Origin of the sequence: Streptomyces sp. IBSBF 2435 (assembly GCF_036815005.1) — a bacterium.
Lineage (GTDB): Bacteria > Actinomycetota > Actinomycetes > Streptomycetales > Streptomycetaceae > Actinacidiphila.
The window spans coordinates 1-46,309 of sequence record NZ_JAJSYW010000024.1 but is presented as its reverse complement, the minus strand read 5'-3'; the positions used below and the strand labels follow the sequence as shown (position 1 = coordinate 46,309).

44 protein-coding genes are annotated in these 46,309 nt (G+C 71.0%); 18 read left to right on the top strand and 26 right to left on the bottom strand.

What is annotated here, in order from left to right; all coding sequences use genetic code 11:
* The 7 genes from V7E46_RS07225 to V7E46_RS07195 form a co-directional block, all read right to left on the bottom strand.
* Positions 1–1,198, bottom strand: a 1,198-nt coding sequence (locus V7E46_RS07225) for an amino acid adenylation domain-containing protein (protein ID WP_333767629.1), incomplete at its 3' end; no start/stop codon positions are given.
* Positions 1,195–1,428 carry an MbtH family protein gene (locus tag V7E46_RS07220; protein ID WP_333767628.1) on the bottom strand — a complete coding sequence of 78 codons (234 nt, stop codon included), beginning with the start codon at positions 1,426–1,428 and terminating at the stop codon, positions 1,195–1,197. The genes V7E46_RS07225 and V7E46_RS07220, both read right to left, overlap by 4 nt.
* On the bottom strand, positions 1,425–5,438 hold the full coding sequence (locus V7E46_RS07215) for a non-ribosomal peptide synthetase (protein ID WP_333767627.1): 4,014 nt from the start codon (positions 5,436–5,438) through the stop codon (positions 1,425–1,427). The genes V7E46_RS07220 and V7E46_RS07215 overlap by 4 nt, the downstream gene beginning before the upstream one ends.
* Positions 5,439–5,527: 89 nt before the next feature.
* Positions 5,528–6,880: a condensation domain-containing protein gene (locus tag V7E46_RS07210; protein ID WP_333767626.1), complete on the bottom strand. Its 1,353-nt coding sequence runs from the start codon at positions 6,878–6,880 to the stop codon at positions 5,528–5,530.
* Positions 6,881–6,895: 15 nt separating this feature from the next.
* Positions 6,896–7,672, bottom strand: coding sequence for an ABC transporter permease (locus tag V7E46_RS07205; protein WP_329180003.1), 777 nt, complete (start codon positions 7,670–7,672; stop codon positions 6,896–6,898).
* The gene (locus tag V7E46_RS07200; protein ID WP_333767625.1) at positions 7,669–8,472 is read right to left on the bottom strand and encodes an ABC transporter permease; all 804 of its coding nucleotides are present in this window, start codon (positions 8,470–8,472) and stop codon (positions 7,669–7,671) included. Before V7E46_RS07200 ends, V7E46_RS07205 begins: the two co-directional genes overlap by 4 nt.
* A complete protein-coding gene (locus tag V7E46_RS07195) occupies positions 8,469–9,401 on the bottom strand; it encodes an ABC transporter ATP-binding protein (RefSeq protein WP_333767624.1) in 933 nt (310 codons plus the stop codon). Before V7E46_RS07195 ends, V7E46_RS07200 begins: the two co-directional genes overlap by 4 nt.
* Before the next feature lie 778 nt (positions 9,402–10,179).
* Here V7E46_RS07195 and V7E46_RS07190 point away from each other — a divergent pair.
* From V7E46_RS07190 to V7E46_RS07180, 3 genes are read left to right on the top strand one after another with little or no spacing between them, the layout of a single operon-like run.
* Positions 10,180–10,437: an acyl carrier protein gene (locus V7E46_RS07190; RefSeq protein WP_329179997.1), complete on the top strand. Its 258-nt coding sequence runs from the start codon at positions 10,180–10,182 to the stop codon at positions 10,435–10,437.
* A gap of 50 nt (positions 10,438–10,487) precedes the next feature.
* Positions 10,488–11,585 (top strand): acyl-CoA dehydrogenase family protein, encoded by a 1,098-nt coding sequence (locus V7E46_RS07185; protein WP_333767623.1) that lies wholly within the window; start codon positions 10,488–10,490, stop codon positions 11,583–11,585.
* Entirely contained in the window at positions 11,582–12,397 is an 816-nt protein-coding gene (locus tag V7E46_RS07180; protein WP_333767622.1) for a hypothetical protein, read from the top strand. Before V7E46_RS07185 ends, V7E46_RS07180 begins: the two co-directional genes overlap by 4 nt.
* On the opposite strand, the gene V7E46_RS07175 is transcribed toward V7E46_RS07180, so the two are convergent.
* Positions 12,370–13,497 carry a nucleotidyltransferase domain-containing protein gene (locus tag V7E46_RS07175; RefSeq protein WP_333767621.1) on the bottom strand — a complete coding sequence of 376 codons (1,128 nt, stop codon included), beginning with the start codon at positions 13,495–13,497 and terminating at the stop codon, positions 12,370–12,372. The genes V7E46_RS07180 and V7E46_RS07175 overlap by 28 nt on opposite strands.
* A 456-nt stretch (positions 13,498–13,953) precedes the next feature.
* Between V7E46_RS07175 and V7E46_RS07170 the strand changes: the two genes are divergently transcribed.
* The 4 genes from V7E46_RS07170 to V7E46_RS07155 all read left to right on the top strand — a co-directional run bounded on the left by V7E46_RS07170 (position 13,954) and on the right by V7E46_RS07155 (position 17,070).
* Positions 13,954–14,709: an SDR family oxidoreductase gene (locus tag V7E46_RS07170; protein WP_333767620.1), complete on the top strand. Its 756-nt coding sequence runs from the start codon at positions 13,954–13,956 to the stop codon at positions 14,707–14,709.
* A gap of 79 nt (positions 14,710–14,788) precedes the next feature.
* A complete protein-coding gene (locus V7E46_RS07165) occupies positions 14,789–14,953 on the top strand; it encodes a hypothetical protein (protein ID WP_329179989.1) in 165 nt (54 codons plus the stop codon).
* Between the two features lie 95 nt (positions 14,954–15,048).
* Entirely contained in the window at positions 15,049–16,260 is a 1,212-nt protein-coding gene (locus tag V7E46_RS07160; RefSeq protein ID WP_333767619.1) for a hypothetical protein, read from the top strand.
* A 60-nt stretch (positions 16,261–16,320) separates the two neighbouring features.
* Positions 16,321–17,070, top strand: a complete 750-nt coding sequence (locus tag V7E46_RS07155; RefSeq protein ID WP_333767618.1) for a class I SAM-dependent DNA methyltransferase — start codon at positions 16,321–16,323, stop codon at positions 17,068–17,070.
* Here V7E46_RS07155 and V7E46_RS07150 read toward each other — a convergent pair.
* On the bottom strand, positions 17,067–17,696 hold the full coding sequence (locus V7E46_RS07150) for a dTMP kinase (protein ID WP_333767617.1): 630 nt from the start codon (positions 17,694–17,696) through the stop codon (positions 17,067–17,069). The genes V7E46_RS07155 and V7E46_RS07150 overlap by 4 nt on opposite strands.
* A gap of 43 nt (positions 17,697–17,739) precedes the next feature.
* Here V7E46_RS07150 and V7E46_RS07145 point away from each other — a divergent pair, with 43 nt between their 5' ends.
* Genes V7E46_RS07145 through V7E46_RS07135 form a run of 3 tightly spaced genes read left to right on the top strand, consistent with a single transcriptional unit; the run spans position 17,740 to position 20,931 of the window.
* A complete protein-coding gene (locus V7E46_RS07145; protein WP_333767616.1) occupies positions 17,740–18,546 on the top strand; it encodes a sugar phosphate isomerase/epimerase family protein in 807 nt (268 codons plus the stop codon).
* Positions 18,539–19,771 (top strand): acyl-CoA dehydrogenase family protein, encoded by a 1,233-nt coding sequence (locus V7E46_RS07140; RefSeq protein WP_333767615.1) that lies wholly within the window; start codon positions 18,539–18,541, stop codon positions 19,769–19,771. The genes V7E46_RS07145 and V7E46_RS07140 overlap by 8 nt, the downstream gene beginning before the upstream one ends.
* A complete protein-coding gene (locus V7E46_RS07135; RefSeq protein ID WP_333767614.1) occupies positions 19,768–20,931 on the top strand; it encodes a M20 family metallopeptidase in 1,164 nt (387 codons plus the stop codon). The genes V7E46_RS07140 and V7E46_RS07135 overlap by 4 nt, the downstream gene beginning before the upstream one ends.
* A 113-nt stretch (positions 20,932–21,044) precedes the next feature.
* On the opposite strand, the gene V7E46_RS07130 is transcribed toward V7E46_RS07135, so the two are convergent.
* The 8 genes from V7E46_RS07130 to V7E46_RS07095 form a co-directional block, all read right to left on the bottom strand.
* Complete coding sequence (locus tag V7E46_RS07130) at positions 21,045–21,383, bottom strand: metal-sulfur cluster assembly factor (RefSeq protein ID WP_329179979.1); 339 nt, start codon at positions 21,381–21,383, stop codon at positions 21,045–21,047.
* Positions 21,380–21,844, bottom strand: a complete 465-nt coding sequence (gene sufU, locus V7E46_RS07125; protein WP_329179977.1) for a Fe-S cluster assembly sulfur transfer protein SufU — start codon at positions 21,842–21,844, stop codon at positions 21,380–21,382. The genes V7E46_RS07130 and sufU overlap by 4 nt, the downstream gene beginning before the upstream one ends.
* A 13-nt stretch (positions 21,845–21,857) precedes the next feature.
* A complete protein-coding gene (locus V7E46_RS07120) occupies positions 21,858–23,135 on the bottom strand; it encodes a cysteine desulfurase (protein WP_329179975.1) in 1,278 nt (425 codons plus the stop codon).
* The gene (gene sufC, locus V7E46_RS07115; RefSeq protein WP_329179973.1) at positions 23,132–23,923 is read right to left on the bottom strand and encodes a Fe-S cluster assembly ATPase SufC; all 792 of its coding nucleotides are present in this window, start codon (positions 23,921–23,923) and stop codon (positions 23,132–23,134) included. The genes V7E46_RS07120 and sufC overlap by 4 nt, the downstream gene beginning before the upstream one ends.
* A gap of 7 nt (positions 23,924–23,930) precedes the next feature.
* Positions 23,931–24,260, bottom strand: a complete 330-nt coding sequence (locus V7E46_RS07110; RefSeq protein ID WP_333767613.1) for a non-heme iron oxygenase ferredoxin subunit — start codon at positions 24,258–24,260, stop codon at positions 23,931–23,933.
* The gene (gene sufD, locus V7E46_RS07105) at positions 24,257–25,426 is read right to left on the bottom strand and encodes a Fe-S cluster assembly protein SufD (protein ID WP_333767612.1); all 1,170 of its coding nucleotides are present in this window, start codon (positions 25,424–25,426) and stop codon (positions 24,257–24,259) included. Before sufD ends, V7E46_RS07110 begins: the two co-directional genes overlap by 4 nt.
* A gap of 78 nt (positions 25,427–25,504) precedes the next feature.
* Positions 25,505–26,926, bottom strand: a complete 1,422-nt coding sequence (gene sufB / locus V7E46_RS07100; protein ID WP_329179967.1) for a Fe-S cluster assembly protein SufB — start codon at positions 26,924–26,926, stop codon at positions 25,505–25,507.
* Positions 26,923–27,723 carry a helix-turn-helix transcriptional regulator gene (locus V7E46_RS07095; RefSeq protein ID WP_329179965.1) on the bottom strand — a complete coding sequence of 267 codons (801 nt, stop codon included), beginning with the start codon at positions 27,721–27,723 and terminating at the stop codon, positions 26,923–26,925. Before V7E46_RS07095 ends, sufB begins: the two co-directional genes overlap by 4 nt.
* A 134-nt stretch (positions 27,724–27,857) precedes the next feature.
* Between V7E46_RS07095 and V7E46_RS07090 the strand changes: the two genes are divergently transcribed.
* From V7E46_RS07090 to V7E46_RS07080, 3 genes are read left to right on the top strand one after another with little or no spacing between them, the layout of a single operon-like run.
* Entirely contained in the window at positions 27,858–28,784 is a 927-nt protein-coding gene (locus V7E46_RS07090; RefSeq protein WP_333767611.1) for an ABC transporter ATP-binding protein, read from the top strand.
* Entirely contained in the window at positions 28,781–29,584 is an 804-nt protein-coding gene (locus V7E46_RS07085) for an ABC transporter permease (RefSeq protein WP_333767610.1), read from the top strand. The genes V7E46_RS07090 and V7E46_RS07085 overlap by 4 nt, the downstream gene beginning before the upstream one ends.
* Positions 29,585–29,643: 59 nt before the next feature.
* Positions 29,644–30,699, top strand: a complete 1,056-nt coding sequence (locus V7E46_RS07080) for a COX15/CtaA family protein (RefSeq protein ID WP_333767609.1) — start codon at positions 29,644–29,646, stop codon at positions 30,697–30,699.
* Here V7E46_RS07080 and V7E46_RS07075 read toward each other — a convergent pair.
* The 3 genes from V7E46_RS07075 to V7E46_RS07065 all read right to left on the bottom strand — a co-directional run bounded on the left by V7E46_RS07075 (position 30,601) and on the right by V7E46_RS07065 (position 33,353).
* Positions 30,601–31,674, bottom strand: a complete 1,074-nt coding sequence (locus V7E46_RS07075; RefSeq protein WP_333767608.1) for an amidohydrolase — start codon at positions 31,672–31,674, stop codon at positions 30,601–30,603. The genes V7E46_RS07080 and V7E46_RS07075 overlap by 99 nt on opposite strands.
* A 67-nt stretch (positions 31,675–31,741) precedes the next feature.
* Positions 31,742–32,071 carry a hypothetical protein gene (locus tag V7E46_RS07070; RefSeq protein WP_333767607.1) on the bottom strand — a complete coding sequence of 110 codons (330 nt, stop codon included), beginning with the start codon at positions 32,069–32,071 and terminating at the stop codon, positions 31,742–31,744.
* Positions 32,072–32,408: 337 nt separating this feature from the next.
* Complete coding sequence (locus V7E46_RS07065; protein WP_333767606.1) at positions 32,409–33,353, bottom strand: heme o synthase; 945 nt, start codon at positions 33,351–33,353, stop codon at positions 32,409–32,411.
* A gap of 316 nt (positions 33,354–33,669) precedes the next feature.
* Between V7E46_RS07065 and tkt the strand changes: the two genes are divergently transcribed.
* From tkt to pgl, 5 genes are read left to right on the top strand one after another with little or no spacing between them, the layout of a single operon-like run.
* On the top strand, positions 33,670–35,757 hold the full coding sequence (gene tkt, locus V7E46_RS07060) for a transketolase (protein ID WP_333767605.1): 2,088 nt from the start codon (positions 33,670–33,672) through the stop codon (positions 35,755–35,757).
* Between the two features lie 35 nt (positions 35,758–35,792).
* Positions 35,793–36,911 (top strand): transaldolase, encoded by a 1,119-nt coding sequence (gene tal, locus V7E46_RS07055; RefSeq protein WP_329179949.1) that lies wholly within the window; start codon positions 35,793–35,795, stop codon positions 36,909–36,911.
* Between the two features lies 1 nt (position 36,912).
* A complete protein-coding gene (gene zwf, locus V7E46_RS07050) occupies positions 36,913–38,454 on the top strand; it encodes a glucose-6-phosphate dehydrogenase (RefSeq protein ID WP_333767604.1) in 1,542 nt (513 codons plus the stop codon).
* Positions 38,451–39,485, top strand: coding sequence for a glucose-6-phosphate dehydrogenase assembly protein OpcA (gene opcA / locus V7E46_RS07045; RefSeq protein ID WP_333767603.1), 1,035 nt, complete (start codon positions 38,451–38,453; stop codon positions 39,483–39,485). The genes zwf and opcA overlap by 4 nt, the downstream gene beginning before the upstream one ends.
* 38 nt (positions 39,486–39,523) lie before the next feature.
* Positions 39,524–40,261 (top strand): 6-phosphogluconolactonase, encoded by a 738-nt coding sequence (gene pgl, locus V7E46_RS07040; RefSeq protein ID WP_443054051.1) that lies wholly within the window; start codon positions 39,524–39,526, stop codon positions 40,259–40,261.
* A 100-nt stretch (positions 40,262–40,361) separates the two neighbouring features.
* On the opposite strand, the gene pgi is transcribed toward pgl, so the two are convergent.
* From pgi to gap, 6 genes are all read right to left on the bottom strand, one after another.
* Positions 40,362–42,020, bottom strand: a complete 1,659-nt coding sequence (gene pgi / locus V7E46_RS07035) for a glucose-6-phosphate isomerase (RefSeq protein ID WP_333767601.1) — start codon at positions 42,018–42,020, stop codon at positions 40,362–40,364.
* 110 nt (positions 42,021–42,130) lie between these two features.
* Positions 42,131–42,466 (bottom strand): RNA polymerase-binding protein RbpA, encoded by a 336-nt coding sequence (locus tag V7E46_RS07030; protein ID WP_073497103.1) that lies wholly within the window; start codon positions 42,464–42,466, stop codon positions 42,131–42,133.
* Between the two features lie 181 nt (positions 42,467–42,647).
* The gene (secG, locus tag V7E46_RS07025) at positions 42,648–42,884 is read right to left on the bottom strand and encodes a preprotein translocase subunit SecG (RefSeq protein ID WP_251489898.1); all 237 of its coding nucleotides are present in this window, start codon (positions 42,882–42,884) and stop codon (positions 42,648–42,650) included.
* Positions 42,885–42,982: 98 nt separating this feature from the next.
* The gene (tpiA, locus tag V7E46_RS07020) at positions 42,983–43,762 is read right to left on the bottom strand and encodes a triose-phosphate isomerase (protein WP_333767600.1); all 780 of its coding nucleotides are present in this window, start codon (positions 43,760–43,762) and stop codon (positions 42,983–42,985) included.
* A gap of 3 nt (positions 43,763–43,765) precedes the next feature.
* Positions 43,766–44,980 (bottom strand): phosphoglycerate kinase, encoded by a 1,215-nt coding sequence (locus tag V7E46_RS07015; protein ID WP_329179938.1) that lies wholly within the window; start codon positions 44,978–44,980, stop codon positions 43,766–43,768.
* A gap of 232 nt (positions 44,981–45,212) precedes the next feature.
* The gene (gene gap / locus V7E46_RS07010; RefSeq protein ID WP_329179937.1) at positions 45,213–46,217 is read right to left on the bottom strand and encodes a type I glyceraldehyde-3-phosphate dehydrogenase; all 1,005 of its coding nucleotides are present in this window, start codon (positions 46,215–46,217) and stop codon (positions 45,213–45,215) included.
* Positions 46,218–46,309 lie beyond the last annotated feature (92 nt).

The following is a 46,309-nucleotide window of genomic DNA, read 5'->3' as shown; positions in this document are numbered from 1 at the left end:
CCCCCCACCGCACCAGATCCCCCGTCCGATACATCCGCGACCCCGCACCACCGAACGGATCCGCCACAAAACGCACCGCCGTCAAACCCGGCCGACCCACATACCCCCGCGCCACCTGACACCCACCCACATACAACTCCCCCACCACACCCACCGGCACCGGCCGCAACACACCATCCAGCACATACACCCGCGTATTCCACACCGCACCACCAATCGGCGGCCGTGCGAGATGGCGCTCCTCGCGCAGCGACATGGCGGTGGCCCACACGGTGGTCTCGGTCGGGCCGTAGAGGTTGGTCACCTCCCGCGCACGGGCGTGCAGGTCGCGCGCGAGCCGCTCCGGCAGCGCCTCGCCGCCGACCAGGGCGTGCAGCCGCGACAGGTCCGGCGGGTCCGCGGCCAGGACGGACTGCCACATCGCGGGGGTGGCCTGGGCGGCGGTGATGTCCTTCACGCCCATCAGGCGCGCGAGCCGCGCCGGATCGCGGTGCTCGTCGTCTGTGGCCATGACCAGGGTGGCGCCGCTGAGCAGCGGGACGAACACCTCCAGCGCCGCGATGTCGAAGCTCGTCGTGGTGACCGCCAGGAAGCGGTCCCGTGCCGAGAGCCGCAGGCGCTCGGTGAACGCGCGCAGCAGGTTGTCCAGATTCCCGACGGTGACGACGACGCCTTTGGGGGTTCCGGTGGAACCCGAGGTGTACAGGACGTAGGCGGCGTTGTCGGGGTGGGCGGCCGGCGCGGCGGGGTCCCCGGCTCCGGACCGGCCGGCCGCCGGACAGGCGGCGTCGGCGCACCGGTCCAGGTGGATCGTCGGCAGATCGGGTCCCGGGTCGCCGGTCCGCGGCGGCTCGGCGCCCGCTTCGGTGACCAGCAGCAGCGGGCGCGCGTCCCGCAGCACGTGGCGGGTACGCTCCGGCGGGTGGTCCAGGGCGAGGGGCAGATACGCGGCGCCCGTCCGGGCCACGGCGAGCAGCGTCGCGACCAGCCGCACCGACCGTCGCAGCGAGAGCGCCACCAGCCGTTCGGGGCCCGCGCCGTGCGCCCTGAGCATCCGTGCCAACCGCTCGGCCCACGCGTCCAGTTCCGCGTAGGTCAGCGACTCCCCGCCGCACTCGACGGCGACGGCGCCGGGTGTCGCCGCCGCCTGCCGCGCGAAGACCCGGGCCGCGGTGTCGTACGCGGGACCGCCGCTCATACGTCCTCCCGGCCGGGCACGGCCGCGCCCGTCCGGGCGGCGAGTCCGCGGGGCCGTATGTCGGCCCAGTGCGTGTCCACGTAGGCGACGCACTCCTCGTACGGACGCTCGTCGAGTACGACCGACCAGCCCGCCGGCACCGGAAGGCCGGCCGGCCACAGCGAGTGCTGCGCCTCCTCGTTGCACAGGACGTGGAAGGACGCGGCCCGGTCGTCGAAGGGATTGCTCATGAGGTCTCCTCGGTCTGTCCTGTCCGCCGGGCGTCGAGCGCGGCGCCCAGCAGGCGGGCGGTCTCCGGTACTGCCGTGGTGAACATCTCGTAGTGGTCGCAGTCGACCGGCAGCACGGTCACCTGCCCGCTGACGTAGGGGCGCCAGGAGTCCGCCGGCGGTGTGCCGCCGGACCGCCCGTCCCGCGGTGGTTCGCGGCGGGCCGTCAGCAGGGTCAGATCCCCCTCGAAGCGCGCCGGGGTGAAGCGGCCCATCAGAGCGACGTTGTTCATCCCGACCCGCACGGCCGACCGCACGCGCGACGGGTCGGCTCCGGCCAGCGGCGGGAACCGCCGGCGCAGTTCCTGGACCGTCGCCTCGTCGATCCCCCGGCCTCCGGCGGGTCCCGGCGCACCGTCCAGGAGGTTGCGCAGGGCCGCCGACACCAGTTCCTCCTCGCCGGCCTCGTGCGGCACCGGTCCCGGCGGCTCCGGAAAGCTGTCGAACGCCACGAGCAGGTCCACCCGTTCACCCGCCTGCTGGAGCCGGGTCGCCATGGCGTGTGCCACCAGCCCGCCGAAGGACCATCCGAGCAGGTGGTAGGGGCCCCCGGGCTGCACCGTCCTGATCCGGGCGATGTAGTCGTCCGCCATCTCCTCGACGCTGCCGGGCAGCCGGTGCGCGTCCTGGCCGCCGGTCAGGCCGCGTGCCTGGAGGGCGTGAACGGGCCAGTCGGCGTCGAGGTCCTCCAGCAGCCGGAAGTAGCACCAGCCCAGGCCGGTACCCGGATGGACGAAGAAGAGCGGCGTACGGCGGCCTCCCGGCCTGAGCGCCAGCAGGGGCGCGGTCCCCTCCGCGACCGGGCCGCCGCCCGGCGCGGACAGGTTGCCGATCAGCTTCGAGACGGTGGGCCAGCGGAACACCGCCTGGACCGGGACCTCCACCCCCAGGGCGCGGGTCAGCCGCCGGGCCAGCCGGATCGCCAGCAGCGAATTCCCGCCGTGGCCGAAGAAGTCGTCGTCGACGCCGACCGACGGCAGGCCCAGCAGTTCGGCGGTGATCCGGGCGGCGGCGGCCTCGGCCGGATCGCCGGGAGCGCGGCTCTCCCGGGTCGCCTCGGCTCGCGGGGCGGGCAGGGCCGCCCGGTCGAGCTTGCCGTTGTGGCTCAGCGGCAGCCTGTCCAGGACGACGACCGCGCCGGGCACCATGGCCCGGGGCAGCCTGGCGGCCAGCAGCGCGCGCAGCCGGGCGGGTTCCGGCCGCCGGGGGGCCGCGCCGCCGGGACCGGGGCGGTGCGCCGGGGTGACGTAGGCGACGAGCAGCTGCCCGCCGCCGGTGTCGGTGCGCACCACCGCGCACGCCGATCCCACCGATCCGTCCTCGGCCAGCAGGCTCTCGACCTCGCCCAGTTCGAGCCGCTGGCCCCTCAGCTTGACCTGCTGGTCGGCGCGGCCCAGGTAGTCCAGGCTCCCGTCCGGCCGCCACCGGACGATGTCGCCCGTCCGGTACATGCGGGTGCCGGACCCGTGGTGCGGGTCGGCCACGAAGCAGGCGGCGGTCAGGCCGGGCCTGTTCACATATCCCAGCGCCAGTTGGACCCCGCCGAGGTACAACTCCCCCGGCACGCCCGGCGGACAGGGCTGGAGCATCCGGTCCAGGACGTACACGCGGGTGTTCCACACCGGCCGGCCGATCGGGACGGGACCCGCCTCCCCCGGCGGGCAGGAGCGGTACGTCACGTCGACGGCGGCCTCGGTCGGACCGTACAGGTTCTCCAGCGCGACCCCGGGCAGGACACGGTGGAACTCCCGTACCGTCTCCCTGGACAGCGCCTCCCCGCTGCAGAAGATCCGCCGCAGGCCGCCGTGCGCGCCGGCCTCCGCCTCGGCCAGGAAGTGGTCCAGCATCGAGGGGACGAAGTGCGCCACGGTGACACCCGACTCGCGGACGGTACGGGCCAGCCGGGCCGGATCCCGGTGCTCGCCGGGCTCGGCCAGGACGAGCACCGCGCCCTCGCACAGCGGCCAGAGCAGTTCCCAGAGCGAGACGTCGAAGCCGACCTGCGTCTTGTGCAGGACGCGGTCGGTGCGGCTCAACGGGTAGGTGCCCTGCATCCACCGCAGCCGGTTGCCGAGGGCGGCGTGCGGGACGGCCACCCCCTTGGGCCGGCCGGTGGTGCCGGAGGTGTAGATCACGTACGCGGGGTCGTCCGCGGCGGGGCCGGGCACGGCCGCCGGGCGGGACCGGCCCGCGCGGGGCGGCGCCGGTCCGTCCACGAGCACCACCGGGGTTCCCGTGTCCGGCAGTTCGCCGCGGGTCACGCGGTCGGTGACCACGCACACCGGCCGGGCGTCGGCGAGCACGTCCGCCGTCCGCGCCGCCGGGTGTTCCGGATCCACCGGAAGGTACGCGCCGCCCGCGGTGAGGACGGCCAGCACGGCCACCACCAGGTCCGCCGAACGGGGCAGCGCGACCGCGACGGGGATGCCGGGGCCGGCTCCCGCGACGGTCAGCCGGGCCGCGAGCCGCCCCGCCCGCGCGTGCAGCTCGCCGTAGGTGAGCGTCGACCGCCCGCTCACCACGGCGGGCGCCCCGGGATCGGCCGCCGCCCGCGCGGCCAGCGCGGCCGGCAGCGTACCGGCCGGCAGGCGCCGGTCCGTCGCGTTCCACTCCACCAGGGTCCGGTGGCGCTCCTCGGCGGACAGCACGTCGATCCGGTGGACGGTGCGCGACGGGTCCTCCAGCACGGCGTCGAGGACGCGGAGCAGGCGCTCGCACAGGCCTTCCGCGGTCCGGTGGTCGAAGAGGCCGGCCGCGTACTCCAGGTAGCCGTCGAGGTCGTGCGCGGTGCCGGGACCGCCGTGGCGCTCGGCGAGCTGGAAGGTCAGGTCGAACTTGGCCGAGGGCGGCCCGTCCACCGCCAGCGGCGTCGCCGCGACCGCGCCGAAGTCCGGCCCGTCCTGGCTGTGCGCACCGAGGGCGATCATCACCTGGAACAGCGGGTGGTGGGCCGGGGAGCGCGGCGGATTCAGCGCGGCCACCAGCAGGTCGAACGGCAGGTCCTGGTGCGCGAAGGCGTCGAGGTCGGTGCGCCGCACGCGCTCCAGCAGCTCGGTGAAGGACGGATCGCCCGACAGGTCGGTGCGCAGCACGAGGGTGTTGACGAAGAAGCCGACCATGCCGTCCAGTTCTTCGTCCTGCCGGCCGGAGACGACCGCGCCGATCGGCAGGTCCTCGCCCGCGCCCATGCGGCTGAGCAGAACGGCCACGGCCGCGTGCACCACCATGAACGGCGTGCACCGCCGGTCGCGCGCCAGCCGCGCCAGTGCGCGGAAGCGCTCGGGACCGCAGCGGAAGGGCGTCCGGCCCCCCTGGTGTCCGGCGACCGGCGGGCGGGGGCGGTCGGCCGGCAGCGACAGCACCTCCGGCATCCCGTCCAGGACCTGCCGCCAGTGGTCCGCCTCGCGGGCGTGGACGCTGTCCGGGTCGGCGGGATCGCCCAGCAGCTCGCGCTGCCACAGCGTGTAGTCGGCGTACCGCACCGGCAGCTCTTCCAGGCCCGGCTTGCCGCCGTCCGTGCGTGAGCGGTAGGCCGCCGCCAGGTCGCCCAGCAGGGGACCGGTCGACCAGCCGTCCGTGGCGATGTGGTGCGCCACCAGCAGGAGGACGTGGTCCAGCGGTCCCAGCTCGAACAGCTCCGCGCGGAAGGGCGGGCGGGTCAGGTCGAACGGGAGCGCGACGGACCGCCGCACGGCCGCGTCGACCTCGTCCTCGGACAGCGCGACGACCGGCAGGTGCGGGCGGGCGGCGTCGGCGTCGATGACGCGCTGGCAGGACGAACCGTCCTTCTCGGGGAAGACGGTCCGCAGCGGCTCGTGCCGCCCCACCACGTCGGCGAGCGCGCCGCGCAGCGCCGCCACGTCCAGCGGCCCGGTCAGGCGCAGCGCGGTCGGCACGTTGTAGGCCGCGCCGGTGTCCTCCAGGCGGTCGATGAACCACAGCCGGCGCTGCGCGAAGGAGAGAGGCAGCACTCACCTGCTCCTTTGCCGGGGTCCGCGCAGCGCCCGGGCCGGCCCGCGGTGGCGGGGGCCGGACGGCGCCGGGCGGCCGGGTCGCGCGCTCACCGGACCTCCTGGCGGCCGACCGCGTCGCGGCAGCCGGCGACCACCGCGTCCATGTCGAGGTCCCCGTCGGCGGCCAGCCGGTGCAGCTGCTCGTCGTACCAGGCGAGCAGGGCGTGCAGCCGTGGCTGCGGGAGGAGCCGGGGGTCGGCGCGGACCACGATCGGCATCTCGGGTCCGCTGCGGATCTTGACGTCGAGACGCGGTCCGATCTGCCGGTGGGGACGGGTCGCCTCGATCCGCCCGGGTCCCGCGCCGGTGTGGCCGGGCGCCGAGGAGGCGTCGTGGGCCGCGAAGTTGTAGAAGTGGTCGAACCCGAGCGCGATGCCGCGCTCCGCGCGCACCAGCTCGGTGACGGCGTCCATGTCGTAGGAACCGGTGCGGTACGCCTGGAGGGCGGCGCCTTGGACGGACTCGGCGTACCGGCCGAAGCCTGCGGGCGGCGCGCCGGTGTCGAGCGGGAGCGGCGCGTACTGGTTCATCGAGCTGACCAGCTCGTGCCAGGGCGGGCGGAAGCGGTTGCTCGACTGGAGGGTGAGGACGACCTGCGCCGTCCCGGTCACGGCCGCGACCGCGAGCGAGGTCAGGGACAGCAGGACGCCGTGCGCCGGTACTCCCAGCCGCCCGGCCCCGGCCGCGAGCGCGGAGCGCGCCCCCGGCGACCGCAGCTGGGCCTCGATGCGGCCGGGCGCCTCCTCGGCCGGTTCGGGAACCGGGAAGACCTCGGGGGGCAGCGTCTCCAGCAGGTGCGCCCACCGGCCGAGGGCGGCCTGCCGGCGGGCGGCGTTGGCGTCGGACCGCTGGAAGAGGGCCAGCTCCGCCGGCTGCGCCGGGGTCTGCGCCAGCCATTCCCGCCCCTGGGGGTCGTCCCCGCCCATGAGTTCGGTCAGCTCGGCGCGCAGCCGGCGGTGGGCGAACCCGTCGGCGACGATGTGGTCGGCGACGATGACGACGTACCGCGGGCGGCCGCCCCGGGTCAGCACCGTGAAGCGCCGGCCGAAGTCGGTCTCCAGGTCGATGCGTTCGTTCGCCAGGCCGCGGGCGGTCGCGATGGCGTCGGGCTCCGAGGCGCCGGCCGGAAGCCCGACGGTGACGGCCTCCACCCGGTCCGCGGCAGGCCGCACCCGCTGGACGGGGCCCTCCGGCGTGTCGGAGAAGTGCGTGCGCAGCGACTCGTGGCGCCGGCACAGGGTGCTCAGCGCTGCCGCGACGCGCTCGGGCGGGCAGCCGTCTGGCACCGCCACGGCAGTGCTCAGGTACGTCTCCGGCCAGCGGGCGTGCGGCCAGTGGGCGATGATCCGCCGGACCGAGAGTTGCCCGAACGTCAAAGGCACGCTGTCAGGCTGCGACATCCCGCTTGGTCCTCCTTAAACGTCGTCGAGTGTGGCCCGTCGCCTGCTGGCCGTTTCCAGCGCGCGCAGGAGCAGCAGGGCCAGCAGCGCCAGCACGGCGGTCTTCAGCAGCTCCAGGCCCAGCAGCCCGGCGACGCCGCCGTCACCCGACAGCGCACGGCGTGCGGCCTCGATCCCCTGGGACGTCGGCATGAGCCGGCCGACCGCGGCGAGCCACGGCGGCAGCTGGTCGATGGGGATGTTCACCCCGCACAGCAGCAGCATGAGGTAGAGCACGATGTTGGCCACCAGGGTGGCCTCCCGGGTGCGCAGGCCGATCGCGCCGACGACCAGGCCGCACGCGCTGCAGGACGAGGCGGTGACGAGTACGGCGAGCAGCAGCCGTGGCAGGGCCTGCGCCGGGACGTGCACCCACCCGGCGGCGACGCCGAGCGTCAGCATGACCGCCGAGGTGAAGGCGCCGATGAGGACGGCGGGCACGATGCGTCCGCCGAACATCACCCATCTGTTGGCCGGCGTGGACAGTACGGCGGTGAGCGTGCCGCCGAAGCGCTCGCCCTGGATCGACATGGCCGGGGCGAACAGGCCGGCCACGGCGCAGGCGTTCAGCGCGTTGCCGACCACGTAGTAGCCGGTGGGATGGGTGCCCAGGTAGCGGCCGAGGTGGACGAACCACAGCAGCTGCACCACCGGGACGCCGATGACGGTGGGGATGAAGGCGGACGGCCGCAGCCAGCGGAACAGCGCCAGGTGGGAGCGCCAGCCCGCGACGAAGAACAGCCTCAGCGTCACTGAAGCGCCAGTGTTCCGCTGGAGCGTGCCAGCCACTCGAACCTCCCCAGCAGCAGGAGGGTGACGCCGACGTAGACGGCGGACAGCAGGAGGCACATGCCCACGGCGCGCCCGGCCGCCCCGGCGGATCCGAGGGCCGCGTTCTCCAGCGCGCTGACCCCCCAGGTGGGGGCCAGGACGTGGGAGACCACCCGCACCGGGCGCGGGAGGGTGGAGATCGGCACGAGCATGCCGCTGAGGATCCACACCGGGTACTCGAAGAAGTTGGCCAGCGACTGGGCGGTGGGATAGAGGATGAAGCCCGAGGCCAGCAGCAGGCCCAGCAGTCCCAGCGCCAGCACCGTCACCAGGACGGCGGCGGCGAACAGCAGCGGGTGGGCGATGTGCAGCGGCATGCTGAAGAGCACCGCGCTCCACAGCAGGGTCGCGCCGAGGCCGTAGACGCCCAGCGACGCGGTGGCCAGGGTGAACGGCAGGATGACGAAGAACGTCGACCGGGGACTGGCCACCAGGGGTTCCAGGACCTGCGACACGCGCAGCCGGTTGATGGCGTTCCCCGAACCGAGCAGGGTCGAGGACCACATGCCCATCATTCCGGCGCTCAGCGCCACGCTGATGGGCGCGGTGTGCCGGACCGAGCCGCGGAACATGTAGAAGGCCAGCGAGGCGAAGATCAGCGGCAGCACGATCGCGAAGAAGAGGTAGAGCCGGGAGCGCGCGAGCTGGCGCAGTTCCAGCCGCAGCGACCGGGCCAGGTAGCCGCTGTTGGCGCGCAGTGACAGGACAGCGGAGGCCGTCACGTGTCGTCCCCGGTGATGAGGGACACGTACGCGTCCTCCAGCGTCGGCTCGCGCTTGATCACCTGGAGGACCGTCAGCTCCCTGATCTCGGCCAGCACCACGGCGGTCACATCGGTCTCCTGGCCGCTGTGGATGTCGAGGGACTGGCCCGCGTCGCGCCCGGACAGGCTCACCGACCGCACCCCGGGCAGCCGCCGCAGCCTCGCCACGTGCTCGTCACCGGCACCGTTGACGTGCACGGTGAGGACGACCTGGCCGTCGGTCTGCTTCTTCAGGGATTCGGGTGTCCCCTCCGCGATCTTCCGGCCGTCGCGCATCACCGCGACCCGGTCGCACATCTCGTCGGCCTCGAACATGTAGTGCGTGGTGAGCAGCACGGTCCGCCCCTGCCGCACCTGTTCGCGGACCAGCGCGCGCAGTTCACGGGCGCCCACCGGGTCGATCCCGTTGCTCGGTTCGTCGAGGATGACCACCTGCGGGTCGTGCAGCAGGCCCCGCGCGATGTGCAGCCGCTGCTTCATGCCGCGGGAGAACGACTCCACGCGCTTTCGCTCGCTGCCGAGCAGCCCCACCATGTCCAGCAGTTCGGGCACGCGGCGCTTCTGCTCCCGGTACGGGATCCCGTAGAGATCGGCGAAGAGCAGGAGGTTGTCCCGGGCCGACAGCCGCGCGTACAGACCGGCGTCGCCGCCCAGGATCACCCCGGTGAGCCGGCGTACCGCCTGGGCGTCCTTCACCACGTCGTGCCCGAGAATGCCCGCCGATCCCGAGGACGGCAGCAGAACTGTCATCAGTATCTTCGCGGTGCTGGTCTTCCCGGCTCCGTTGGGGCCCAGGAGCCCCAGCATTTCACCGCGCTCGACGCGCAGCGAGAGGCCGTCCACGGCGCGTTTGACGCTCCCCTGCGGACCGCGAAAGGTGCGACTCAAATCGTCCAGTAATATAGCAGATTCAGAAGCAGAACCGGTCATCGCTACCTCTTAAACCGTCACCAGGTGAACAGTCCACCGAATCCAGTCCGAACAGCTCAGCAGGCCATCAATATTCCACAACCCTAAAGCCACGGCAAGATCAATCGCCGGGTCCTAAAAAATCTCAGCGCGAGCACATTGGAGGATGCGACACATTTATAGATGTTCACGCGAGAGGTCCCATTCATCCCATTCGTCGAACCTGCAAGCGGCCGACCAGGCAGTTCACGCTCCCGATCCCCGGACGAGGGCTCACCAAGGACGCGGTGGCCCCTCTTCCGCATTGGATCGGCCAGGCCGATCAGGAACCGGCCATTCGGAGGCCCACGGCAATCGTCGGAACGTTGAACTCCGTTTTTGCTGTGATCTCTGCGGAGTCGTTCTCGGGCCGCGCCCAGGCGCCGTCGCGGCAGTGGTCCTGGCAGGGATGATTTTCCGTCAAATTTAGCATCGGCCTTGCACTGACGCGCAGGACGGGGGGGTTGACTTCGTCCTGCAAGTATGAACGACTACGGGTTCATGTGTTTACTGTCGAGCGAGGCGGGGATACCGTTCGGGTGCCGTTTTCCGGGCGTCGGCATTCACGGAAACCCGACCTCCCGGCCACCGGCAGGACGCCCGAACGGACGGAATGCTTCCGCCTCTTCACGCCGCGGACGGCGCAGGGGAGCGCCGGAGGGCGCCGATCGGCTCGACGCACCCACCGGGCACTTCGGAAGCTGAGGAGAGACATCTCGTGGACGAGGAGATCAGGCAGGTCATCGCCGGCGCGCCCAAGCTGCGGGACATCGTGCCCGGGCTGCCGGCGGACGCCGACCTGTGGGACGCGGGTATGGACTCGGTGACCAGCGTGCAGATGATGCTGCTGCTGGAGGACCACTACGGCGTGGAATTCCCGCAGGCCGTGCTGACCCGGGAGACGTTCACCAGCATCAGGAGCATCGGGTCGGCGCTGGCGCCGCTGCTGGACGAGCAGCGGGCCACCCCGCGGTGACGACGGCGCGGGCGCGCGGGCTCACCCGGGAAGTGGACCGGGCTCTCACCATGGCCGCCGAGCAGGCGGGCGCGGCGGCCGACGACGTGGACCGGGACGCGCGGCTGCCGGCCGAGGCGCTCAAGGCGCTGCGCGACACCAACCTGATCACGGCCGTCGTCCCGCGGGAGTCGGGCGGGCTCGGGCTCGGGCTGCCGGCCCTGGTCGAGGTCGCGGAGCGCCTCGCACGGAGCTGCGCGGCCACGGCGATGATCTGGGCCATGCACCAGACGCAGCTGGCCTGCGTCGTCCGGCACCACCCCGGGTCCCCGCTGCTGCGCACAGCGGTGGACCGGCGATGGCTGATCGCCTCGGTCACCAGCGAGCGTGGCACGGGCGGCGATCTGCGCCACAGCACCACCGGCGTGGCGGACGGCGCGGCCGGCCGGACGACGCTGGAGAAGGACGGCACCACCGTCTCCTACGGCGCGCACGCGGACGCCTACCTGGTCACCGCCCGCCGTTCGGCCGACGCGGATCCCGGTGACCAGGTCGCCGTCCTGGTGGGCCGCGAGCAGGTCGAGCTGGAGCAGCAGGGCACCTGGGACACCCTGGGGATGCGGGGCACCTGCAGCCCCTCGTTCCGGCTCAGGGCCGCCTTCGACCGCGACCAGATACTGCCGGTGCCGTTCAGGACCGTCGCCGCCATGACCATGGTGCCGGTGTCCCACCTGCTGTGGGCGGGCGTGTGGCACGGAATCGCCATCGAGGCGGTGGACCGGGGCGTACGGTGCGTGCGGCGGCGGGTGCTGGCCGGGGGGAGCGGGGACGTTCCCGAACTCGCTCTGGCGCACTCCCGGCTGCTGGGGATGAGGGCGCAGCTCGACGCGGCGGTGCAGGCCGTCGAGCCGGTGCTCGCGGCGGGAGCCGAACCCACCCTGGGGCTCGGCGTGCAGCTCAACGCCCTCAAGGTGGCGGCCTCGGAGAGCGCCGTGGAGATCACCCAACTGGCGCTGCGGGTCTGCGGAATGGCCGGCTTCACCGAACGGGGGCCCCAGTCGGTGGCGCGGCTGCTGCGCGACGCGTGCTCCGCCCCGCTGATGATCGGCAACGGCCGGCTGCTCGCCGTCAACGCCCAGACCCTGCTGCTCTCCCGAGGAGAACGATGACGACGACGCCGGGCCGGCTCGACCAGGCACCCGGAGTGGTGCTCACCTCCGGTGCGGAAGGCCGGACCCTGGACCACCTGCGGGAGGGCATCGCCGCACGGTTCCTCGCGGAGAGCGAGGAGCACTACCTCGCCCCTCCGGTGCTGTCCAGGGCGGTCTGCGAGCGGGCCGGCTACCCCGGCACCTTCCCGCACCTGCTCGGATCGGTGCACGGCTCCCCGGACGGCGGCGCGCCGGCTCCCACCGACCTCGTGCTGACCTCGGCGGCGTGCCACCACCTGTATCCGCTGCTCGCCGGCCGCACCGTCACCGCCACGGGCCAGCTGAGCGTGGAAGCCGTCTGCTACCGGGCGGAGGCGACCGCCGAGACGGGCCGGCTGCGCTCCTTCCGCATGTACGAGATCGTCCGCTTCGGCGCCCCGGATGCGGTGGCCGACTGGCGGGACTCCGCCCTCGCGTCGGTGGCGGAATGGCTGCGCGGGCTCGGCCTCGGCATCACGGTGGAGCTGGCGAGCGATCCGTTCTTCGGCCGCCCGGGGCTGCTCATGTCGGACGTCCAGCGCAGCAAGCAGCTCAAGTGGGAGGTGCTTGCGGAGGTGGACGAGGGCCTGGCCCAGGCGGTGGCCTCGGCCAACTACCACGAGGACCACTTCGGCCGGGCTTTCGGCTTCACCCTGCCGGACGGCTCACCTGCGCACAGCGCCTGTGTGGCCTTCGGCCTCGACCGGCTCCTCCTCGCGCTCCGCCACCGCCACGGGCCCGGGGCCGGCTGGGACGCCGGACCTCAGGTGCGCGGCACCGAGGACTTCTGAGCCACTCGCCGCCCGCGCCCGCCGTCGAACAGGCGCTCCTTGAAGGGCTGTTCCCAGCGCCCGCCCGCGCCGTCGAAGTCGCCGTAGGAGTCGAGGTAGCCGGTGTCGGCGGGGCGGAAGTGCGCCAACTCCGCCACCGGCACCAGTTCGGGATAGAGCTCGGCGGTGTGGTGCAGGGCGAAGTAGACGCTCCGCCCGGCCGCGTACTCCTCCGCCTGGGCCCGCACCTGCGGCCAGCCGCCACGCTCGGTGAGTTCGGCGCAGCTGAGCCCGATGTCCAGGAACTTCTGCAACTGGAGGTCCGTGCCCTGCTCGATGTAGTGCAGCGTCACCGCCTCCTTGTGCAGGTGAGCGCACAGGTCGATGAACTGGTCCGCGGGGGCGAGCGAGTAACCGGACCGGCCGCACAGCACCGCGGACTCACGACGCGCGATCAGTGCGGAGACGGATACGTTGCTCTCGGCGAGCGTCTGGAAGATGTTCAGGCAGATGTCCACGTCGAACACGTCGACATGCGGGCGGTCCGCGATCTTCACGTAGGGGAGTTCGTTCTGCACGTTCATGTGCCAGAACAGCCGGGTGCTCCGGCTGAACTCCTCGATCCCCGTACCGTCGGCCGAGAGCCTGCCCTGCCGGTAGCCGAGTTCCACCAGCACCTCGCCGGCCTCCGGCGCGTGCGGCCGGTCCACCAGCACGTCGAGATCGCCGATCCTGCGCAGGCCCGGATCGCCGTACAGCCTTTCGACGACGACCGGCCCCTTGCGTATGGCATAGGGGATCCCCGCCTGTCCGAGCGCCTCGATGACCGTGCCGAACTCCTCGGCGAGCGTCAGGTTGCGCTGGAGATTTCCCTCGTACGCGCTCTCGTACAGCCAGCGGTAGGGGATGACGGGCAGCCCTGAGTCGCTGTGGAAGAGCCGGTGCCGGGTGATGTGGCGGCCGACGAGCGGCAGCACCCTGTGGCGGGCGGCCTGATCCACGAAGCCGCCCCAGTCGAACTCCCCGCCGTACCCGGCCAGCGCGGTGCGGACACGGTGCAGCCGAGGGGCGCCGAGGGAGACGCGGGCGAGTTCCAGGAGCAGTTCGTTTTCCCTGTTCATACAGGCAGAAGCCTTCCGTGGGTGAGCCCAATCATATCGGCGGATACCGGCGACGGTAATCTGTTTCTGGTCATCTGCGGCACCCGTCGGACACACGTCGCTCGTACGTCACCGACGAGATCATCACAAGGAGCCGCATCCGCACAAGATCGCAGCCAAACCATCCATGCGCCAAATTAAGACAACCTCGGAGCGGCGTCGCCGAAAATCGCAATGGATATTCTTGACGATGATCCATTGATCCAAGGATGTCCGAAAGCTCCCCCGGCGAAAATGACAACTCCCCTGGCCTGGCAGAATCAAACATTCCACTTGCACGGACATGTGCGACCCGACGCACCCTTGACACCTGCCCCACGCTCTTGAGAGCGTCTCTCCCCATGCGGAGAATCATCTTCCTCGCTCCGGGAGATAGCGCCCGGACGCCCGCTGTTTCCGGTCGGGCCGGTCAACGAAATGATGTGGTACAGCGTGCAGCGCACCTTATCTGAATCGTTGGGTGACTTAAATCCTGTCGCGGTCGTCACCGGCGCGAGTCGCGGACTGGGAAATTCACTCGGCCACGCGTTCCGGGAACGCGGTTTCACAGCCGTGGGTGCGGCGCGAAGCAAGAGCCCCTGTGCCGGAAGCGCGCTTGAGCACTACAGCTCGCTCGACGTCGGGGACGAGCAGGCCGTACAGAGCTTCGCCGATCAGGTCGTCGACAGATTCGGCCGTATCGACGTGTGGGTCAACAACGCGGCAGTGGTGGACATATTCGGCGTGGCGGACGGGAGCAGCGAGCGCTGGTCCCAGCTGATCAGCGTCAACGTGCTGGGCGTCGTCCACGGGTGCCAGGCCTTCGCCCGCCATGTCAGAAGCCGACCGGGACCGGGCGTCCTGGTCAATCTCACGGCCGGCTCGGCCAAGGGCGCCCGCCGCGGCTGGGGCGGCTACGCCGCCACGAAGGCCGCGGTGGAGCGGATCACGGAAGCCGTGGCCGCGGAGGAGCAGCCGGCCGGCCTCACGGCGTTCTCCTTCTCCCCCGGCGCCATGGACACCGATATGCAGCGCTCCCTGTGCGACCTTCCGTCCGACGTGTTCCCGGATGTGCACCTTTTTCGCGAACGGGCCGGGAGAGGCGAGATACCCTCGCCCGGCTCCGTCGCCGGAAAACTTGTGGAGCAGGCCACCGAAAAACTCAGAGCCGACTCTGGCCGGGTCCCGCTGTAAGGCGTGACAAAACCGCCCTCCGAGCTGCCGCGCAAAAAGCGCGGTTGGAATTCCGACATGCAAAGGGAGGTGAATACTAATGAGCACCGATCTGGGTCTTGTGAACGCTCCGGCGGCCGTCCTCGTAGAGTTCGAGCCGGTTGCGGCGATCAACCTGGGCGTTCTGGGAGCGCAGGAGGCTTCCGCCACTGACAGTGGTCTGGAGTCCGTTTCCTGCTGCAACTCGATCATCGCCACCGGCTGATCACGGCTCGCTGGTGGGGCACTCACGTGCCCCACCAGCGTGTTAGGCAGTTTGAGCTCTCATTCGCCATGCCGATACACGAAACGGAATGAAGCATGCGAGTCCGGTTGCAGACCAATCACGGGGAGTATCTGCTCGAGCACGACAGTGCCCCCACCATCGGAGCCCTGCTCCGGCTCTACGGAATTCCGCTGTCCGCCGTGTGGACGTACCGAATCGACGCCCAGCCGGGCGTCGGCGCCCCCGGCCACCGGCGAGCGGTCTTCGTGCCCGCGTCCACCGCGTTGCCGGGCGACGCCTATGACGACACCGAGATCTTCGCCCGTGTCACCCGCAACATCAATCTTCCCGGGCTGCTCGGCTCGGAGACCTCCAGTGCCCGGCTGGCGCCCGAGGCGACCACGGAATGGACCTTCCCCACCCCCGACAGCGGGGCGTTCCAGACCGTCCATTCGCAGATGACCGCGAGCGAGTGCTTCGAATTCGTCCGGCGAAGCGTCACCGACGTCCTCGACCAGTGGCCCGCGGATCCGACGTCCGGCCTGGTGGTCGGCACCTCCGGCGGCGGCGACTCCAACGTCCTGCTCTCCACCCTCATGGAGTCCGGGTTCTTCCGGCCCGAGCAGGTCGTCCCGGTCATGATGCTCGGGATCCCCGACTGGGACGCCCAGGTGGACAACGCACGCGAGCTGTGCGGCGCGCACGGAATCGAGCTCAACGTCGTCGAGGAGTCCGAGACCGCGAGGCTGGCCGGCCTGAAGGAACTGGGCTCCGTCAAGAAGGTGTTCAAGGACTCCTTCCCCGACGCCGACCTCGAGTTCCTGGGCACCTGGCTGCTCCGGCGCGTGCTGTCCCGCTACGCCTCCGAGCGGGGGATCAGGTTCGTCGCCACGGGCGCCAACCGTGAGGACATCGTCGCGGAGCACATCGCCCGCGTGTCACGCGGCCTGCTGCCACTGCCGGCGCCCTTTCGCGAGATCGGCGACGTGACCTTCTGCTACCCCATCTGGAAGGTGCCGAAGAAGATCGGCGACGGTGCCTACCCGGCCTTCAGCCTGGAGAACTACGAGAACCGCAACCCGAGCTACAGTCCGGGCCGCAGCATCTTCTACTACCTGGCCTACTGGATACCGGAGCTGCTGCCCGGTATGGACAACACCCTGCTCGACGGCATGTCACAGCTGGCGGACAAGGACCCCCAGCCCATCACGTGGGACGAGGACCTGCGCGATCACGTGTGCCGCGAGGGCTCGACGGCCGAGCAGAAGAACCGGTGGCAGGAATTCCTGGAGAAAGTGGAGTCCTGACGCCGCACCGGACGCATGCCGCGCGCGGGCCGCGGCACTCCCTACCCTTCGCGAGGACCAATGAACGAGTTTCGCAACTGGACGTCAGCGGCCTACGGGGACGCCCGGGCCGGCGCCTACGACCGGCAGGTGGCCGGGCGGGCCGACGAGCACCTCGCGGTCGGGTTGCTCTCCTCGCTCGCACAAGCCGGGCCCGCGCTCGAACTCGGGGTGGGCACCGGCAGGCTGGCCATCCCGCTCGCGGAGTCCGGCATTGCCGTGCACGGGCTGGACAGTTCCGAGCGGATGCTCGACGTGCTGCGGGCGGCACCCGGCGGCGAGCGGGTCACGGCCCTGCACGGCGACATGGCCGCGTTCGACCTCCCCGGCCGCTACCGCCTCGTCTGGGTGGCCTTCAACTCGTTCTTCCTGCTGGACAGCGCCGGCGCCCAGCAGGACTGCTTCGGCACGGTGGCCCGGCACCTCACCCCCGGCGGGCGCTTCGTCATCGAGGCGTTCGTTCCCGCGCCCGAGCAGTTCTCCGCGACGCCCGCGCTCCGGGTCAAGGACTTCAGCGAGGGCGGCATGCTCCTTCAGGCCTCCCGGCACAGCGACCGCGACCAGACCGTCGAATCACTCGACCTGGAAGTCACCAGCGGCGGGTTCGAGCTGTACCCGACGCGTATCCGCTACAGCTGGCCCGCCGAGCTGGACGCCATGGCCGGCAAGGCGGGCCTGGAGCTGGAGAACCGCTGGGAGACCTGGAGCCGGCAGGGCTTCAGCGCCGACTCCAGGGCCCACGTCAGCGTCTACCGACGGGCCGGCGGCTAGCCGGCCCGCAGGACCCGCTCCTCGACCTGCCGGCGGAGGAGCTGCTGGACCGCCGCATGGTCCCCGTTGCCGTCGACGACGGTGAACTGCGTGAACTCGGGCAGCGAAGCATAGGCGGCCCGGTAGCCGGAGAGGAATTCAAGGCTCTCCTCATCGATCCCGCGCTTCTTGATCCGCTGCTGCGCCTCAAGGGGGTCGACGTCCAGGAAGAGAATCAGGTCAGGCTCGGGAAGTGCCCTGTTCAGACGTCGGAGAAATTCTTCGTTGTCGGCCTTCTGGAGCCTGACCGCAGCGTACTGGCAGTACGTGTACCGGTCCACCAGGGTCACTGTTCCCGGAATTTGGAGGGTGTCTTCCAGGCGGGCGAGTGCCGCCAGCTTCGCGCAGGCCGAAATCAGCCGGATCGCGTCTGCTCCGACCATCTCCAGATGTCCCGGGAAACCGTCTTCCAGAGCGATCCGATCCAGCGACTGGCGAACCGGAAGCATGGTCTGGTTAAGAAGGCAGTGGGCGTTCACGCCTTCTCCTTCCAGCCATTCCGCCAATGCCTTCACCTGCGTGGTCTTGCCCGCACCATCGATACCCACCACGGCAACAAGGAAGCCTCGCTCACGAACAGCTGTCATAGCATTCCCGTTCTGTCGGATCTGGCTACTTAATGAGGTCCAGGTGAATCTCGTAACCATCCAGCCCAGACTGCACCAGCTCTCCGAATACGTCAAGATGGCGCAGTCGGAGGACTTCTACCTGGAACTCATAGAGCCCGCCTATCCAGAGAACCTGGACCGCTTGGAAGAGCACTTCTCCAAACTGCTCGAAGGGCTTCCCGACGGGCTGGCGAAAGTGCTTCACGGACCCTATATCGATATAGCGGTCCATACCGCCGACCGGGAGATCCGAGAGGCTTCGAGGCGCCGCGTCGCAGAATCCCTGAAATGGGCGAAGTCCCTGGGGGTCGAGAGCCTGATACTGCACAGCAATCATCTTCCGATGATCAATGAGGCCGGCTACGACCGGCAGTGGCTGCGGGGGACGCTCGATTTCTTCGAGAGCCTCGACCTGGGATCCGTGACCGTGCTGATCGAGAACATGTGGGACTCCTCGCCGGATCTCAACGTGGAGCTGGTCGAGCGGTTCGACTCGGAACAGCTGCGCCTGTGCTTCGACTCGGCCCACTGGAACGTGTACGGCCGGACCTCGCTCGACGAGTGGTTCCAGCGGGCCGGGAAATACACGCCCTACGTCCAGTACGGCGATAATTCCGGGGACCACGACGCTGATCTCGCCCTCGGCAGCGGAAATCTCGACTGGTCGGAACTCGACCGCTGCCTGCGCACGTACGCGCCCGGCGCGGATGTGATGGTCGGGGTGGGGATCGACGACGGCCGCCGTCTCACCGAATCCCTGGCCTTCCTTCGCGGGCATCGGATCCACCCCTTTCCGCGCCTTTCGGCACCAGGACCCGACGGTGAGTGACTCCCCGCCCGTCGACTACGGTCTGCGGGCCGTCAGCAAGGAGGGCCACCGGGCGGTCGATCTGGCCCTGGACTGCCTGCCGACCGTCTCCGCCGGCGCCGCGGACCACGATCGCGCCGGCTCCTACGCCCGGGAATCGCACGACTGCCTGGCGCGGGCCGGCCTGATGGGTGCCACCGTTCCCCGGCATCTGGGCGGTCTGGGTGTCCGGTCGCTGCGCGATGTGGCAGCGGTCCTGGAGCGGATCGGCGCCGCCGACGCCTCTGTCGCGCTGGCCCTGCACATGCAGCTCTCCCGCGGCCTCTCCCTGTCCGCGGGGCCGCTCGCGGCTGTCCCGGGCGGCCCCGCTCCCGCGGACCAGGAGGGTCCCTCGGCCCTGCTCCGGTCCATGGCCGACGGCAGCGCGTTCGTCGCCGGAGCCGTCACGGAGGCCGGCGCCTCGTACTTCACGGTGCACAGCACGGTCAGCAGGACACCCGAGGGCGCCTGGGCGCTCACCGGGGACAAGCTGATGGTCACGGGCGCGCCCGCCGCCACGCATTTCGCGGTCCGCGCCCGCGTCATGACCGACGCAGGCCCTCGCCTCGGCGGGGTCATCGTGCGCCGGGCGGACCGCGGCGTCTCGGTCGGCAGCGGCTGGGACGGCCTGGGGATGCGGGGATCGGGAAGTGAGCGGGTACGGTTCGCCGCTGCCCCCGTCCTCCCCTGGAGCCTGTCGGTCCGCGGAGAGTGGGGGCGCTACGACCCGCTCGCCCTGCCGGGGAGGCTTCGCAGCTCGGCCGGGATGCTCGGCGTCTACCTGGGGCTGGCCACCGCCGCACGCCACGAGATCGCCGGCGCCCTCGCGCGCCGGCGGACGGCCGGCGACCCCGGCCGGTGGTCGGGGCCGCTGGTCCAGGCCGAACTGGAGGCCGCCGCGGCGCGGCAGAGCACCGCGGCCTTCCTCTCCTCGGTGGACGAGTCCGGCGGCATCGGGCCGGACGACTCGCTCGCTCTTTCCCGCGAATGGCAGTTGTGCAGGCTTCAGCTGCACAGGAGCATGCTCTCGCTCTCGGATCTCGCGATGAGCACCGTGGGCGCCGGTGCCTACCGATGGGCCTCCCCGGTGAGCCGGATACTCCGCGACTGCCGCGCGGCGCAGTTCATGCAGCCCTACGGACCCGCGCACGCCGAGAGGTTCATCGCTTCATCCCACAGCGGCCACGACCCGGAGTTCCTCGTATGAATCCCCGCTTCTCCCCCGACAGGGACCGCCTCGTCGGCATGCTGCGCCGGCTGGTCCGCGTCCGCAGCGAGAACCCCTCGTCCGGCGAGGGGGCGGTCGTCGACCTCCTGTGCCGGATCCTCGCCCCCACCGCGGACAGCCTGGAGAGGATCGAGCACGTCGACGGCCGTCCCAACCTCCTGGCCCGCTACGGCCGGTGCGACGGCAGCCGGCCCACCATCGTGCTGACGGCGAGCACGGACACCGTTCCCGCCGATCCCGCGACCTGGACGCACCCCCCCTTCGAGGGAGGCGTCCACGGGGACGAGCTCTGGGGGCGCGGGTCCGTCGACATGAAAGGCGGGATCGCCGCAGCGGTGGAGGCCGCGATCGGCTATCACACCCTCGGCCGGCCGGGGCCGCACGACGTCCTCCTCGCCTTCACCGCCGACGGCGAACGGGGCGGACGGGCCGGCTGGGACGCGATGACCTCAGGCGCGCACTGGCCGCACCTGGTCGGAGCGGTGGTGACCGCGCCGTCGGACCTCGTGCCGTACCGCCGGGAACGCGGCGTCGCCTGGCTGACGGCGGATCTGCAGGGGAGGACGGCGCCGGCCAACGACCCGGCGGGCGGGGTGTCGGCGATCCTCGCCGCGTGCGAGACGGTCGCCCGGCTCCCCGAGCGCGCGACCGAACTGTTCTCGGGTACGTCCGACGCCGGCCCCGTCGTCGTTTCCGTGGGGCGGATCGTGGGAGGGGAACGCGTCAACGCCGTGCCGGCGCGGTGCCGTCTGGAGCTCGATGTGAGGCTTCCGCCCGGAGCGCACCAGGTGACCCGCGAGTCGGCTTCTCGACTGATCAGTGACTGCACGCGCGAAGACGTCCGTACCGCGTCCAGCATCACGCTCTACAACCCGCCGTCGGAGACTCCCGCCGGTGATCCTTTCTGGACCGCGGTCCGGGGGATCTGCGCGGACCACGGCGTCGGCTCGTCGGGCGATCCGGTGTATTCCGGCCCCACGGACGCGCGCTTCCTGCGGCAGCGCCTGAACGTGCCGACCGTGGTCTGCGGCCCTGGCGACGAGCGACTGGCCCATCGGGACGACGAACGCGTCCCGCTGGCCGAGATCCACCGCGCCGCGCAGATCTATTTCGCTCTTCTCACCCGCCATGCCTTCTGAGGGCGCACGACGGGCGGTGCCCCGAGCGCGACGGGCGGTGCCCCGATTCAGACCACCCTGACGGCGCCCCGACCCGGCAGGGCCAGGGTGCGCCGACAGCGCGACGGCACCGCTCAGACGTTGAAGCCCAGGGCGCGCAGCTGGTCGCGGCCGTCGTCGGTGATCTTGTCCGGGCCCCACGGCGGCATCCAGACCCAGTTGATCTTCAGGGCGCTGACGATGCCCTCGGTCGCGGTCTGCGCCTGCTCCTCGATCACGTCGGTGAGCGGGCAGGCGGCCGAGGTGAGGGTCATGTCGAGGGTGGCGACGTTGGTGTCGTCGACGTGGATGCCGTAGATCAGGCCCAGGTTGACCACGTCGATGCCCAGTTCGGGGTCGACCACGTCGTAGAGCGCCTCGCGGATCTCTTCCTCGGAGGCCGGCTTGAGCGCGACCTCGGTGCTGTCAGTCATGCGGTCTCCTCGGGTGTGGTGCCGGACAGCGCCTGCGCCGTCGCGTCCTTCCAGGCCATCCAGCTCAGCAGCGCGCACTTGACCCGCGCCGGGTACTTCGAGACGCCGGCGAACGCGACGGCGTCCTCCAGCACCTCCTCCATCGCCTCGTCCGGCTCGATCCGGCCGCGGGACTGCATCAGCTCCAGGAAGGTCTCCTGGATCTTCTGCGCCTCCGTGACCTCCTTGCCGACCAGCAGGTCGTTCAGGACCGAGGCGCTGGCCTGGCTGATCGAACAGCCCTGGCCCTCGTACGACACGTCGCCGACGACGGCGCCGTCCAGCCGTACCCGCAGGGTGATCTCGTCACCGCAGGTCGGGTTGACGTGGTGCACCTCGGCCTGGCCGTCCCGCAGGCCGCGGCCGTGCGGGTGCTTGTAATGGTCCAGGATCACGTCCTGGTACATCGAGTCGAGCTTCACAGCAGCACCACCATCACCCGAAGAAGTCCCGGACCTGTTCAAGACCCTCGGCCAGGGCGTCGACCTCGGCCGGGGTGGAGTACAGATAGAACGACGCCCGCGTGGTCGCAGGAATTCCGTACCGCAGGCAGACCGGCCGGGCGCAGTGGTGGCCGACCCGGACCGCGATGCCCTGCTCGTCGAGCACCTGGCCGACGTCGTGCGGATGGATGTCGCCCAGCACGAAGGAGATCGCGGCGGCCCGGTCCTGAGCGGTCTGCGGGCCGATGATCCGCAGGTCGGGGACCTGGAGCAGCCGTTCGAGCGCGTATTCGGTCAGGGCGTGCTCATGGGCGGCGATCTTGTCCATGCCGATCGCCGACAGATAGTCCACGGCCGCGCCGAGCCCGATCGCCTGGGCGATCGGCGGGGTGCCGGCCTCGAACTTGTGCGGCGCCGGGGCGTAGGTGGAGGAGTGCATCGAGACGGTCTCGATCATCTCGCCGCCGCCGAGGAAGGGCGGCAGGTCCTCCAGCAGCTCCTGGCGGCCCCACAGCACCCCGATGCCGGTCGGGCCGACCATCTTGTGGCCGGTGAAGGCCACGAAGTCGGCGCCCAGCGCCTGCACGTCGAGCACCGTGTGCGGAGCGGCCTGCGAGGCGTCGATCAGCACCAGGGCGCCGACGTCCTGGGCGCGGCGCACGATGGCCTCGACCGGGTTGACGGTGCCCAGGATATTGGAGACCAGCACGAAGGAGACGATCTTCGTCTTCTCGGTGATGACCTGCTCGATGTCCGACAGGTCGAGCCGGTAGTCGTCGGTCAGCCCGAACCACTTCAGCGTCGCACCGGTGCGCTGCGAGAGCAGCTGCCACGGCACGATGTTGGAGTGGTGCTCCATCTCGGTGATGACGATCTCGGTGTCACGGTCCACCCGGTAGGGCTCGTCGGCCCAGCCGAGCATGTTCGCCACCAGGTTCAGCGACTCCGAGGCGTTCTTGGTGAATATGACCTCGTCGCGGCTGGGCGCGTTGATGAAGGCGGCGACCTTGTCGCGGGCGCCCTCGTACAGCGCGGTGGCCTCCTCGGCGAGGACGTGCACACCGCGGTGGACGTTGGCGTTGGACTGCTCGTAGTACGCGTTGAGGGTGTCGAGCACCTGGCGCGGCTTCTGCGAGGTCGCCGCGTTGTCCAGGTACACGAGCTTCTTGTCGCCGTGCACCAGGCGGTCCAGGACGGGGAAGTCCTTGCGGATCGCCTCGGTGTCGAGGAGGCCGGGCAGCTGCCGCCCGGTCGTCGGGGGAGGTGTCACGCGACATCCCCCTCGGAGTCCGCTCCGCTCACGGGGCCGCCCTTCACGTAGGACTCGTAGCCCTCTTCCTCCAGCTTGTCGGCCAGTTCGGCGCCACCGGACTCGGCGATCCGGCCGGCCGCGAAGACATGGACGAAGTCGGGCTTGATGTACCGCAGGATCCGCGTGTAGTGGGTGATCAGCAGGGTGCCGACCTCGCCGCCCTCGCGGACCCGGTTGACGCCCTCGGAGACCACCCGCAGCGCGTCCACGTCGAGGCCGGAGTCGGTCTCGTCGAGGATCGCGATATGCGGCTTGAGGAGTTCGAGCTGCAGGATCTCGTGGCGCTTCTTCTCACCGCCGGAGAAGCCCTCGTTGACGTTGCGCTCGGCGAAGGCGGGGTCCATGTTCAGCCGCTGCATGGCCTCCTTGACCTCCTTCACCCAGGTGCGCAGCTTGGGGGCCTCGCCGCGGATGGCGGTGGCGGAGGTGCGCAGGAAGTTGGAGACCGAGACGCCGGGCACCTCGACCGGGTACTGCATGGCGAGGAAGAGGCCGGCCCTGGCCCGCTCGTCCACGGTCATCGCCAGCACGTCCTCACCGTCGAGGGTGACGGTGCCGCCGGTGACGGTGTACTTGGGGTGCCCGGCCAGCGAGTAGGCGAGCGTGGACTTGCCTGAGCCGTTCGGGCCCATGATGGCGTGGGTCTCGCCCTGCTTCACGGTCAGGTCGACGCCTTTGAGGATCTCCTTGGTGGAGTTGTCGGCTTCGACGGTGACGTGCAGGTCGTTGATTTCAAGCGTGGCCATGGGTGACTCAGGACTCCTGGGTGACGGAGACGAGCACGTCGTCCCCAACGATCTTGACGGGGTATACGGGGACGGGCCGCGTGGCGGGCAGCCCGGACGGCTTGCCGGTGCGCAGGTCGAAACTCGACCCGTGCAGCCAGCACTCGATCTGGCAGTCCTCGACCTCGCCCTCGGAGAGCGAGACGTTGGAGTGCGAGCAGATGTCGTTGATCGCGAACACGTCGCCCTCGGTACGGACCACCGAGACCGGCACACCGTCGATCTCGACCCGGTGGGGAGTGTCCTCCTCCAGGTCGCCGAGCGCGCAGACGCGCACGTAGGCGTCGGTGCCGTTCATCCGACGGACGCCTCCAGTTCGGCGTCGATCTTCGCCATCAGCCGCTCTTCGAGGTCGGGCAGGCCGATCTGCTGCACCAGCTCGCCGAAGAAGCCGCGGACCACCAGGCGGCGGGCGTCCTCCTCGCGGATGCCGCGGGACTGGAGGTAGAACAGCTGCTCGTCGTCGAAGCGGCCGGTCGCCGAGGCGTGGCCCGCGCCGACGATCTCGCCGGTCTCGATCTCCAGGTTCGGCACCGAGTCGACCCGGGCGCCGTCGGTGAGGACGAGGTTGCGGTTCAGCTCGTAGGTGTCGGTGCCCTCGGCGGCTGCCCTGATCAGCACGTCGCCGATCCACACCGCGTGGGCGTCCTGGCCCTGGAGCGCGCCCTTGTAGGCCACGTTGGAGCGGCAGTGCGGGGTGTCGTGGTCGATGAAGAGCCGGTGCTCCTGGTGCTGGCCGGTGTCGGTGAAGTACAGCCCGTACAGCTCGGCCTCGCCGCCGGGGGCGCCGTAGCCGACCCGCGGGTTCAGCCGGACCAGGTCGCCGCCGAAGGTGACGACCACCGACTTGAAGGTGGCGTCCCGGCCGATCAGCGCGGTGTGCTGGGCGGCGTGCACGGCGGTGTCGTCCCAGTCCTGCACGGAGACCACGGTGAGCTTGGCGCCGTCGCCGATCAGGTACTCGGTGTTGCCGGCCAGCGTGGTGTCACCGGTGTGGTCGATGACGACGACGGCCTCGGCGAACGCGCCGACCTCGACGATCTGGTGGCCGTAGACCGTGCCGCCCTCGCCGTGCACGGCGATCCTGACCGGCTCGGTCAGGACCGCTTCGGCGGGGATGCTGACGACCGAGGCCTTCTCGAAGGAGCTGAACGCCTGGGCGGCGACCCGGTCGACCGGTTTGCCCGCCCTGCCGACCCGCGGGTCGGTGCGGTCCACCGTCTGCACCGTGACGCCGTCCGGCGCGGTCACCTCGACCCGCAGGGCGCCGGTGGCCTCGGCGGTGCCGTCGTGCAGCCCGCGCAGCCGCTCCAGCGGAGTGAAGCGCCACTCCTCCTCGCGGCCGTGCGGCACCGGGAAGTCGGCCACGTCGTAGGACGGGGCCGCGCTGACCCGGGCGTCGGCGGGCTGTCCCACCGTGATGGCACCGTCCGTGGTGCTGCCCGCAGGGGTGTTGTCAGCCATGACTAGTCGTACAGCTCACTTTCTGCCTCATTGTGTTCAACTCGGGGTAGCTCCGGGGGACTTCGGGTGCCGGGGCGGCTAGCCCACGGAGCCCTCCATCTGGAGCTCGATCAGCCGGTTGAGCTCCAGGGCGTACTCCATCGGCAGTTCCTTGGCGATCGGCTCGACGAAGCCGCGCACGATCATCGCCATCGCCTCGAACTCCGTCATGCCGCGGCTCATCAGGTAGAAGAGCTGGTCGTCGGAGACCTTGGAGACGGTGGCCTCGTGGCCCATGGACACGTCGTCCTCGCGTACGTCCACGTACGGGTAGGTGTCGGAGCGCGAGACCGTGTCGATCAGCAGCGCGTCGCACAGCACGTTCGACTTCGATCCGGCCGCGCCCTCGCCGATCTCGATCAGACCGCGGTAGGAGGTGCGGCCGCCGCCGCGGGCCACCGACTTGGAGACGATGTTCGAGGAGGTGTTCGGCGCCATGTGCACCATCTTGGCGCCGGCGTCCTGGTGCTGGCCCTCGCCGGCGAAGGCGATGGACAGCGTCTCGCCCTTGGCGTGCTCACCCATCAGGTAGACCGCCGGGTACTTCATGGTGACCTTGGAGCCGATGTTGCCGTCGACCCACTCCATGGTGGCGCCCTCGTAGGCGACAGCGCGCTTGGTCACCAGGTTGTACACGTTGTTCGACCAGTTCTGGATCGTCGTGTAGCGGCACCGGCCGCCCTTCTTCACGATGATCTCCACAACCGCCGAGTGCAGCGAGTCGGACTTGTAGATCGGCGCGGTGCAGCCCTCGACGTAGTGGACGTAGGCGTCCTCGTCGACGATGATCAGCGTCCGCTCGAACTGGCCCATGTTCTCGGTGTTGATACGGAAGTAGGCCTGCAGCGGGATGTCGACGCGCACGCCCTTCGGCACGTAGATGAACGAGCCGCCGGACCACACCGCCGTGTTCAGCGACGCGAACTTGTTGTCGCCGGCCGGGATGACCGTGCCGTAGTACTCCTGGAACAGCTCCGGGTGCTCGCGCAGCGCGGTGTCGGTGTCCATGAAGATGACGCCCTGCTCCTCCAGGTCCTCGCGGATCTGGTGGTAGACGACCTCGGACTCGTACTGCGCCGCGACACCGGCGACCAGCCGCTGCTTCTCGGCCTCGGGGATGCCGAGCCGGTCGTAGGTGTTCTTGATGTCCTCGGGCAGGTCCTCCCAGGACTCCGCCTGCTTCTCGGTGGACCGCACGAAGTACTTGATGTTGTCGAAGTCGATACCGGACAGGTCCGAGCCCCAGGTCGGCATGGGCTTCTTGCCGAACAGCCGCAGACCCTTGAGCCGGAGCTTGAGCATCCACTCGGGCTCGGACTTCTTCGCGGAGATGTCGCGGACGACGGCTTCGGACAGGCCGCGCTGCGCGGCGGCGCCCGCGGCATCGGAGTCGGCCCAGCCGTACTCGTACGTGCCGATGCCTTCGAGCTCCGGGTGAGTGGTCTCCGTGGGAGCAGTCATGCGGGTTTCCTCCCGGACGTGCTGGCAGATGCCTGGTCGGTGGTCTGGGTCTGATCGGTGGTTGCCGACCGAGCGGTGTGATCGGGACCGGTCGGGTGCGGGGCCTGCGGGACGAAGGTGGTGCATACGCCGTCGCCGTGCGCGATGGTGGCCAGCCGCTGGACGTGTGTCCCGAGCAGGCGGGAGAAGACCTCGGCCTCCGCCTCGCACAATTCGGGGAACTGTTCGGCCGTATGGGCGACCGGGCAGTGGTGCTGGCACAGCTGCTCCCCGGCGGGACCGGGTGCGCTGCGGGTCGTGGCGGCGTACCCGTCGGCGGACAGCGCACGGGCCAGCGCCCGGGTGCGGTCCTCGGGGGCCGCCGCGTCGATCATCGCACGGTAGCGTTCGGCCTGGGCCGCGACCCGTGCGCGGGCGAAAGCCGAGACCGCGGCCTGGCCGTCCCGCCCGCCGCCGGCGGACTCGGCGATCCAGCGCAGCGCGTCGGCGGCGAGGACGTCGTAGGCCTGGTCGAACGCGTCCCGGCCGCAGTCGGTCAGAGCGAAGACCTTGGCGGGTCTGCCGCGGCCCCGGTGGCCGTAGACCCGCTGGTCGCGGGGCTCGACGATGTTCTCCGCCACGAGTGCGTCCAGATGGCGGCGGACGGCGGCCTGGGTGAGGCCGAGCCGCTGCGCCAGGTCGGCCGCGGTGGAGGGTCCGTGGTCCAGGACGGACCGGGCGACCCGGTTGCGGGTGCGCCGCTCCCCGGTCGTCTGCTCCTCCGCCGCCCCCTGAGAGGCACCACCGACGTATTTCACAACCCCATTGTTGCGTAATTCCTCAGGCGCGGGCAAGCGGGTCCGCTGCCGGGCGCGGTGTGCTGCGTCACTTAGGGTTACCTAATTCCGCCCTGCCGCCCAAACCGCCGCCCGGGCTCCCTAGACTCGTCCGCATGCGAAACGAGCCCGCGGTCGAGGTGACCGGTCTGGTCAAGCGGTACGGGACCAGGACCGCGGTCGACGGCCTCGACCTGGCCGTGCCCCGCGGCAGCGTCACCGCCGTGCTCGGGCCCAACGGCGCGGGCAAGACCACCACCGTCGAGATCTGTGAAGGCTACCGGCGCCCCGACGGCGGCAGCGTCCGGGTCCTCGGGCTCGACCCGGCCGCCCAGGGCGCGGCGCTGCGGCCGAGAATCGGCGTGATGCTGCAGGCCGGCGGGGTCTACCCGGGCGCGCGCGCCGAGGAGATGCTGCGGCACACCGCCGCGCTGCACGCCCACCCCATCGACCCGGCGCTGCTGATCGAACGCCTCGGCCTGGAGTCCTGCGGGCGCACCACCTACCGGCGGCTGTCCGGCGGGCAGCAGCAGCGGCTCGCACTGGCGATGGCCGTGGTCGGCCGCCCCGAACTGGTCTTCCTCGACGAGCCGACCGCGGGCCTGGACCCGCAGGCCAGGCACGCCACCTGGGACCTGGTCCGCGAACTGCGCGCGGACGGCGCCACGGTGGTGCTGACCACCCACTTCATGGACGAGGCCGAGCAGCTCGCCGACCAGGTGGTGATCATCGACGGCGGCCGGTCGATCGCCGCCGGCGCCCCCGAGGAGCTGTGCCGCGGCGGCGCCGAGGGCACCCTGCGCTTCTCCGGCCGCCCGGGCCTGGACCTGGCCTCGCTGCTCAAGGCCCTGCCCGCGGACAGCCTGGCCGCCGAGCTGAGCGCGGGCACCTACCGCATCGAGGGCAAGGTCGATCCGCAGCTGCTGGCCACCGTCACCTCCTGGTGCGCCCAGCACGGCGTGATGCCCGACCGCCTGGCGGTCGAGCGCCGCACCCTGGAGGACGTCTTCTTGGAACTGACCGGCAGGGAGCTGCGCGGATGACCGCCACCACGGGCACCACCACGGGGACGGCGTACGCGGCCGGGTCCTTCACCCCCGCGCCGGGCGCCGCCCGTACCGCGACGATGATCCGCGCGCAGGCCGTCCTGGAGACGAGGATGCTGCTGCGCAACGGCGAGCAGCTGCTGCTGACCGCGGTGATCCCGGCGCTGCTGCTGGTCGTCTTCAGCGGCGTCGACATCGTGGACACCGGCGCGGGCAAGTCGGTGGACTTCCTGACCCCGGGCATCCTGGCGCTCGCGGTGCTGTCCACCGCCTTCACCGGGCAGGCCATCGCCACCGGCTTCGAGCGGCGCTACGGCGTGCTCAAGCGGCTGGGCGCCTCGCCGCTGCCGCGCTGGGCGCTGCTGACCGCCAAGACCTGCTCGGTGCTGGTCACCGAACTGCTCCAGGTGGCGCTGCTGACGGTGATCGCCTTCGCGCTCGGCTGGTCACCGCACGGCAACCCGCTGGCCGTGCTGGCGCTGCTGCTGCTCGGCACCGCCGCCTTCTCCGGCCTCGGGCTGCTGATGGCCGGCACCCTCAAGGCCGAGGCGACGCTGGCCGCCGCGAACCTGGTCTTCCTGCTGCTGCTGGTCGGCGGCGGGGTGATCGTGCCGATGGACAAGTTCTCAGGCCCCGTGCGGTCGGTGCTCGAACTGCTGCCCGTCTCCGCCCTCTCCGACGGGCTGCGGGACGTGCTCCAGCACGGCGCCGGGACGCCCTGGGGCGACCTGGGCATCCTCGCGGTGTGGGCGGCGGTCGGCCTGGCCGCGGCGGGGCGCTTCTTCCGCTGGGAGTGACGCAGGGCACGGCCCGGGGCGACCCCCTCGTGAAAACACGCACAAGGGTGGCGCCTACCATGTTCCCCGTGCCAAAGCTCCCCGAAATCGCGCGAAACCCGCTCGCCTGGATCGCCGCCCGGTGGACGCCGGCCCCGGCCACCGTCCGCAGGGCGACGCTGTCCGCCGTGCTCATGTCGGTGGTCATCGTGGTCACCGGCGGTGCGGTCCGGCTGACCGGCTCGGGTCTGGGCTGCCCCACCGCGCCGCGCTGCGTCGGCGACAGCTGGGTGCCGACCTCGGCGATGGGCGTGCACGGCGCGATCGAGTTCACCAACCGGATGCTGACGTACGTGCTGTGCGCCGCCGTCGGCTGGGCCATCATCGCGGTGCGCTCGCAGAAGCCGTACCGCAGGGAGCTGGTCCTGCTGGGCTGGGCGCAGTTCTGGATGGTCGTCGCCAACGCGGTGCTCGGCGCCTTCACCGTGCTCACCGGCCTGAACCCGTACACGGTCTGCGTGCACTTCCTGCTGGCCTTCCTCCTCATCGTGCTGACCGTGCTGCTGTGGCAGCGGTCGGCCGAGGGCGACGCGCCGGCCCGGCCGCTGGTGGGCAAGCCGGTACGGCAGATGGCCTGGATACTGACCGGCGCGACCGCGCTGCTGATCGCGGTGGGCACGGTGGTGACCGGTGCGGGGCCGCACGCGGGCGACTCCAGCGATGTGCACCGCATCCCGGTGGACTGGAAGTCCGTCGCGCAGCTGCACGCGGACGTGGCCTGGGTGGTCGTGGCGCTCACCGCGGCGCTGTGGTTCGTGCTGCGGGCGGTGGACGCGCCCACCGGGCCGCGCGACCGCACCAGGGACCTCTTCCTGGTCCTGATGGGCCAGGGCGTGATCGGCTACGTCCAGTACTTCACGGATCTGCCCGAGGCGGTCGTCGGGCTGCACATGTTCGGCGCGAGCATCATCTGGATCGCGCTGCTGCGGGTGCTGCTGTCGATGCGGGAGCGGCCGGCGGTTGAGCCCGGCGCGCGGTCAGTGCCCGCGCCGGCCGACGACCCCGGGCAGCCGGTAGACGCGGCGGGCGTTGCCCTCGCCGACCAGGGCGGCGACCCGCTGCCCGTCCGCCGCTGACCACTCCCCCGCCGCGACCCGCTCGCCGACCAGCCGGTCGAGGGCGGCCAGGAAGCCGCGCGCACCGCTGACGTACAGCTCGGGCAGCCCGACCGCGCCGCCCGCGTAGAGCACCTTGCCGAAGGGCGCGCGGGACAGCGCCTCGGCCGGGTCGCCGCCGATCGCCAGGCAGACGTGCGGGAGGTCGGCGGCCAGCAGGGCAGCCGACCTCACGTGCGCGGGCCCCGGCAGCAGCACCACGTCGGTGCCGAGCCCCGAGGTGGCCCGCAGAAAACCCGCCACCGCGGCCGGCCCCGGCCCGTCCTGCCGGTGCCGCAGTGCCAGCGGCAGGCCGCCGGCCAGCGCGTGCCAGACCAGATGGCGCAGCAGCACCGGATCGGCGGGCCGCTCACCGATCCGGCGGGTGGCCAGCCAGCGCGCGGCGGCGTACCGCGCCTCGACCGGTCCCGGCGGCCCGTGCGACGGCGGCGGGCCGTCCACCAGCGCTTCCGCCGCGCAGGAGAAGCCGACGGCGCTGAGCGCGGCGCCGTGCACGGACTCCGCGAGATTGGCCAGAAAACAGTCCACCGTGCCCGAGGTATCGGCCACCTGCTGGGCCAGCGGTTCGAGCCGGACGATCTCGTACGCCGCCGCACTGCCCGCCGCGCCCAGCTCCTTGGGCGGCGTCAGGTCGCCGGGCTCGCCGGTGTCGACCAGGTACGCGCGGATACCGGTGCCGCGCAGCAGCAGCCGGGCCGCCTCGTACGCGCCCAGCTCGCGGCGGCGGGCCAGATAGCGGGCCGGGGAGCAGTGCGGCTCAAGGCCCAGTAACGGCGGGCACCAGCGGCGCACCGCGAAGCCGGCGGGGCTGTCGAACAGCGTCGTGCCCGGCGCCGCGGCACCGGGCAGCAGGGCCTCGAAGGCGCCGATACCGAGGTCGCCGGGCAGGACCCCGTGGCCGTACGCGTCCACCAGGCGACCCCGCGCCCCGGCCATCCGCCGCCCTCCTTGCCGTCCTGCGTCCGTCACGACCCTGCCATGGTCCTAACGGCAGCGGGTGACGTCAGGTGTTGGCGCGCCCGCCGACCTGAATTCCGGCCATCCGGGTCCACTCGTACGGTCCGGTACGCAGCCGGGCCGCCAGCTCGCCCCCGAATTCGCCGTGCACGGGGACCTCCGCGGTTTCGGCTGCCGCCTGGGCGGTGGCGCAGGCGGGTGCGACCAGGTCGCCCCATGCCCCGTCCTTGCCGACCAGTACGATGCGGGCGCCGCGCTGCCCGAGGTGTTCGACGACGGCGTCGGCCCCGCCGTGCTTCTTCGCGAACCCGCGGATCTCCCGGGCCAGCCGCTTTGCGCGAGCCTGCTCGCGCCGCTCCACCTTGTCTTCACCCATGCCGCTCATGCTACCCACCGGTAGCCCTCCCCTCCCCTGAGCCCGCTGATTCCAGGCCGATCCCTCCGTGGGGCGGCGCCTTTCCGCTGCCGCGAGGCCGGGGCTCCCTGCATAAGGCGGCGCCTTACAGGGGCGCGGGGAACTGCGCGCCCAGCCCCCGCCCGCGCGGGTCGCCACCGCCCCAGAGGGGCAGACCGGTCCGCTCCGGACCACCGGCCGGTGGCGGGCTGCCCGCGCCGTTCCGCGCGCTCCAGGGCGGGCACCCCCTGCCGCAGGGGAACCCCCAGCCCAGCGCGCCCGGGGAAGGCGTAACCCCCTGGAAGCCGGCCCGCAGGGACTAGTGGAGGAAGGGGTCGACCGCCACGGCCACGAAAAGCAGCGTGGCGTACGTGATCGACCAGTGGAAGAGCCGCATCTCCTTGAGCTTCGCGCCGGTCACGCCGGCCTTGGCCCGGGCGTGCAGCCCGTGCGCCTCCTTGAGCCAGAAGGCGCCGAGCAGCGCCGCGACCAGCGGGTAGAACCAGGACGTCTCACCCAGCGGCCACCACAGCGTGAGCGACGTCAGCACCATCACCCAGCTGTAGATGACGATCTGCCGGGCCACCACCTGGTTGCCCGCGACCACCGGGAGCATCGGCACGCCGACCCGCGCGTAGTCGTCCTTGACCTTCATCGACAGCGGCCAGTAGTGCGGCGGCGTCCAGAAGAAGAGGACAAGGAAGAGCACGAACGGCGCCCAGCCCAGCTCGTTGCGCACCGCGGACCAGCCGATGAAGACCTGGAGGCAGCCGGCGACACCGCCCCACACGATGTTCTGGGCGGTGCGGCGCTTGAGACCCAGGGTGTAGACGAAGACGTAGTAGAGGATCGCGGTCAGCGACAGGCCCGCGGACAGCGGGTTGACCAGCACCGCGAACCACACCGTGGACACCACGGACAGCGTGATGCCGAAGACCAGGCCCTCGCGGGGCGAGACCAGCCCGGTGACCAGCGGACGCTGCTCGGTGCGGTGCATGAGTGCGTCGATGTCGCGGTCGATGTACATGTTGAGCGCGTTGGCCCCGCCCGCGGACAGATAGCCGCCGACCACGGTCGCCAGCACCAGCCACAGGTCGGGCACCCCGCCGGCCGCGAGGAACATGACCGGGACCGTCGTAATGAGCAGCAGCTCGATGATGCGCGGCTTGGTCAGCGCCACGAACCCCATGACACGGGCCTGCAGCGGCCGATGACCTGAGCCCGTCCCGATGACCCCTGCGGGTCGGGATTCGACGGCCGTCACGAACACCCCAAGAGAGATGAGTCAAGCAGGCCGCCAAGCACCTGGCCGCCGGCATCGGGAACAGCGGGTCGGCCACGGTGCGGCCTGCGCGTACCACGCCACTCTAGACGCAGGGAATACCCCGGCTGCTTCCGGGGGTGGATCGTGTTGCCGGGCCCGCGTTCACCAGGCGTCAACGGGGTTCGGGAGGCGAATACGGACGTACGGGGGCAGGATCGAAAAGGTGCACGCCCTCGGCGGTAGGCTCAGCCGCGTCGGGTAGGCACACGTCACCGGCGCGTTTCGACGTATTTGTTGAGAGGAGCCCTGACCCAGGGTGAGCAAGCAGCCGACCACCGCAGACCTTGACTGGACAGATCTGGACCGACGGGCGGTCGACACCGCCCGCGTCCTGGCCATGGACTCCGTGCAGAGGGTCGGCAACGGCCACCCCGGCACGGCGATGAGCCTGGCCCCTGCCGCGTACCTGCTGTTCCAGAAGGTCATGCGGCACGACCCCGCGGACGCCGACTGGACCGGCCGCGACCGTTTCGTGCTCTCCGCGGGCCACAGCAGCCTGACTCTCTACACCCAGCTCTACCTGGCCGGGTACGGCCTGGAGCTGGCGGACCTGGAAAGCTTCCGCACCTGGGGCTCGCGCACCCCCGGCCACCCGGAGTACGGCCACACCACCGGAGTCGAGACCACCACAGGCCCGCTCGGCCAGGGTGTCGCCAACGCGGTCGGCATGGCGATGGCCTCCCGTTACGAGCGCGGCCTGTTCGACCCGGACGCGGAGCCGGGCACCTCGCCTTTCGACCACACCATCTGGGCTATCGCCGGTGACGGCTGCCTCCAGGAGGGCATCTCCGCCGAGGCGTCCTCGCTGGCCGGGCACCAGAAGCTCGGCAATCTGGTGCTGCTGTGGGACGACAACCACATCTCCATCGAGGGCGACACCGGGACCGCGGTGTCCGAGGACACCGTCAAGCGCTACGAGGCGTACGGCTGGCACGTGCAGCGCGTCGAGCCGCTGCCCAGCGGCGACCTGGACCCGCACGCCCTGTACGCGGCGCTGCTCGCCGCCAAGGCGGAGACCGGCCGGCCGTCCTTCATCGCGGCCCGCTCGATCATCGCCTGGCCCGCCCCGCACGCGCAGAACACCGAGGCCGCGCACGGCTCGGCGCTGGGCGAGGACGAGGTCAGGGCCACCAAGGAGGTGCTCGGCTTCGACCCCGACCAGCACTTCGCGGTGGCCGACGACGTGATCGCGCACACCCGCGCGGTCAGCGAGCGCGCGCGCGAGGCCAGGGCCGTGTGGGAGAAGTCCTTCGCCGCCTGGCGCACCGCCAGCCCCGAGCACGCCGCGACCTTCGACCGGATCGACGCGGCCGAGCTGCCCGAGGGCTGGCAGTCGCACCTGCCGGCGTTCGAGACGGGCAAGCCCCTCGCCACCCGGGCGGCTTCCGGCAAGGTGCTGGAGGCGCTGGGCGCCGTCGTGCCCGAGCTGTGGGGCGGTTCCGCGGACCTGGCGGGCTCGAACAACACCACGATCGACAAGACGTCGTCGTTCCTGCCGGACGGCAACCCGCTGCCGGGCGCGAACCGTTACGGCCGCACGGTCCACTTCGGCATCCGCGAGCACTCGATGGCCGCCGAGATGAACGGCATCACCCTGCACGGCAACACCCGGGTCTACGGCGGCACCTTCCTGGTGTTCTCCGACTACATGCGCAACGCGGTGCGGCTGTCCGCGCTGATGCACCTGCCGGTGACGTACGTGTGGACGCACGACTCGATCGGCCTGGGCGAGGACGGCCCGACCCACCAGCCGGTGGAGCACCTGGCGTCGCTGCGGGCCATCCCGGGGCTGAACGTGGTGCGCCCGGCGGACGCCAACGAGACCGCCATCGCCTGGCGGGAGATCTTCAAGCGCTGGACGAAGGAGTTCGGCAAGGGCGCTCCGCACGGCCTGGCGCTCACCCGGCAGGGCGTACCGACGTACGAGCGCAACGAGGACGCGGCGCGCGGCGGCTACGTGCTGTTCGAGGCCGAGGGCGGGCCCGCGCGGGTCATCCTGATCGGCACCGGTTCCGAGGTGCAGCTGGCCGTCGGCGCCCGCGAGGAGCTGCAGGCCGCGGGCATCCCCACCCGGGTGGTGTCGATGCCGTGCGTGGAGTGGTTCGAGCAGGAGGACCAGGCGTACCGGGACGGCGTGCTGCCGCCCTCGGTGAAGGCCCGGGTCGCGGTGGAGGCCGGCATCGCGCTGACCTGGCACCGCTTCGTGGGGGACGCGGGACGCATCGTCAGCCTTGAGCACTTCGGTGCCTCGGCGGACGCGAAGGTGCTGTTCCGCGAGTTCGGGTTCACCGCGGAGGCGGTGGCCGCCGCGGCGCGGGAATCTCTCGCCGCCGCTGATCGCTGACGCAGGCACACGACACATCAGGAGATGCAACTCTCATGACAGACGCACTCAAGCGCCTCTCCGACGAAGGCGTCGCGATCTGGCTGGACGACATGTCCCGCGGGCGCATCACGTCGGGCAACCTGGCCGAGCTGATCGACCAGCAGCACGTGGTCGGCGCCACCACCAACCCGTCGATCTTCCAGAAGGCCATCTCAGGCGACGAGCGATACGACGCGCAGCTCACCGACCTCGCCTCGCGCGGCCTGACCCCCGACGAGGCGGTGCGGATGATCACCACCGCCGACGTCCGGGACGCGGCGGACGTCTTCCGCCCGGTCTTCGACGCCACCGACGGCCGTGACGGGCGGGTGTCGATCGAGGTGGACCCGCGGCTGGCGCACAACACCCGGGCGACCATCGCCGAGGCCAAGCAGCTGGCGTGGCTGGTGGACCGGCCGAACACACTGATCAAGATCCCGGCGACGAAGGCGGGCCTGCCGGCCATCGCCGACGTCACCTCCCGCGGCATCAGCGTCAACGTCACGCTGATCTTCTCCCTCGCGCGCTACCGCGAGGTGATGGACGCCTACCTGACCGGTCTGGAGAAGGCCAAGGCCGGCGGCCTGGACCTGTCGCGGATCTTCTCGGTGGCGTCCTTCTTCGTGTCCCGGGTGGACACCGAGATCGACAAGCGGCTGGAGAAGATCGGCTCCGACGAGGCCAAGGCCCTCAAGGGCAAGGCCGCGGTCGCCAACGCGCGGCTGGCCTACCAGGCGTACGAGGAGGTCTTCGGCTCCGAGCGCTGGCTGGCGCTGGAGAAGGCCGGAGCGAACCGGCAGCGCCCGCTGTGGGCGTCGACCGGCGTCAAGGACCCGGCCTACTCCCCGACTCTCTACGTCACCGAGCTGGTCGCGCCGAACACCGTGAACACGATGCCGGAAGCCACCCTGGAGGCCACCGCCGAGCAGGGCGAGGTCACCGGCGACACCATCCGCGGGACGTACGAGCAGTCGCAGGCCGAGCTGGACGCCATCGGGGCGCTCGGCATCTCGTACGACGACGTCGTCCAGCTGCTGGAGGACGAGGGCGTCGAGAAGTTCGAGACGGCCTGGAAGGAACTGCTGGACTCCACCAAGGCGGAACTCGAACGGCTCGCTCCTTCGGAGGCCTGAGGTGAGCACTGACACCCCTGTCGGCTCCGGCAACCCGCTGCGGGACCCGCTGGACCGCCGGCTGCCGCGGATCGCCGGCCCGTCCGGCCTGATCATCTTCGGCGTGACGGGCGACCTGTCCCGCAAGAAGCTGATGCCGGCCGTCTACGACCTCGCCAACCGCGGGCTGCTGCCGCCGGGCTTCGCCCTGGTCGGCTTCGCCCGCAGGCAGTGGGAGAACGAGGACTTCGCGCAGGAGGTGCACGACGCCGTCAAGGAGCACGCGCGCACCCCCTTCCGCGAGGAGGTGTGGCAGCAGCTCGCCGAGGGCTGCCGCTTCGTGCAGGGCGACTTCGACGACGACACCGCGTTCGAGACGCTGAAGTCGACCATCGACGAGCTGGACAAGGCCCGCGGCACCGGCGGCAACTTCGCCTTCTACCTGTCGGTGCCGCCGAAGTTCTTCCCCAACGTGGTGCAGCAGCTCAAGAAGCACGGGCTGTCGCAGGGCACCGGCGAGTCGTGGCGGCGTGCCGTCATCGAGAAGCCGTTCGGCCACGACCTGGCCAGCGCCCAGGACCTCAACCGGATCGTGCACGACGTCTTCCCGCCCAACGAGGTCTTCAGGATCGACCACTACCTGGGCAAGGAGACGGTCCAGAACATCCTGGCGCTGCGCTTCGCCAACACCATGTACGAGCCGATCTGGAACCGGTCCTACGTCGACCACGTGCAGATCACGATGGCCGAGGACATCGGCATCGGCGGCCGGGCCGGCTACTACGACGGCATCGGCGCGGCCCGTGACGTGATACAGAACCACCTGCTCCAGCTGCTGGCGCTGACCGCGATGGAGGAGCCCGGCTCCTTCCACCCCAAGGCGCTCACCGCGGAGAAGCTCAAGGTGCTGGGCGCGGTCGTGCTGCCCGACGACCTCGGCAAGCACACCGTGCGCGGGCAGTACGCGCACGCCTGGCAGGGCGGCGAGGAGGTGCTCGGCTACCTGGAGGAGGACGGGATCGACCCCAAGTCCAAGACCGACACCTACGCGGCCGTGAAGCTGGAGATCAACAACCGCCGCTGGGCCGGGGTGCCGTTCTACCTGCGCACCGGCAAGCGCCTCGGCCGCCGGGTCACCGAGATCGCGGTGATCTTCAAGCGGGCGCCGTATCTGCCCTTCGAATCCGGCGCCACCGAAGAGCTGGGCGAGAACGCCCTGGTCATCCGGGTGCAGCCGGACGAGGGCGTGACCGTGCGGTTCGGCTCCAAGGTGCCGGGCACCTCCACCGAGGTGCGGGACGTGACGATGGACTTCGCCTACGGGGAGTCCTTCACCGAGTCCAGCCCCGAGGCGTACGAGCGGCTGATCCTCGACGTGCTGCTCGGCGACGCGAATCTCTTCCCGCGGCATCAGGAGGTCGAGCTGTCCTGGACGATACTCGACCCGATCGAGGCCTACTGGGACAAGCACGGCAAGCCCGCGCAGTACGCGTCCGGCACCTGGGGCCCGGCCGAGGCGGACGAGATGCTCGCACGAGACGGCAGGAGCTGGCGCCGGCCATGAAGATCGACCTGACGGACACCACGTCCGCACGTATCAACGCCGGGCTGATCGACGCCCGGCGGGCCATCGGCACCCCCGCGGTCGGGATGGTGCTGACCCTGGTCATCGTCACCGACGAGGGCAGCGCCTACGACGCGCTCAAGTCGGCGCACGAGGCGTCGCGCGAGCACCCCTCGCGCATCCTGGTCGTCATCAAGCGCCCGGGCCGCTCCCCCAGGGAGCGGGCCGGCGCCCGGCTCGACGCCGAGGTGGTGGTGGGCGCCGAGGCGGGCACCGGCGAGACCGTGGTGCTGCGGATGCACGGCGAGCTGGCCAACCACTCCGAGTCCGTCGTACTGCCGCTGCTGCTGCCGGACGCGCCGGTGGTGTGCTGGTGGCCGGACCAGGCACCGGACAAGCCCGGTGCCGACCCGCTGGGGCGGCTCGCCCAGCGCCGTATCACCGACGCGTCCTCGGCCGAGGACCCGGTCGGCTCGATCGAGGTCCGGGCCGGTTCCTACCTGCCGGGCGACACCGACCTGGCCTGGACCCGGATCACCCCGTGGCGTTCGATGCTGGCGGCGGCCCTGGACCAGAAGCACTCCGCGATCACCTCGGCCTCTGTGGAGGGCGAGGCGTACAACGCGAGCACCGAGCTGCTCGCGCTGTGGCTCGCCGACCGGCTGGGCGTCGACGTGGAGCGCAAGGTCTCCGACGGCCCCGGCATCACCGCGGTACGCCTGTTCACCAGCGCGGGCGACATCTGCCTGGACCGCTCCGACGGCCGGCTCGCCGAGCTGTCGGTGCCGGGACAGCCGGACCGGCACGTGGCGCTCAAGCGGCGGGAGACCGCCGAGCTGATCGCGGAGGAGCTGCGCAGGCTCGACCCCGACGACATATACCGCGCCACGGTGCAGTTCGGGGTCAAGCACCTGATCAGCACCGCCAGGGACACCAAGGGCGCGAACGGCAGCCCGACCGCCGCCGCCCGTGCGACGCCGTCGGCCGCGAAGAAGGCGGCCTCGGGAGGCAAGGCGGCGACGTCGAAGTGAGCACTCCCCAGGTCGTCGTCCACCGCGACAAGGAACTGATGGCGCGCGCCGCCGCGGCCCGGCTGATCACCCGGATCGTGGACGCCCAGGCCGCCAGGGGCACCGCCTCTGTGGTGCTCACCGGCGGGCGCAACGGCAACGCCCTGCTGACCGCGCTCGCCGAGTCCCCCGCGCGCGACGCGGTGGACTGGGCGCGCCTGGACGTGTGGTGGGGCGACGAGCGGTTCCTGCCGGACGGCGACTCGGAGCGCAATGTCACACAGGCCGCCGCGCTGCTGGACGCCGTCCCGGTGGACCCCGCCAGGGTGCACCCGATGGCGCCCTCCGACGGTCCGTACGGCTCCGACGTGGACGCGGCGGCCGAGGCCTACGCGGCGGAGCTGGCCGCCGCCGCGGGGACGGAGGGACACGGCCGGGTGCCGGCCTTCGACGTGCTGATGCTCGGCGTCGGCCCGGACACCCATGTCGCCTCGCTCTTCCCCGAACACCCCGGGGTGCGGGAGCGGACCCGTACGGTGATCGGCGTCCGCGGCGCCCCCAAGCCGCCGCCCGTCCGCATCTCGCTGACGCTGCCGGCCATCAGGGCGGCCCACGAGGTGTGGCTGCTCGCTGCGGGCGAGGACAAGGCCGGAGCGGTGGCCCTGGCCCTGTCCGCTCCCGGAGAGCTCCAGGCGCCCGCCTCGGGCGCCCAGGGGCTCTCCCGCACCCTGTGGCTGCTGGACCGGGCCGCGGCGGCGAAGCTGCCGCGCGACCTGTACCCGGTCGCGTCCTCGTAGGGCTGCGTCAAGGCGCCCTGTCAGGGGCGCGGGGAACCGCGCGACCGGCCCCGCAGGGGCGCGGGTCGCCACGACGGTTCCCCGCGCCCCTGAGCCGTGCTCAGCGCCCGCGCAGCTCGCGGTACCGGGCCACCAGGTGCTGGGTGCTCGGGTCCAGGCCCGGCACCTGCGCGCCCTCGCTCAGGGCCGGCTCGACCCGCTTGGCGAGCACCTTGCCCAGCTCGACGCCCCACTGGTCGAAGGAGTCGATGTTCCAGATCGCGCCCTGCACGAACACCTTGTGCTCGTAGAGCGCGATGAGCTGCCCCAGCACCGAAGGGGTCAGCCTGCTCGCGAGGATCGTCGTCGTCGGGTGGTTGCCGCGGAAGGTCTTGTGCGGGACCAGTTCCTCGGGGACGCCCTCCGCCCTGACCTCGTCGGGGGTCTTGCCGAAGGCCAGCGCCTGGGTCTGCGCGAAGAAGTTGGCCATCAGCAGGTCGTGCTGCCCGGCCAGCGGCCCGAGTTCGGCCAGCGGCTGCGCGAAGCCGATGAAGTCCGCCGGGACGAGCTTGGTGCCCTGGTGCAGCAACTGGTAGTACGCGTGCTGCCCGTTGGTGCCCGGCGTACCCCACACCACGGGCCCGGTCTGCCAGGCCACCGGGTTGCCGTCGCGGTCGACGGACTTGCCGTTGGACTCCATGTCGAGCTGCTGGAGATACGCGGTGAACTTGCTCAGGTAGTGGCTGTACGGCAGCACCGCGTGCGACTGGGCATCGTGGAAACCGCCGTACCAGACGCCGAGCAGCCCCATCAGCAGCGGGGCGTTGCGCTCCGGCGGCGCGGTCCTGAAGTGCTCGTCGACCAGGTGGAAGCCGGCCAGCATGTCCCGGAAGGCGTCAGGGCCGATCGCCAGCATCAGCGACAGGCCGATGGCCGAGTCGTAGGAGTAGCGGCCGCCGACCCAGTCCCAGAACTCGAACATGTTCGTCGGGTCGATGCCGAACTCGGTGACCTTCTCGGCGTTCGTGGACAGCGCCACGAAGTGCTTGGCCACCGCCTCGTCCCCGGCGCCGAGCTGTCCGAGCAGCCACTGCCGGGCCGAGGTGGCGTTGGTGATGGTCTCGATGGTGGTGAAGGTCTTGGACGCGATGATGAACAGCGTCTCGGCCGCGTCCAGGTCCCGCACCGCCTCGTGCAGGTCGGCGCCGTCGACGTTGGACACGAACCGCACGGTCAGACCGCGGTCGGTGTAGGAGCGCAGCACGTCGTAGGCCATGGCGGGGCCGAGGTCGGAGCCGCCGATGCCGATGTTGACGATGTTCCTGATCCGCTTGCCGGTGTGGCCGGTCCACTCGCCGGAGCGGATGCGGTCCGCGAAGACGCCCATCTTGGTGAGCACCGCGTGCACGGCCGGTACGACGTTGTAGCCGTCGACCTCGATCGTCGCGGACTGCGGGGCGCGCAGCGCGGTGTGCAGCACCGCGCGGTCCTCGGTGGTGTTGATCTTCTCGCCGCGGAACATCGCGTCGCGCAGCTCGAACACGCCGGTCGCCGCGGCCAGTTCGCGCAGCAGCCGCAGCGTCTCGTCGGTCACCAGGTGCTTGGAGTAGTCCAGGTGGAGATCCCCCACCTGGAGGGTGTAGCGGCCGGCCCTGCCGGGGTCGGCGTCGAACAGCTCCCGCAGGTGAGTGCCCGCCGCTTCCTCACGGTGCTTGCCGAGCGCATGCCATTCGGGGCGCTGGTCAAGACGGTTATGGCCCTGCGCGTTGGTTACGGACATCAGTCCACTTCTCCTCGTCCTCGCTGCAGGATCAACGCTAATTGATGATGCTGCGGAACGAGGGCCCGGCACCCGGGAGGAGTGGACGTGGCGGCGGACGCGCCGCGCGGTCAGATCTCGCCGCGCAGCTTCGCCAGCGCCTCGGCGAGGATCGCCTCGCCGTCCGCCGCGGAGCGCCGCTCGCGCACGTAGGCGAGGTGGGTCTTGTACGGCTCGGTCCGCGGCGGCGCCGGCGGGTTCTCCTCGTCCTGGCCGGCCGGGAAGCCGCAGCGCGGGCAGTCCCAGGTCTCCGGGATCTGCGCGTCGCTGGCGAAGCTCGGCTGGGTCTCATGCCCGTTGGAGCACCAGAAGGAGATGCGGAGGCGCGGCGCGGACTCGCCGCGCTCGGCCTCTCCCATCGGCCCCGCTCCGACCCGACTGCCACGGATCGCGTTGCCACTTGCCACGGTCGTAACTCCCTGCGTGATGGTGCTGCGAGATCGCCCAGTTTACGGGGACCTTACGTGCCGTCCAGTGGCAGGCGCACGACCCGCCCCCCGATGACGTCTTCCCATAGTAAGCCGCGGTGGCGACGAGGCGTCAGTTCACCCTGGATGCGCGGGAGTCGACGCGGATCCGGCAGGCGCCTCAGTTCTGGTACTTCATCACCAGGCCGAGCACGACAATGCACGTGAACCACAGCAGACCGATCACCACGGTGATCCGGTCGAGGTTGCGCTCGGCCACCGAGGAACCGCCGACGGAGGACTGCATGCCACCGCCGAACATGTCCGACAGGCCGCCGCCCTTCCCCTTGTGCATCAGCACCAGCAGCAGAAGCAGCAGGCTGAAGATGATGAGGGCGATGGAGAACCCGATGACCACGGCTGGACCAACTCTCTCGACTGCATGACAACGGCACGGGGCCGACCGTGCGTATACACGGTTCGGCCCCGCCAGGGTACTTCACACCGCTCCGGACATCACTGGTCGCGGAAGCGGACGATCTTCACGAATTCCTCCGCGTCCAGCGCCGCGCCGCCGACCAGGGCCCCGTCGACGTCCGGCTGCGCCATGATCGCGGCCACATTGCCCGCTTTGACCGAGCCGCCGTACTGGATACGGATGCTGTCCGCGGTCTCCTGGTCGTACAGCTCGGCCAGCCGTGCCCTGATCGCGCCGCAGACCTCCTGGGCGTCCTCGGGGGTGGCCACCTCGCCGGTGCCGATCGCCCAGACCGGCTCGTAGGCGATCACGATGCTGGCGGCCTGCTCGACGGGGATGTCCCTGAGCGCCCCGTCCAGCTGCGCCAGGGTGTGCGGCACCTGCTGCCCGGCCTTGCGGACGTCCAGGCCCTCGCCGACGCACACGATCGGGGTGAGGCCGTTGCGGTAGGCGGCCTTGACCTTGGCGTTGACGATCTCCTCGTCCTCGCCGTGGTACTGCCGTCGCTCGGAGTGACCGATGACGACGTAGCTGCACTTGAACTTGGCCAGCATCGGCCCGGAGATCTCTCCGGTGTAGGCGCCCGAATCGTGCGCCGAGATGTCCTGCGCGCCGAACTTGATCTTCAGCCGGTCGCCGTCGACCAGGGTCTGCACGGAGCGCAGGTCGGTGAAGGGCACCAGGACGGCGACCTCGACGGCCGCGAAGTCCTTGTCGGTGAGCCCGAAGGCGAGCTTCTGGACGTGGGCGATGGCCTCAAGGTGGTTGAGGTTCATCTTCCAGTTCCCCGCCATCAGCGGGGTGCGGGTCTCGGTCATCGTTCAGCCCTCCAGGGCGGCAAGGCCGGGCAGCGTCTTGCCTTCGAGATATTCCAGGCTCGCGCCGCCGCCGGTGGAAATATGGCCGAAAGCGTTCTCGTCGAAGCCCAGGATGCGGACGGCCGCGGCCGAGTCGCCGCCGCCGACCACCGTGAAGGCCGGGGAGTCGATCAGCGCCTGGGCGACCGCGCGGGTGCCCTCGGCATAGTCGGGGTGCTCGAAGACGCCCATCGGGCCGTTCCAGAAGACCGTGGCGGCGTCCGCCAGCTTGGCGGCGAAGAGCTTGCGGGACTCGGGGCCGATGTCCAGGCCGATGACATCGGCGGGGATGGCGTCCACGGCCGAGGTGACCGGCGAGGACGGCGCCTTCGTCTTGAGGTCGGGGAATTCGGTGGCGCCGACCACGTCGACCGGCAGCACGAATTCCACGCCCTTGGCCTTGGCCCGCTCCAGGTAGTCGCGCACGACGGGGAGCTGGTCCTCCTGGAGCAGGCTCTTGCCCACCTCGTGGCCCTGGGCCTTGAGGAAGGTGAAGACCATGCCGCCGCCGACCAGGATCCGGTCGGCCTTCTCCAGCAGGTGGTCGATCACCCCGAGCTTGTCGGAGACCTTGGAGCCGCCCAGCACCACCGCGTACGGCCGCGAGACGTCCTCGGTGAGCTTCTTGAGCACCCCGACCTCGGTGGCGATCAGACCGCCCGCCGCGTGCGGCAGCCGGGCCGGCAGGTCGTAGACCGAGGCGTGCTTGCGGTGCACCGCGCCGAAGCCGTCGCCGACGTAGATGTCGGCCAGCTCGGCGAGCCGGTCGGCGAAGGCGCCGCGCTCGGCGTCGTCCTTGGCGGTCTCGCCTGCGTTGAAGCGCAGGTTCTCCAGCAGCGCGACCTGGCCGTCCGCCAGGCCCGCCACGGCGGCGCGCGCGCTGTCGCCGACCGTGTCGGCGGCGAACGCCACGTCATGGCCCAGCAGCTCGCCCAGCCGCGCGGCGACCGGCGCGAGCGAGAACTGCGGGTCGGGCTCGCCCTTGGGGCGGCCCAGGTGCGAGGCGACGATCACCCGGGCGCCGGCCTCGGCGAGCTTGGTGATGGTCGGTACGGCGGCCCGGATCCGGCCGTCGTCGGTGATGGTCTGCCCGTCCAGCGGCACGTTCAGGTCGGCGCGGACGAACACCCGCTTGCCCGCCACCTGCCCCTGGCCGATGAGGTCGTCGATCGTCTTCATCTTCTGCGGTATCTCCGGTCTGCTACGAGTGGGCTGGCACGGAGACAGGGTCCGGGGGGGGGGGGGGGGGGGGGCGCGGCGGGCCCGCGGGCGGGGGGGGGGGCGGGGGGGGNCCCCCCCCCCCCCCCCCCCCCCCCCCCCCCCCCCCCCCGCCCCCCCCCCCCCCCCCCCCCCGGACCCTGTCTCTTGCATCGCTGTGCGCGGTGTCGGCTACTGGCTGCCGGTCACCCGGTCAGAGCTGGCCGCCGACGAAGACCGTCAGGTCCACCAGGCGGTTGGAGTAGCCCCACTCGTTGTCGTACCAGCCGATGACCTTGGCCGTCTTGCCCTGGACCATGGTCAGCGACGAGTCGAAGGTGCAGGAGGCCGGCCAGTTGACGATGTCCGACGACACGATCGCGTCCTCGGTGTAGTCCAGCAGGCCCTTGAGCTGGCCCTGCGAGGCCTTCAGGAACGCGGCGTTGACCTCGTCCTTGGTGACCTCGCGCTCCAGGTCGACCACCAGGTCGGTGACCGAGCCTGTGGGGACCGGGACGCGCATCGCGATGCCGTCCAGCTTGCCCTTGAGCTGCGGGATGACCAGCGCGGTGGCCTTGGCGGCGCCGGTGGTGGTCGGGATGATGTTCTCCGCGGCGGCACGGGCGCGGCGCAGGTCCTTGTGCGGGAAGTCCAGGATCCGCTGGTCGTTGGTGTACGCGTGGACCGTGGTCATCAGGCCCTTGACGATGCCGAAGTTCTCCAGCAGCACCTTCGCCATCGGCGCCACACAGTTCGTGGTGCACGAGGCGTTCGAGATGATGTTGTGGTTCGCCGGGTCGTACGCGTCCTGGTTGACGCCCATGACGATGGTGATGTCCTCGTCGGTGGCGGGCGCCGAGATGATGACCTTCTTGGCACCGCCCGCGATGTGCTTGGCGGCGTCGGCCGCCTTGGTGAAGATGCCGGTCGACTCGATGACGATGTCGATGCCCAGCTCGCCCCACGCGATCGCGGAGGGGTCGCGCTCGGCCAGCACCTTGATCGTCTTGCCGTCGACCGTGATGGAGTCCGCGGTGTGGGTGACCTCGGCCTTGAGGCGTCCCAGAATGGTGTCGTACTTCAGCAGGTGCGCCGTGGTCGCGGTGTCACCCAGGTCGTTGACAGCCACGATCTCGATGTCCGCGCCCTGCTCCAGGGCGGCGCGGAAGAAGTTACGCCCGATGCGGCCGAAGCCGTTGATGCCTACCCGGATCGTCACGAACCGATCTCCTCGCTCAGTCGCCGGAATCCACTCCGGCTGCGAAATATGGGATGTCCCCGACCACCCCCGACCCTACCTCGCCCCTGTCC

Excerpts from the sequence above, each read along its gene's own strand:
- V7E46_RS07220 (WP_333767628.1), bottom strand. The coding sequence starts at position 1,428 with ATGAGCAATCCCTTCGACGACCGGGCCGCGTCCTTCCACGTCCTGTGC.
- V7E46_RS07210 (WP_333767626.1), bottom strand. The coding sequence starts at position 6,880 with ATGTCGCAGCCTGACAGCGTGCCTTTGACGTTCGGGCAACTCTCGGTC.
- V7E46_RS07185 (WP_333767623.1), top strand. The coding sequence starts at position 10,488 with ATGGCCGCCGAGCAGGCGGGCGCGGCGGCCGACGACGTGGACCGGGAC.
- V7E46_RS07180 (WP_333767622.1), top strand. The coding sequence starts at position 11,582 with ATGACGACGACGCCGGGCCGGCTCGACCAGGCACCCGGAGTGGTGCTC.
- V7E46_RS07175 (WP_333767621.1), bottom strand. The coding sequence starts at position 13,497 with ATGAACAGGGAAAACGAACTGCTCCTGGAACTCGCCCGCGTCTCCCTC.
- V7E46_RS07170 (WP_333767620.1), top strand. The coding sequence starts at position 13,954 with ATGATGTGGTACAGCGTGCAGCGCACCTTATCTGAATCGTTGGGTGAC.
- V7E46_RS07165 (WP_329179989.1), top strand. The coding sequence starts at position 14,789 with ATGAGCACCGATCTGGGTCTTGTGAACGCTCCGGCGGCCGTCCTCGTA.
- V7E46_RS07160 (WP_333767619.1), top strand. The coding sequence starts at position 15,049 with ATGCGAGTCCGGTTGCAGACCAATCACGGGGAGTATCTGCTCGAGCAC.
- V7E46_RS07155 (WP_333767618.1), top strand. The coding sequence starts at position 16,321 with ATGAACGAGTTTCGCAACTGGACGTCAGCGGCCTACGGGGACGCCCGG.
- V7E46_RS07150 (WP_333767617.1), bottom strand. The coding sequence starts at position 17,696 with ATGACAGCTGTTCGTGAGCGAGGCTTCCTTGTTGCCGTGGTGGGTATC.
- V7E46_RS07135 (WP_333767614.1), top strand. The coding sequence starts at position 19,768 with ATGAATCCCCGCTTCTCCCCCGACAGGGACCGCCTCGTCGGCATGCTG.
- V7E46_RS07130 (WP_329179979.1), bottom strand. The coding sequence starts at position 21,383 with ATGACTGACAGCACCGAGGTCGCGCTCAAGCCGGCCTCCGAGGAAGAG.
- sufC (WP_329179973.1), bottom strand. The coding sequence starts at position 23,923 with ATGGCCACGCTTGAAATCAACGACCTGCACGTCACCGTCGAAGCCGAC.
- V7E46_RS07110 (WP_333767613.1), bottom strand. The coding sequence starts at position 24,260 with ATGAACGGCACCGACGCCTACGTGCGCGTCTGCGCGCTCGGCGACCTG.
- sufD (WP_333767612.1), bottom strand. The coding sequence starts at position 25,426 with ATGGCTGACAACACCCCTGCGGGCAGCACCACGGACGGTGCCATCACG.
- sufB (WP_329179967.1), bottom strand. The coding sequence starts at position 26,926 with ATGACTGCTCCCACGGAGACCACTCACCCGGAGCTCGAAGGCATCGGC.
- V7E46_RS07090 (WP_333767611.1), top strand. The coding sequence starts at position 27,858 with ATGCGAAACGAGCCCGCGGTCGAGGTGACCGGTCTGGTCAAGCGGTAC.
- V7E46_RS07085 (WP_333767610.1), top strand. The coding sequence starts at position 28,781 with ATGACCGCCACCACGGGCACCACCACGGGGACGGCGTACGCGGCCGGG.
- V7E46_RS07080 (WP_333767609.1), top strand. The coding sequence starts at position 29,644 with ATGTTCCCCGTGCCAAAGCTCCCCGAAATCGCGCGAAACCCGCTCGCC.
- V7E46_RS07075 (WP_333767608.1), bottom strand. The coding sequence starts at position 31,674 with ATGGCCGGGGCGCGGGGTCGCCTGGTGGACGCGTACGGCCACGGGGTC.
- V7E46_RS07070 (WP_333767607.1), bottom strand. The coding sequence starts at position 32,071 with ATGGGTGAAGACAAGGTGGAGCGGCGCGAGCAGGCTCGCGCAAAGCGG.
- tal (WP_329179949.1), top strand. The coding sequence starts at position 35,793 with ATGACAGACGCACTCAAGCGCCTCTCCGACGAAGGCGTCGCGATCTGG.
- opcA (WP_333767603.1), top strand. The coding sequence starts at position 38,451 with ATGAAGATCGACCTGACGGACACCACGTCCGCACGTATCAACGCCGGG.
- pgl (WP_443054051.1), top strand. The coding sequence starts at position 39,524 with ATGGCGCGCGCCGCCGCGGCCCGGCTGATCACCCGGATCGTGGACGCC.
- pgi (WP_333767601.1), bottom strand. The coding sequence starts at position 42,020 with ATGTCCGTAACCAACGCGCAGGGCCATAACCGTCTTGACCAGCGCCCC.
- tpiA (WP_333767600.1), bottom strand. The coding sequence starts at position 43,762 with ATGACCGAGACCCGCACCCCGCTGATGGCGGGGAACTGGAAGATGAAC.
- V7E46_RS07015 (WP_329179938.1), bottom strand. The coding sequence starts at position 44,980 with ATGAAGACGATCGACGACCTCATCGGCCAGGGGCAGGTGGCGGGCAAG.